Origin of the sequence: Polynucleobacter sp. MWH-Braz-FAM2G (assembly GCF_018687635.1) — a bacterium.
GTDB lineage: Bacteria > Pseudomonadota > Gammaproteobacteria > Burkholderiales > Burkholderiaceae > Polynucleobacter.
Window position 1 is genome coordinate 2,124,881 of sequence record NZ_CP061300.1, and the last position, 47,767, is coordinate 2,172,647.

Consider the following 47,767-nt stretch of genomic DNA (forward strand, 5'->3'; position numbering starts at 1 on the left):
TTTATAAAGCTATTCATAAGATCTTCCTTAAAATGTCTCCACAAAAACCCTAATTAGGTCTTAACAATTTATATATGCAGTATATGGGCTTCTAGTTGGAAGAAATAGTCTCTTTAGGTACGCCACACAAATTAAAATACTAGTAATACTTCTCCAAGATAGAACTTATGCAAATACGTCACATCGTCTTTTTCATTTTTGTAGCATCGGCTATTTATGTTTATTTCAGAGGAAAAGTACGCTTTGGGGTTGTCAGATCTCTTACCGACTATCAAGTGCTTTTGGCGCCAGTTAATACTCTTTTATATTTATTTTCAAAAGTAAAAGCAGGTGCGTTTATCCCCGTAAACCAATTTCCTGAAATGCAACCTATCCAGGATAACTGGAAAATAATCCGTGAAGAAGCGATGTCCCTGCAAGAAACTGGCTCAATTGCAGCCGCAACCGGATATAACGATATTGGTTTTAATTCCTTTTTTCGAACTGGCTGGAAACGTTTCCACCTTTGCTGGTACGGGAAAGAAGTTCCATCCGCTCAAGAAAAGTGCCCAAAAACTGTGGCGCTTCTTAAATCCATTCCATCTGTAAAAGCCGCTATGTTTGCCTCTCTGCCCCCTGGAGCTACCCTAGTAAGGCACCGCGACCCTTACGCTGGCTCTTTGCGTTATCACATTGGCCTTGCAACGCCCAATGATCCTAAATGTTTTATTGATGTCGATGGGGAACGTTATTTTTGGAAAGATGGCGAAGCTGTCATGTTTGATGAAACCTACATTCACTTTGCCGCTAATGAAACCGATCAGCAGAGAGTTATCTTATTTTGCGATGTTGAACGCCCAGTTCATACAAAAGTGGTACAGCTCTTTAATCGCTGGTTTGGGCGCTATGTCATGAGTGCCGCCTCATCTCAAAACGTGGAAGGCGAAAAAGTTGGTTTTGTGAATGTTTTGTTTACCTATTTTTACCAACTGCGTGCGCAAGCCAAGAAGTTAAAAGCAAAACATCGCTCGGTCTATTACATCGGCAAATGGGTGCTAATTTTAGGAATTTTGTGGGCCATTTTCTGGTAACCGAAAACTTAATTTTGAGGCCCCAATAACTGAATGACCTGCTCTGGGGTAATAGAGCCCCATATTTCCACTCTTTTCTTGCGACTATTTTGACCAGAAATGAGTTGAATTTGCTTTTGAGGAACTTTTAACTGTTTTGAAAGCCAGGACAATAAAAGCTCATTAGCCTTATTTTCTAGGGCTGGGGCTTGTAATGAGATCTTTAAGCAACCGTCATGCAATCCAACTACCTTTGTTAGCTTGGCCCCTGGTTGGCAATGCAAATTTAAGGTGATTCTGGTGGAAGTTTGTTTTAACCAAATAGGCATCATCAAAGTACTTTAAACTGAAAGCATGACAATGAAGAATTCTCAAGCTTTGGAACAACTATTTGCAAATAATCGTGCTTGGGCTGAAAGCATGGTCGCAGAGGACGCTGATTTCTTTAAACGCCTAGTTTCACAGCAAGCCCCAGAATATCTTTGGATTGGTTGCTCGGATAGTCGAGTACCAGCAAATGACATTGTGAATTTATTACCAGGTGAATTATTTGTTCATCGTAACGTTGCCAACGTAGTGGTTCACACCGATTTAAATTGCTTATCAGTCATTCAGTTTGCGATTGATTTGCTTAAAGTCAAACACATTTTGGTTGTGGGACATTATGGCTGCTCTGGCGTACATGCAGCACTTACGGATAAACGTGTGGGCCTCGCGGATAACTGGTTGCGTCATGTCAAAGATGTGCATCAAAAACATGAGCGGTATTTAGGTGATGTATTGCCCACATCAAAACGTCAAGATCGTTTATGCGAACTGAATGTCATCGAACAAGTTGTTAATGTTTGTGAAACAACAATCGTGCAAGATGCGTGGGCACGCGGGCAAGACCTGACAATTCATGGATGGGCTTACCGCCTTGAAACAGGCCTAGTCAATGACTTAGGTATGTCAAGTAGCTCCATCGAAGAAATGACAGAGCGATACGCTAAGTCTATTAAGCGCTACGAATTAGCGTAAAACTAATTTGTTTAAATCCTTTAATAATCAAGCAGGCGTTGTACTGCTAAGGCTACTCTCACTCTTACCTTATAGACTGTTAGTTGCACTTGGTTATGGTCTAGGTTATATTGCCGCGCGTATTCCGAGCGACAGAAGTAGAGTGGTCAAAATCAATTTACATCTTTGCTTTCCAAAATTAAGCCCTGTTGAAATTGACAATCTTAGTAAAGAACACTGGCGATTACTTGGTCGAAGTCTTGTAGAAAAAAGCATTATTTGGTGTGGCAGTTCAAAACAACTTAGCCAGATGATTGAAGTGAAATCTGCCGTTGATTTATCAAGCCAAAAACCACGCATTTTAGTAAATATGCATTTCACGGGTATCGAGGGCAGCATTATTTTGAGCGCGCTATCCAAGGAAAAACACTGGCCCCGAACTTCTGGATTTTTTCAAAAAATGAAGAACCCTTTCTTTAATAAAAGAATTGTGGAGTGGCGCAACCGTTTTGGAGGGAACTCCATTGATCGCCAAGGCAACGCAAAAGCGATTATTCGAGAGATTTGTAATGGGGACTTCATCATCATTGCGCCCGACATTGATCTAGGCCTCAAAGATTCTGAATTTGTACCTTTCTTCGGAATTCAAACTAATACCATTACGACCATCTCTCGTTTGGCAAAAATTACTGGTGCTGATGTCTGCCTAATGACCACCACATTAAAAGCTGATGAATCAGGATATCTTTGTGAGATTAGAGCGCCGATAGAAAATTTCCCTGGAACCGATCCTAAATCGGACACCGCACGTTTAAATCGCTACTTTGAAGCCGAAATTCGTCTGAGGCCCGCCGAATACTATTGGGTTCACAAGCGCTTCAAAAACCGACCAGACGCTGGCAAGAGCCCCTACAACCCTTCTATCTAGAGGCCTTTTGCCCTATCATTAGAAGATGACTGAGCGCATTGGGCTATTTGCCGATCTTCATAGTAATTTAGAGGCTTTTGAAGCCTGCATGATTCGTGCCGAAGAGCTTGGGGTGACACGCATGGTTTTCCTAGGCGATCTTGTAGGCTACAACGCTGACCCAGTAGCGTTAATTGATCGTATTGCTAATCTTGTAGATAGTAAAAAAGCGATTGCCATTCTAGGCAATCATGATGAGGCTGTTTTTAAAGATAGCCGTAATCATATGAACGCTAGCGCCAATGCTGCGATTGAGTGGACTAAATCCCAGCTAAAAAGTCATCATGTAGAGTTTCTAAAAAATCTACCGCTCGTCGTTCAAGAAGAGAATATTTGCTTTGTTCATGCCTCTGCCCACAATCCTGCTGACTGGAATTACATCACTGACAGCATGAGTGCTTGGCGTTGTGTTCAAAATTCTGGGAAAACCTACACCTTCGTGGGCCATGCGCACGAGCAAGCACTTTTTTATCAAAGCGCGGTTGGTAAATTAATTCGCTTTGCGCCACACCCTGGCGATGAAATCCCAGTTCTTCGCCATCGCCAATGGGTCAGTGTTGTAGGCTCACTTGGGCAACCCAGAGATGGCAACCCAGAGGCTTGTTTTGCAGTGTTCGAGCCAGGGTCTGAAACGCTGACCTTCCATCGCACGCCTTACGATCAATTCACCGCAGCAGAAAAAGTTCGTCGTGCGGGGCTTCCAGAGGACTTGGCAAATCGACTCATCACTGGCAAATAATCCATGGCAATCAATAACGATATTGAAGCGGTAGATGACATATTTCAGGAAGGCAAAGTAGTAGACGGATTTGTCTTAGGTAAAGAAGTTCATCGTGGTGGCATGGCCAGCCTTTTTTCAGCAACCAAGGAAGGTATCGATGTTCCCATTCTGCTCAAGATACCTCGAGTTGGAAGAGATCAGCCCGTAGAAAGTCTTATCGGTTTTGAAACTGAGCTCACTATTCTGCGCTCACTCAAAAGCCCTTATGTGCCGAAATATTTGGGCTCGGGCAATATGGCTACACGCCCCTATATTGCAATGGAGAGAGTCGAAGGGCGCCCTCTTGAAGACTACATTAAAGAAGGTAAATTATTTTCAATTGATGAAGTGGTTCGCATTGGCGCAGATTTAGCGCAGGCAGTTCAGTCGCTACATTCACAAGATGCCATCCATCTCGATATCAAACCAGAAAATATTTTGATAGATGAAAAAGGAAAGCTAACGCTAATTGACTTTGGCTTATCCCATCACGCGCGCTACCCAGATTTACTTGCTGAAGAAATGCGAAAAGGTGTCGGATCTGCACCCTACATCTCCCCAGAACAAGTCGCCGGCATTCGTTCCGACTCCAGGAGCGATATTTTCTCTATTGGCGCAATCATGTATGAATTACTCACCGGTGAGCTGCCGTTTGGCAATCCTCAGTCGATGAGCGGTCTTCGCAGACGCATGTGGGCCGAACCTTTCCCTCCACGTGCAATTCGTAGAGAAATTCCGCGTTGGCTTCAAGAGATTGTCTTAAGGTGTCTTGAACCACGTGCAGCAGATCGTTATCAAAGTGCTGCGCGCTTAAGGCAAATGCTAAGGGATCCCGAGGGCGTCACACTCACAGAGCGAGCTGATCGGGTTGAGCCACCAAGTTTCTGGGAAAACCTCAAAGGCATGTTTAAAGCGGCTGGCTACGAACCCTCTCCAAGTCCGCGCCCAAGCATGGGAAATTTTGATGCCCCACTCATGATTGCAGCAATCGACACTCGTCAATCAGATGAAGACTTACGAGAACGCATGCAAAAAACAGCCAAGAATTTATTGCTAGCCTATCCTGAGAGCCGTCTAGTTTGTATCAGCACAATTGCAAGCACGCCCACCTATGAAGGAAATCACGAGAGCGAAACTGCCAGTGGAATTGTGCGTGGTCACCTAGTGCAATTAATGGATTGGGCAAAGCCACTGAAGTTACCGCCAGAGAGAATTTCTTATCACGTGCTCGAAGCCATGGATCCTGCGTCACGCATCGTGGAGTTTGCTAAGGATAATGATGCATCCCTTATTTTGATCGGGGCATCTCATAAACTTCCTAACAAAGTAACGCCTTGGAGAACCTCAATGACAAAAATTGTCGAGGAGGCCCCATGCAGCGTTCACATTGTTAGAACATAATTAATGCATCTTTTCTTGTTTTTCGTCTAGCAATATTTCTGGTTCTTGAGCTTCGATCCAATTATCTTTGTTCAGTACGCTATTTAATTGGTTTTGATCTAATTCACCAGTCCACTTTGCAACAACAATCGTAGCAACACCATTACCTACCAAATTCGTAAGTGCACGCGCCTCAGACATAAAGCGGTCAATGCCTAAGATAATTGCTAGGCCAGCAACAGGTACATTACCAACTGCAGAAAGTGTCGCCGCCAAAACGATGAAGCCACTACCCGTAATTCCAGCTGCGCCTTTAGAAGTCAGAAGCAAAACCAGAAGAAGCGTGATCTGTTGAGTTATCGTCATAGGAGTATTTGTTGCTTGCGCAATAAATATAGCAGCCATAGTGAGATATATGGAGGTGCCATCTAGGTTAAAAGAATAGCCCGTTGGAATTACTAAGCCAACACAACTTTTCTTAGCGCCTAACAGCTCCATTTTTTCCATCATGCGTGGCAAGACAGATTCAGAAGATGAGGTACCTAAAACAATTAATAACTCTTCTTTAATGTAACGAACAAATTTAATAATGCTGAATCCGTTGAGACGAGCGATGATACCCAAAACAATAAATACAAAGAGTAGGCAAGTGATATAAAAGGTGCCCATTAATTTTCCAAGAGAAAATAAAGAGCTCACACCATACTTACCAATTGTGAACGCCATAGCACCGAACGCACCGATTGGCGCAAATTTCATAATGATGCCGATGATGTCAAAAAGAACATGGGATGATTTTTCAATTAAATCAAACACCATGGTTCCACGACCACCAAACTTATGCAAAGCAAAGCCAAAAAGCACGGCTATAAATAACACTTGCAGAATCTCACCTTTAGCAAATGCGTCTACCGCTGTATTCGGAATAATATTGAGCAAGAACTCTGTGGTGGTGGCCATTTTTCCGGGGCCTGTGTATGCTGCTATTCCTTTGGTATCTAAGGTAGTTGGGTCAATATTCATGCCAGCACCGGGCTGAAGCACATTAACCACCATCAGCCCAACAATCAACGCAATGGTACTGACAATTTCAAAATACAAAAGGGCAATACCGCCCGTTTTGCCAACCTTCTTCATGTCCTCCATACCTGCGATACCGACAACGACAGTACAGAAAATGATTGGGGCAATCAACATCTTGATGCCCTTAATAAAGGCGTCGCCAAAAGGCTTCATATCAACGCCCAAAGATGGATAGAAATGGCCCAACAAAACACCTAGCACTACAGCTACAAGTACTTGAAAGTAAAGAATTTTATATAGCGGTGGCTTTTTTAAAGTGACGGTCATTTGGTCTTCCTTTTTCAAGATTTAACTGCAGTAATGGGCAATGACTTATACGACATATTACCCCCAACCTTGTAGCATCGATCTTTGTCCGATAATGCAGACATGGAAGAAAAAGTACGCGTCTCGAAATTACTCTCAGAACTTGGTCTTTGTTCGCGCCGTGAAGCTGACTCGTATATTGAGCAAGGCTTAGTCACGGTAGATGGGAAGGTAGTTAATGAATTGGGGACGCGCGCCTTTCGTCATCAAAAAATAGAGTTGCAGTCGGGCGCCAAAGCACAGCAAGCTTCTCGCGTTACTGTCATTCTGAATAAGCCCATTGGATATATCTCTCACTATGATGATGAACAAGAATATCAACCGGCAGCCTCTTTAATCACGCCTGAGAACTACTTTGCAAGCCCACTAGATAAAGGGAGAAGTCCTCGCTTCAACACAAAAGGGCTGGCACCAGCAGGTAGACTCGACATTGATTCCACTGGCATGCTGGTATTGACCCAGGACGGCCGTATTGCCAAGTTATTGATTGGTGAAAATAGCCCAATCGAAAAAGAATATCTAGTGCGCGTTGAGGGAATGCTTTCATTCGAAGACCTCGATCGATTAAGGCATGGTTTAGAGCTTGATGGTGTAAAGCTGAAACCTGCCCAAGTGAGTTGGCAAAATGAGGATCAGCTTCGTTTTGTATTGCGTGAAGGGCGCAAGCGCCAAATACGCCGCATGTGTGAAATGGTTGGATTAAAGGTTCTTGGACTCAAACGAGTCAGAATGGGTCGAATCTCTTTAGGACCGCTTCCCCCGGGTCAGTGGCGTTATGTAAGGCCTGAAGAGCAGTTCTAAGACGTCCTACACGCTTATAATTGCGACCGAACCAAGATTAATCAAACCAGAATTACCATCGAAAATATCCCGTCCAACACTCCAGGCGCAGAAGTACTAAGACGTCGTAGCTTTGCCATCATCTCCCATCCTGATGCAGGCAAGACTACGCTTACTGAAAAATTATTACTTTACGCAGGCGCTATTCAAATCGCAGGAAGCGTTAAGGCCCGAAAAGCAACACGTCATGCGACTTCTGACTGGATGGAAATTGAAAAGCAGCGAGGCATCTCTGTAGCCAGTTCGGTAATGCAAATGGAATACCGCGATTGCATTATTAACTTATTAGACACCCCAGGCCACCAAGACTTCTCTGAAGATACTTATCGAGTTCTAACTGCCGTTGACTCTGCTCTTATGGTGATCGATGCTGCTAATGGTGTTGAATCACAAACATTGCGCTTACTCGAAGTTTGTCGAGCACGCAATACACCTATCGTCACATTCATTAATAAGATGGATCGTGAAGTAAAGCCTCCAATGGAATTGATGGACGAGATCGAGACCGCCCTTGGCATAGAGGTAGTTCCTTTTACTTGGCCCGTTGGTATGGGCAAATCTTTTGCTGGTGTGATTGATATTGCCAACTCTCGTATGCGCATGTTCAAAGCTGGCGAAGATCGCGTTACAGAAGATTCGCATGCAGTAGTTGATGTAAGTGATCCAGCCCTCAAGGAACGCCTAGGTACTGATTTAGAAAATGCTTTAGCCGAGGTGGAATTAATTAAAGAGGCAATGCCTGCTTTTGATCTCGATGCGTTTTTAGCTGGCCGTCAATCACCAGTATTTTTTGGGTCTGCCATTAATAACTTTGGCGTGCGAGAAATTCTTAATACATTGGTTGAATTGGCACCTTCGCCTGGGTCGCGCAAAGCATTACAGCGTGAAGTGAGCCCAGCTGAAAATAAATTCTCAGCGGTAGTCTTCAAAATTCAAGCGAATATGGATCCCGCTCATCGTGACCGCGTTGCTTTCTTGCGCATATGTTCCGGCCACTTTCAACGTGGCATGAAATTAAAGATCTGTCGCAATGGCAAAGAAGTGCGCACCAATAATGCACTCTCTTTCTTATCGCAAAGACGCGATATTTTGGACGAGGCATTTCCAGGTGACATTATTGGCTTACCAAATCATGGCTTGCTTAGACTGGGAGACACCTTAACCGAAGGCGAGCAATTGCAATTTACTGGTCTACCATTTTTTGCACCAGAAATATTTCGGATGGTTGAGTCCGCTGATCCATTGCGCTCAAAACAATTACGCACTGGCCTAATGCAATTGGGTGAAGAGGGCGCAATTCAGGTATTTAGGCCAATGACGGGAGGCACCATGTTGCTTGGTGCATTTGGACAACTTCAATTTGAGGTCGTGAGTCATCGTCTACAGACTGAATATGGTGCAGAAGTTAGACTCTTGCCAGCTCGTTATAGCTTGGCGCGCTGGGTGAGCTCAGACGATCCGGTCGCATTGAAAAAATTTACTCAAGAAAATATTCACCGCATGGCGGAAGATGTAGTGGGTGCCGCAGTATTCTTGGCATCTCATAAATCAGAATTAGATGTTGCCCAGCAACGTTGGGAATCTATTCAATTCCATGCACTAAGAGAGCATGCTGGATTAATTTATCAATCAGATTTGGCCGGCTAACTACATCCCAATATGCTGTTCAACGATTGGCTTTGCAATCAAAAACAGCAGCTAGTTGAGTATCGCTACTTCTAAATGATGCAGTCTTACCGTATTGCTGACAATAGGCTTGTGCCTTTTTAGTAAGCTGCTCAATCGACTCCCCGCTACTATTTAGAAAGGTAACATGGTTGGCATCCGAAGCATCGGTATATACCGCAGCACAGGCTGTCAGTACACACAAACAGTAGAGACTCATACTAAAAACTTTTATGAATGCATTCATATCGAAGCTCTGTTATTCCAATTTGAATTCATTAAGTCTTTATCTTTCTAATAATGATTGCAGTGATATGGCTAGCAATTGGCTTGTATACCAAAATGCCAGCAATCGCAACTGGATAGGCCACTAACCATACTTCAAACCAAACCCAAAAGAAGTTTTCAGTAAAACCTATGCGCGCAAATGTTGTGGCAAACGTAATCGTTGCAGACATTAAAAAGCCCATTAGCAAAGCAAAAACTAGGTTGGGGAGATTGATCATGGCTACATCATAGCTTCTTAAGATGGATAAAAATTATTAGAGTCTTTTATTCTCAACAGTTATACCCTCTTTACCAACATTCTTCTCCCTAGCATCACGGTTGATACTACCAATACAGCGAAGACTAAATTCATCAGCGTAAGCGAATCACCGAGCAAAATGCTGGCTGCCACAAGCGTACAAAAAGGCTGAATTAATTGGACTTGACTCACGCGCGCAATACCACCAATCGCAAGACCCTCATACCAAAAGAAGAATCCCAGAAACATTGGAAATAGGCTTAAGTAGATAAAACTAGACCAAGCTACAGCACCCGCATTTATATATTCTTGCTGGTAGGTTATGCAAGTCATGAGGATATTAAGCGGCAATGAAATGACCAAGGCCCATGAAATAACTGCTCGAGGATTCATCCGCCGAGAAAGCTCGCCGCCCTCAACATAACCAATACATGCGCTAATACCCCCCAATACCAAAAGGCCATCAACATATGTAAAACTTCCAGAACTCTTTAGCAAGGCATAGAGAATCACTAAGCCAGCCCCAAATAGTGATACCAGCCAAAAGCCCAGTGAGGGTCTTTCTTTAAATCGCAATACGCCAATGACCGTTGTGGCAAGGGGCATCATCCCCAAAATCACTGCACCATGAGATGAAGAGCCGTGAGTCATTGCTACGGTTGTAAAGATAGGAAACCCAAACACGACACCTAAGGCAATGACCACAAACTTCACAAAATCTACTTTAGTAGGCGCTCGTTCACTTTTATAAATAAGGTAGGCTAAAGCAACAGCCCCTGCCAAGGTCGCCCTCCCAAAGGCAATGAAATAAGGATTAAAGCTTAAAAGGGTAATCTTGCTTACGGGAAGCGTTAAGCTAAAAATAAGAATGCCAATAAAACCGATCAGCATCCCCTTACTTTCTTTATTCACAATGATCCTTCTTCTAAGAATCAATTGATTGTATTAACAATCGCCAATACTTGCCTTGGGCTGTAATATGAGAGCACATGATGAAATTCAATCCCCGTATTCAAGCCATTTATCGAGCACCTGCCGCTGGAGCCTTGATGCAATCAATGAATCTAGTCAAGGTTGTTGCTGGCATGGGCATTGAAGGTGATCGCTATGCACTCGGTATGGGTGCTTATTCATCACTAAGGCCAAGTAAAGTGCGTCACCTCAGTCTAATTACATTGTCAGGAATAAATATTGCCAATGATTGGCTGAGGGCTGGTAATGAGCCCACTTTCGATGGCTCAGAAACACGACGCAATATCATCTTAGAAGGTATTACAGCACCCGAACTCAATCGTTTAGTTGGGCAAAAATTTCAACTTGGCAATATCCTGCTTATGGGGACAGAACTTTGCGCGCCCTGTGAACGTCCAGCCCAACTGTTAAATAGGCCTAGCTTCATGGATGCATTTGAAGGGCGAGGGGGTATTCGTGCTGAAGTTCTCAATTCTGGAGAGCTTGCTATCGACGATGCACTATTCATAGAGAACGAGATTCACCGTGATTCAATACCGCGATAACGCCACCATTACTCCTGAAGAAGCAATAGATCTATATATTCGCTCCACTCTTGGAGAGCGGCGCCCCGTTCATAATGTGCAAACATTTGCTGACATGCTTAAAAATGCAAATCTCACAATTACAGCTTGGGATAAAGATAAGTTAGTAGGCATATCTCGCTCACTCACTGATTTCTCTTATGTGGCCTATCTTGCCGATTTAGCGGTTGATCAAACCTATCAACAATCTGGCATCGGCAAACAGCTAATTGAAGAAACCAAGTTGCGTCTTGGACCCGAATGCATGATTGTGCTGTTGGCCGCCCCCAAAGCAAATGAATATTACAAACATATTGGTTTTGAGCACAATCCACGCGCTTGGACACTCAAAAAATAATTAGACCCACTTTTTTTATATGACTACTACTCGATTTTGCTTAATTCGTCACGGAGAAACCGACTGGAATGCCGAACGTCGCCTTCAGGGTCACACTGATATTGAACTAAATGCTCGAGGAATTGCCCAAGCAAAACAAATGGCGCATGCTCTAAAAAAAATTAATTTAATGTTTGATGTTTTATATACCAGCGATCTTCAACGAGCCACCAAGACTGCAAATGCTATTGAAGATCTTTACAACATTACCGCCATTAAGAATGCCGCACTCAGAGAGCGCCACTTAGGGATGCTTCAAGGTTTAAGCATTGATGAAGCGCCCACTCTAGAACCAGAAATTTGGCAATCCCACCTCAGCAGAAATATTAAAGAGAATCTACGTACTGGCGAAAGTATTCAACAATTTGCCGACCGAATTCATCTAGCTCTAGAGGAGATCCGCAAGCAACATCCAGGTAAAACCATCTTAGTAGTAAGTCATGGAGGCGCCCTAGATATGATGTACAGAATCGCAAGTAATCAAACATTGGACTCCGAGAAAACAGTTGCAGTGCCCAATGCCTCTCTCAATTGGATCAGTCATAATGGGGTCGCATGGAAAGTAGATGGGTGGGCTGATACAAGCCATCTAGCGGATTTGGCTCTTGATAATTTAGACCTTTAATAGCGAGCCCATATGGGTTTATGATGCGCATATGAAAACATTTTTTCGGATAGCTATCACCTTAATTGCTTGTGCTGCATGGCTTACAGGTCACGCAATGGAAGATGTGCCTGATGGCCTTCCAGACCATATTGTTGGCGATGTTGGTATTGCAGTGTACACATCCAATCTTCATATTGGCACCGAAGGAATGCAATCTTTCGCCCTACCTTACGCTTTTGCAGACTACAAAAGAGCCTTCATAAGAATTGATCAGGTAGGCATTAAAACCGTAAAGATAGGTTACGGATATCTAGAGCTAGTCGGCAAAATTAATTTAGATAACTATAAAGTGAAGTCGCCATTTAATGGCAATTCCATCAACAGAAGCGATCCAATACCGCTTGGAATAGGTACTTTCCAAGAAACTCCTATTGGCGGTTTTTTTCTTAATGCTTATCAAGACGTAGGAAAATCAAAGGGAGCGCTTTATGAATTTTCTTATTTTGCTGAATTAGAAACTATTAAAAAGATAGTCCTTTATCCTCAACTAGGAATAGAAAGACAATCTAGTCAGTACGCGAATTACTACTATGGAATTAGTCCGGGAGAGTCGATTCTTACGGGCTATAACGCCTATACCGCACCAGCAACCAACAATCTAATAGCTGGTCTCATGATTGAAATTCCCGTAATCGATAACTGGTACGTCAATATTTATGGCAAACGGAAATGGATGGGCAGCGGAATCAACAGCAGCCCAGTGATGAATCGTTCATTTCAAGACAATGTGCTAATGGCTGTAGCGTACCGATTCAAGTAAATCAGAAGGCCATTGCTAATATCGATAGTCCTGAAATCATCATGACTAACTCCATAAGCAATAAAAAATTTTTTTCTGGCAGCGCAAGGACAATTTTTTTTGAAAAAATCGAGCCAACCAAAACACTAGTGCCGATAAGCAAACCTTGAATAATGGCTAATGTATTAAGAAAACCCAGATAATGAAAAGTAATACCTTTTGTCAATAAAATTGATAAAGTACTTGCCGCCTCAGTTCCCAAGAATGCGCCCTTAGTTAAGCCAAATGCAAGAAAGAAAGGTGTGTTGATAGCGCCGGTAGTCGCAACTATTCCCGTCAAATAACCGATAGCAGCGCCAACTAATCCCATCTGCCAAAGCTGCAAATAAAATCCTCTTTCTCTCATCCATCGGCGAATCGGTATTAATAGAATTAAAAAGAATCCCAAGGCAATTTCTATTAGGCGTTCATCAAGCCGGACCAATGTATTAACACCTAAAACGGTGAATGGTATAGCTGCTGAGCCATAAACAAAACATACCCGCCACCTAATTACGCTCCACCATAAAAAAATACGTGAGAAATTTGCGACAGCAGCAACCAAGGCGATAACTGGAATTGCCTGTATCGGTCCATAAAAGTAAACTAGTGCCGGCATCAAAATAATAGTTGTGCCAAAGCCAATCACGCCACCCACGACTCCAGCAGTTAGGCCTAATGCGCCCAAGATCAAAGCCTGGAGAATAACTTCAGACAAGATGGTCATGGTCCAGAGAATGGGCTCTATTTATACCCATTCTCAAACCCATTTAAATTGCTAAGTCAAAAAAGGCTTACAAGGCTCTATGCTTGTTAGCGACCCTGGCAATCTAGAGGCATATCCCGTAAAGGCTTTTCTTTACTAAAGTCACAATTAATTCCAACGGGAGAGGTAGTGCTTGCCAAGCATCCACCCAAAGATAAAGCGCAAATAATAATTGAAATAATGCTCAATAATTTTTCCATGCGGCAAACCCTATCTAAGCTCATTATCTATCCCTTAGTTATTAGACATAAAAATTGATGGTTTTCTTAATTGCCGCCCTGACAAGCTAGAGGTCTTTGCCAAATAGGCAATGATTGAGTTGGTCCGCAGTTGATCCCGAGTGGAGAAGTAGTGCTAGCGAGACAACCCGTTAAACCCAGTTGGATTAGGAATAAGATTGAGCAATAGAAAGTCTTTTTCATAAGCTTGTCCTTTTAATTCCTAATATACATAGATGCCAAGTTTATCTCAACATAAAATTAACTGATAACAATTTCATGTTTGCTATATGGGTGGAAATACTAAGGATGGCAACTAACCACCATAGAGCGCCATTAAGCTCTAAGCAAGCTAGCAAGATAATTCCAAATGGAACATATTAAGCAAAGTTTCCTTGGGGGCGAATCGCCCTTTCTAAATCTTCGTGGCCACCAGCACCAAGACCAACTTTATTTTTTCTTCTTAAGCCTGTAACAGCAAAAGAAGGCTTAATAAATATGATGGCCATTAGAGAAGCGATGATTGATGCAACAAATGGCATTCCACCCTTTTAGATAACTCCCAAAACTTTACTTAATGAATTGCCTTCATAATTTGGTCTTTCGCCGATTTCTTCAAAAGGATGCCCAAGGCGATTTACCCAAAACACATCAAAGCCAAACCACTTAGCCGCCAATGCATCCCAAGCATTACTCGAAACAAAAAGAATCTCGTTCTTATTTACTTGGAATCTCTTTAACAAGAGTTCATATGCTTGAGGGGCAGTTTTAAAAAGCCGCACATCTTCAATCGTAACAACCTGATTCAAGTAGGGAGTCAAGCCATTGCTCTCAACCACAGTGGCGAGCATTTCTCTGCTGCCATTAGACAAAATTGCGGTAGATATGCCTTTTTCTCTAATCGACTTGAGTACAGTTAAGCTATCTTCAAACGCAATAAGCTTGGCATATTGACCCATCAATCGATTTTCAAATTCAGTTGTGAGATTAAGGTTCATGCGCTTAGCAACATATCGCAACGAACGAATAGTTAACTCCCAAAAAGGAAGGTAATGCTTGCTACCTTTGGGATTGGGGTCACTCATAGTGACTAAACGTGTGTACTCAATTTGTCGATCGCGCCACATCAAAGAAAACGCTTGACCATGTCCAGGAAATAATTCTTCTGCCAACTGCCCCATAGAGTAAACATCGAACAATGTTCCATAGGCGTCAAACGCGATGAGCTTATACATGCTGCCTCCATCTTTCATAGTGAATTCTTATTGTCCTTTAAATCGAACTATTGAGAGAAATATCTCTTCTGAATCATTAGCGCAACTGACACTAATCCCACCATGATGGGAACCTCTACTAGTGGGCCAATGACCGCAGCAAAGGCAGCCCCAGAATTGATCCCAAAAACAGCTATTGCTACAGCAATTGCTAGCTCAAAGTTATTGCTGGAAGCTGTAAAAGAAAGCGTACAACAGCGTTTGTAATCAATACCCATTTTGATGGTGATAAAAAATGTTATGAGAAACATCACTAGAAAAAACGCCAGCAAAGGTAAGGCAATTGTTAATACGTCTATGGGTAATTGGAGGATGAGTTTGCCCTTCAAGCTAAACATAACCACGATTGTAAAAAGTAAAGCAATCAAAGTAAGCTTGCTAATTTTTGGGATAAATGCGTTTTGATACCAATCTTTACTTACGAACCGAAGCATCACAAAGCGCGTTAGAAAACCAGCCACACAAGGAACTCCCAAGTAAATAGCCACTGTTTTAGCAATCTCACCTATCGTAATGTTGACGACAGAACCTGCAAACCCAAAATATGGGGGTAATACCGTTAAGTAAAAATAAGCGTAAAGGCTAAAAAATAGAACTTGAAATATCGCATTAAATGCTACTAAACCCGCAGCATACTCAGTAGAGCCTTTAGCAATATCGTTCCATACAATTACCATCGCAATGCAGGGTGCAATCCCAATCAATATCAGTCCCGCCATATATTCAGGCTGATTGGGTACGAAAGTAATAGCCAAGAAAAACATCAAAGTTGGGGCGATGATCCAATTTAGGAAAAATGCTAGGAAAAATACCCTCTTGTCCTTGAATACATCAAGTAATTCTTCATATTTCACCTTAGCAAATGGTGGATACATCATCAGGATCAAGCCTATTGCAATTGGAATATTGGTAGTGCCAGACTGGAATGAGTTAATCAACCCCTCAATGCTGGGAATGAAATATCCCAAGCCAATACCAAATGACATTGCGGCAAATATCCAAACAGTTAGGTATCTATCTAAAAAAGAGAGTTTCTGGGTTATTTGACTCATATTTTTGTATGGATTTCTTTTAAGCTCAGTGAATCTAGTGTTTCAAGGGGCATATCTGCCAATAGATCGATTCTTTTCTTCAAACCAATCATCACATCTTTGAACGCACGTCTTTTATCTTCATCCGAACCCTGAATCTGCGAGGGGTCCGGAAATCCCCAATGAGCAGTAGCAGGCTTGCCTGGCCAAAATGGACAAACTTCACCCGCAGCGTTATCACATACTGTCACAATAAAGTCCATCTGAGGAGCATTCGGCAAACTAAATTCATCCCAAGACTTTGACCGCAATTTATTTTCGTCATAGCCCATTTGGCACGCCAATTCTCTAGCGAATGGATTAACTGTAGTGCCAGGTGTAGACCCCGCAGAGTAGCCGACAAACTTTCCGCTTGGGTGAGTTGATGCTATCGCCTCACCCAATACTGAGCGAGCTGAGTTATGTGTGCATAAAAATAGAATGTTGTATTGCTTCATTTAATCGTAGCTTTCTTTTTAACTGGCAAACATGCCTTACCGTTACAACAGTTATCTAATAAAAACACGCTTAACTTTTGAACCAATTCGGCGTTGGGGCGGTATATCAAATGACGACTTTGACGCTCAACCAAAAGTAAATCAGCAGAAACTAAATCTTTTAAATGAAAACTCAGCGTTGCATTTGGTATGCCAAGTTTTTCGATGATCTCGCTCGGGGTTAATCCAACATCTCCACGCTGAACAATTAGTCGAAATACATTGAGTCGAGTCTCTTGACCAAGTGCCAAAAAAGCTGAGATTGCTTTTGCATTTTTCATATTTCTAATTATATGGAAATATATTACAGCCTTATGACAGAAATTGTAGGCGTTACTCTTGCACTTGCTTAGATTGGTAGACCCAAGTAGCCATCAGCACAAAGGCTATTAATGCACAAGTACCGGAGAATAAAAATGCATAAAACGGAGCGATTGATTCGTACACCCATCCAAAAATAAAAGAGGCCGGAAAAAGCATGATTCCAGTAATCAGATTGAACCAGCCAAAAGCGGTTCCAGCCAAACCAATGGGCGCCATATCGGCAACCAAGGCCTTCTCCACTCCTTCAGTTGCAGCTTTAAATAAACCATAAATTACAAAGAGGATAAATATTTGAAGAATGGAGATGCCCGGTATGCCGATGGCAATGTAAAAGAATGCGAATGCGAACCAAGCAATCAATATAAAACGCTTGCGACCAAAAGTATCTGATAAAGCCGACAAGGGGGTGCCAAATAGAGTGGTGATTAATGATATTGCTGCCCACAATAATGGAATCTGCTCCTGCGGAACGCCCGCCTCTCTAGCTCGCAACAACAAGAACATATCGGAAGAATTACCTAAAGCAAAGATGCCTGCCACAAGAAGGTATCTTTTGAACTGATCTGGCATGCCTTCTAAAGACCAACTAAATTTACTTGCTTGAGGTGCAGCCTCTCTTTGTGGCTCTTTAATACACAATGCAAGAGTGATGGTAACGGCCGCAGGAATGATTGCCCAAACAAAGATATCTTTAAGTGGCACACCCATTGATAGGAACATAGCCGCCAATAAGGGCCCAATTACTGCTCCCGCATTATCCATAGATCGATGCAATCCGAAAGTAACACCTCTTTGTTTTTCGTTAACGCTTTCAGCAAGCAAAGCATCTCGGGGTGAACTCCTTAAACCTTTGCCCATGCGATCTGTAAAGCGTATTGCTAAAACCCATAGCCAAGAATTAGCAATCGCAATTAAGGGCCTACCTATACCAGCAAGCGCATAACCCAAAACAATCCAAGGCTTTGCCTTTTTAGTTCGATCAACTATTACCCCTGAAACCAATTTGAAAATGCTGGAGGTTGCTTCTGCAATACCCTCAATGACTCCCAGCGCTTTGGGGCCAGCCATCAAAACTGACGCCAAATACAAAGGCATTAAGGGATAAAGCATCTCACTAGCAGAGTCATTTACAAAACTAATGAGCCCAATTAACCAAACGGTTCGAGGAAGGGCAAGAATAGTTTTGAGCATGACAAGGTTAATTTAGCACCATAGCCTCTGATATTGTTATTTAAAATGCTTTCCCACACAGCTTTGGTTGGCCACTCAAACTAATTTAAATGGATTGTTTGTTTTTTGGGCTAGACAACTTAAATCCTAAAAATATTAAAAGAGCCGCGTAAGCAACAACCAGTATTCCGGCAGCTACATTACTTTGAGGATACAAATTGATAGCCCCCAAGTTTGGGCCTAGTAGCGGAAGAATGGATGGATAAATTATCGTAAACAAGAGTCCCGCTAAGATGCCTCCTACATAACCAAACAAAGCATCTAGGCTACCTTCCGCTAGAGCCATTGTCATGGTGCCAGGACAATGGCCAAGAATAGCAATCCCCGATCCAAAAAGAATGCCCCCTACCGAAACCCCAACTACATAAAATGGTTTCACATCAATGTGTGTGCCCCCACATAAATACTCAATAAAAAATGCCAGGCTTGATACGCCAATCGCAAATAACAAAATTTGTATAACTTCATGACTTCTTAATAAGGCAGTCGCAATGATCTTGTCATAAGTATTAAGTCGCACATACTGCGCAATTAAGGCAAATAGAAACCCAGAAATAAGCGCAACAATCATTTAGCGCCCCCATAAAAGAACTTAGCAGTAAGTAAAAGTGAAATCAAAACAAAGAAAGCAAATACCAAACTACTAACTGCTAATTCCATTCCTCCAGAAAGAATGTGTCCACTTGTACATCCATCAGCAAGCCTTGCGCCCATGATCAAAATAAATCCACCAAAGAATGACCAAAATAATCGCTTCATTTTTGAAGGGCCCTTCAATTTTTCCCATAAGGGTGGAACTATCTGCGCTCTAAAGTGTTTAAACATAATGGCCCCAACAAGAGCCCCAAAGAATGCGCCAATTAGAAAAAATAGCTCCCATGACCCAGCCTTGCTAATTTCATTAAAGTAAATCGTATTCTCAAAATCAAAAAGTAAGCCCGCAAAATAGGGATAAGAGGTTGAAGCTCCAATAGGCCTGTCAGCGAGGTAGATATTGGTAATTGCTACATTGAGTAAGCCAATTACCGACCCCACTAAAAAAGTTTTTTTAAGGCTCATTTATCCCCCCATATCCTGCTAACTCGTATTAATTCTATTTCACTTGCACTCAATAATGACTAAGCAAAGGTCATTTCGCCCTAGTCACATCATAATTTTGAAGACTGAAAATTCTAGATTAATATAAAACTAAATTTAATAAAATAAGCGCGGGGGAGCTCTTATGATTGACTTGATTTCAACATTAGTATTTATTGCGCTTATCGTTGTTACAGCAATTCAAATTCACTCTCTAACCAAAATATTAAAAATTCTCAATGAGACTACACTTAAAAATGAAATTCATTTAACTAGGATTGAAAAAACATTGGAGGCCATGGAAACGCATTCAATTAGTCCTGATAAATAAAACCGTCTGCAGTTGATTTTTATATTTTTTAATGCCGCTAGGTGCGGTTAAGCATCAGACAAAAGTTATTTTTGATACATTAAGCGTCTCAGCTTTATTGCAAAAGCGGTATTGTCATCAAACCCTTTGAAGAGTTGTGATCCAGGTCCTATGGCGGCAACGGTTATAGGGGTTGGAGTATGACCAGAACTGCCCCAATAAAAACCAGTTTGTCTAGCAATTGCCAAAGCAAGAATATTGGATGGTAAGTAATTCGAATTTGGACTTAGCTGGCCTTGACTCAGTATTTTTTCTCGCAAGTCATCATCTATAACAAGATTAGGAAAATAATCTTGCAACAAAGTATCCAAATAAGCATTTAACTCAGCATTGCTAGTAGTTTGCTTTGCTTTGGCTTTGAACCTCCGAGAGAACTCATTGAGCGACATCTTATAGCCTTCAATTAGCTTAAGTTGCTCGATTTTTATATTCAAATAGTTAGAATTTCCTGCGGGCCCTCGATTTTTGCGACCATACGTAGGAGAAAAGCCGCCCGTCTCATGGTCTCCAGTAACAATCACGAGAGTATCCGGATTTTTCTTTTGAAACTCCAGCGCAACTTTTACAGCATCATCAAAAGCCCAAAGATCTCGCATTAAAGCAGCAACGTCATTTTGGTGGCCAGCAGAATCCGTATTCTCATTTTCTGCAAATAATATAAATCCCTTATCTTTGCTTTTCTTAGAGCTCTGATTCAGCACTTGCAGAGCCGCTGACACCATCTGAGATAAGCTAGGAGTTTCTTGTGAATTGCGATCGATTTCATAATTCAAATCTTCCTCAGAAAATAAGCCCAAAAGCTTAGATGTATTTATCCGCTTAAGCTGTTCTGGTGTACTGATGTATTGGTAGCCCTTCTCTTTAAAAGCTTCAATCACATTCTTTCCGTCTTGGCGTTTTCCACCATCAAGAGAGCTCGGCAAAAAATAGTTTGAGCCTCCACCCATCAAAACGTCTGGGGCTAACTCTAGATACTGATTCACAATTAATTCATTATCTCGTCTAGATTTGGCATGAACACTAAATGCTGCTGGACTGGCGTCATATATAGGCGCCGTACTTAATAACCCAACTCTCTTCCCGCTTTCTTTAGCTGACTCTATTAAGGTAGGCGGTGTTTTTCCATCAGGAGTTGTGGATATAGCACCGTTATTAACCTTATAACCTGTAGACATTGCCGATGCGGCGGCTGCTGAATCTGTTACAAAATAATTTGCCGATTCTGTCTTCATCAACTGATACTGGCCTTTTGCCATCACAACATCAGTCACTGCAAATGATTGCTGTCTTAATTGCTCGCTGGAATAACGACCAAACTCATATTGACTACTAGTAGTGCCATCCGCAAATAAAATAATGATGTTTCTAGGTTTTGTTTCGGCATGAGAGAAGGCCATAACCGAGATAAACAACATCATGATTGCTATCTTTTTCATTAGCCCGTCCTATTTGTTTGCCGTTGTCTAAAAGGGCTCATAAAAAAATATGGCGCCATCTTTAATGCTTGAGAAAACCATTTCTTGGTTTTTGCAAAATCGTTAACTGGGTAAATTGCCGCTCTCAATCTGGGATTCATATTGCCTTAAATGCTCTTCTAAAATTAAACTCGGCAACCATCGCTGTACCAAGAATAATAATGGCCATGCCTATAGCGGCATTGAGTTTCAGCTGTTCACCCAAAAAAAATATACCCCAGAGAGTTCCAAAAACAGGAATGAGAAAGGTCACCGTTAAAGCGGATGCGGCGCCTACATCCTTTATTAGCCTAAAGTAAAGCAAATAGGCAATACCACTACAAACAATACCTATCGCCAAAACGGCACCCAAAACCAACGGGGTTGGTTCGCTTCGAATGGGAATAAAGAACAGGGCTGGAATTAACAAGATAGCGGAGGCCCACATGCTACCGTGTGCGTTATCAAAAGGCTCTACACCTTTGGATTTTTTTGCGTAATTACTCGCTACTCCATACGAGAATGCGGCCCCCAACCCCAAGGCAATCGACTGAAATGAATCAGCATCCACAGACCGCGATGACGTGCCAAACAAAACCCCAACGCCAATCATTCCTAATAACAAACCAAATCCACGCTTAATCTTAAATTTTTCACCTCCAACAATAAGGCCAATAACAAATGCCCAAATAGGCGCGGTCGCGTTCAGAATAGATAACTGGGAAGTTGAGAGGTTTAGGGCAGCAAAACCAAAAAGCACAAAAGGCAATGCTGAATTAAAAAACCCCATAATCAAATAGTGCTTCCAATGCTCAAGAAGATTTCTATTCTTTTTTAAATAGAGAGCTAAGAAATATAAAAAGATAGCGGCCAACAACACACGCCCTTCAGCCAAATATGCCGAGCCCAAAACCGGTGAGGCGACTCTCATAAATAGGAAGGAGCCTCCCCAAATAGCGGCTAGAGAGAGAAGGCGAATGATGTCTGAAGAATTCACAATTTAATTCTAGCAATCAGACAAGAACACGCCGCCCGAAGGTGGTTTTGGGATCTTTTAGTAACCCAAAGCAGAATCAACTAAGACTAAGGTTTTCTGGCTCTAAGTAAATAACCGATATAGCGACCATCCTAAGTTCAATACAACTAATGAAATTAATGTATTGAAGGTAAATTTCATACCTAAGATACGCTTGCTAAAGTCTGGTGGTGGCACATTAATTCCCTTGGCATGAATTAGTCGACCAATGATGAGCGCAATGCCTGGAATGGTGACTAACCACCAGGGTGCGCCATTTAACTCTAAGCAGGCGATCAAAATAATCCCAAACGGAACATATTCGGCAAAATTACCTTGGGCACGAATTGCTCTCTCCAGATCTTCGTAGCCACCACTTCCTAGACCAACTTTATTTTTTCGTCTAAGGCCAATGACGGCAAACGAGAGCTTAATAAAAATGATAGTTAATACAGAAGCAATAATTGAAGTGACTATTAACATTTAGGACCCCGCAAAGAATCTAAACATATTAGCCAAAAAGTGTGGCTCACTCAATTTTTAGGTGAAATCTGTACAAACATCTCCTAAGGGCCATTAAGCTTCGCTGGTAATCGAAAATTTTCATATGGAATATTAAAAATATTCATTAGACAGGTCTTTAGCACACTTTGATAATTAAGCTATGAAATCTAGATAAACAAATGGAGAAAAATATGGCTAAGAAATTAGTAGGTTCGCCGATAGATATAGGCATTGACGAAAAAAGCCGCAAAGCCATCGCCAAGGGGTTGTCCGAACTATTGGCTGATAGCTATTCTTTATATTTGATGACTCATAACTTTCATTGGAATGTGAGAGGGCCGATGTTCAACACACTTCACGCCATGTTCATGAATCAATATACAGAACAATGGAATGCCCTTGATCTAATAGCTGAACGCATCCGCGCACTAGGCGAGCCAGCTCCAGGCACTTATAAAGAATTTGCCAAGCTAACCTCAATTAAAGAAGTAGAGGGAACCCCAAAGGCACTAGATATGGTTAGACATCTTGTAAAAGCCCAAGAAGCCACAGCCAAAACTGCGCGCAAATTATTTCCAGAAGTTGACAAGGCTAATGATCAACCTACGGCAGATTTACTGACACAGAGATTAGATGTTCATGAAAAAACTGCGTGGATGCTTAGAAGTATATTAGAGGAGTAAATTAAATCATCCAAATAAAAAACCACCCAAAGGTGGTTATGGTATTTCTTGGTGGCCCGGGGCGGTATCGACCAGGGCCGAGGATGCCTGACTCTACAAAACCTTAGACAAATGCTCTCGCAACCGCTGAATATCGCTTTCTACTTGGGCTTCTTTAACCACATTAAAGCAAGAGAATGAAGGCAGAACATCTACGCCACAGAATTTGTAGTTAGCAGTATTAAACGCAAAAACTTCATCAACAGTTTGGCCGCCAAATAGATATTGATCTTTGTTCCCAAATGCTTCTTCTGGAGCATTCCAAGTTAAAGACAACATATATTTTCTGCCCTGTAGTTTGCCACCCGTGCCATATTGCTTGCTTGGGTCTTCACGAGTTCTGCCATCATCAGCACACATCTTTTGCTGAAATAGTCCTGCCGTAAACACCTCATCAACATACTTCTTGTAAATCCATGGGTTGCCGAACCAATACACAGGCGACTGGAGAATGATTAAATCAGCCCAGACATGCTTATCAACTTCCTCATTAATGTCGTAGCCCTTCTCAATATTGGTGTGCTTAAGCTCATAGCCTTTTTTAACAAGCTCTTCGCCAATGACATCAACCATAGTTTGATTAAGTTTTCCTGCGGAGATGCCTTCAAAGAACTGATGGGCATTGATGATGAGTGCTTTTTTCATAAAGACCTAATAAATTGAATTTCAATAGGCAATATTGTCGTTCAAAACGACATTCGTAGTAGCGACCATAGATGACTTGCTAAAGTAAAAATGAAAACAGCCGCCGAATGGCGACTGTTTGAGTTCTTGGTGGCCCGGGGCGGAATCGAACCACCGACACAAGGATTTTCAATCCTCTGCTCTACCGACTGAGCTACCAGGCCAAGACTGCCTATTATACGCAAACTGTAGTGAATGCTTCAAAAAATGTTCTCTACTGTAGTCAATCGCCTTGTAATTGCTTAATCCAACGGCGTGCAAGGATGTTTAATCCTGCCAACGGTGCTCAGGTTTTACTGCTTACGCAGACACAGCTTTCTGTAAGTTTTGCTGTGCTTTTGCCACCTTCTGCCGCTTGCGTTCCGTGTCTAACGCTTTACTGACATTGTCTTTCTGTCGCTTTAATGCGTCTAAGCGTGCTTGCTGTGGGGTGCGTGGCTGGCTGAGGTTGGCAGGACTTTTAACCATTGCTTGTTCTATCTCTCTAATACGCATATAGGTATTTAGTAGTGTCGTGCTAAACACGACACTACAGCAGAGGACTACTTATTAAATGCTCTACGCAAGTTGCCGCTTGCTGTAGCAATCTGCGTATCAAGCTCACCTTGCTCTACAGCAATCTTAATTTGCTCTAATGCCCTAATTAAATTTTGTGCGTTATCTACTTCCACGCTTGTCTTGCCTTTAGCTAACTCTATTAGCTGACTGCCGTATTTAATTGCAACGCAAACTTTTCCTTGTTCATTCTTAAACCACCACTCTCTCAATCTTTTATTTACTTCCACGCTTTTACGCAAACCAGTTTCTTTATCTTTTACAGTCCGAAACTTTTTAACAGCAAAAGTAGTGCCGTCAATTTGACTTTTAGCTAACTGTATTTGTTCCCACAGTTTGTTTGATAACTTATTCCGACGAAATACAACTTGCGGAATATGTGCTGGTTTTTTTGCTGTGCTAAGTTTTAATCCGTCTAATGTGCTCATTTCAATCTCCTTTTAAGTAAGTTCAATTACTGTAGTTTCGGAAATGCGACGAGGACAACCAGTAAATCGCCAGCTAAATGTAAGAAATGGACAGCAAATATTTAAGAATGTTTGGTTATGTATAAATATTTGTATGCGTAATGACGAACAAGTAGCAAATAAGTGGTTAAAGCAAAATGGTATTGCGGTAAAGCATATGGAGAAAATGGACTTATGCTTACAGCAAGCACAGATGGTTGCGACAAACTTACTTACACATCACGCAAACTGGTTAAACAGCGAACAACGCAACTTACTAACGACATATAAGAAAAACATACACATAAGAGCAAGGCAGAACAAGGCTTGTAGGGCAATGGCTTACAAGGTGCTCAATTTAGGCAAACAATTAAACAGACAACTATTTAGGCAACACAAGGTAAGCAATACAAACACAGATAAGTCACTGTGCAATAAAGGACAAAAACACGAAGTGGAATATAACGGCTAATGCCTTCGTGCTCGTATAGCAATTGCTGTAAAGGTTGCGATACATATGAGCGAGCCGCAGAATTACTGTTTAGCAAATCAATGCGAAAACTGGTTGAGAGTTTTAATACATTCGTCTCTCGTTAAATTCTTTTACAGTTGTATGCGATGGAATCAGAACATTACATACAAGCGACGACTATCAATGCTACTTTTCTATAAGTCGCATATAGCCGTTGTTTGCTCCAAAATCAGTCAAACAACAAAGCGAAAGCAAATCAATATAGAGTTGAAGAAAATGTGACGAACAAAAGCGATAGCTTTTGTGAAGGCACAGCAAGCGACGAAGTGGCTTGCTTATATGTATTGCTAATACATAAGTCTTTAAGCAAAATATAGTTATGGAGATACAAATCTATCAAGCAACTACCGAACAAGATTGGAGATTGGCAAGAACGCTGATTACACAATATATAGACTGGCTTGATTTGGATTTGTCTTTCCAAAACATTGATGATGAGTTTGCTAACTTAGAAAAGAAATATAGTGGCAAGAATGGCAACTTCTACTTAGCTAAACTGAATAATGAGGTAGTTGGCTGTATTGGTACACGCAAACATAGCAATGAAGAATGCGAAATAAAACGTTTATTTGTTTGCGATGGTGGAAAGGGTAATGGTATTGGCAAGTTGCTAATAAACACAGCAACTACAGAGGCTCGCAAGCAAAACTACAAGGCAATGTTGTTAGACACATTACCTAAAATGTCTGCAGCATTAAAGCTGTATAAAGAAATGGGGTTTGTAGAAACTTCAGCGTATTGCTACCACCCACACCCTAAAGCTATATTTCTAAAACTAACTCTTTAGCACCTTAAATCCACGCTACAAACGCTTAAAACGCGGCAGCAAATAGCAATACAGCAGAGAAATGCTTAAGCAGCGTATAGACGCTTTACGCAAGTCTGCGTATTTCTGTAGTCAAAATCCCACATAAGCAATAAATAGTCATATGTAATGTTTTGCGAAGAAGCTTTGGTTTTCGCTCAAAACTTGCATATCTCATTGATTATTGGAAAGAATTTAATTTGACAACAAATGCATATGAAACGGTCGCAGAAAGATACAAAAGAAAATACATTAAACGCTTAGCTAATACTTGGTTACGAAAGGAAAAGGTTATGTCTAAGCAAGCAAAGGTACTAAACAGCACAGAAATTCGCAGAGTGCTTGATTACTGCTCTACAAGAAAACACGCACTACGCAATAAAGCATTAGTAATGATTATGTTTAACACTGGTATGCGTGTAAGCGAAGTTGCCAGCTTGCGAATTAAGGATGTAATAGATAGCGAAGGCAATATAAAGAGCGAAATACGCTTATTGGCAGAAAATACAAAAACAAATGAAGCAAGGACGGTATTTGTAAACGAGAAATTGCGTAAAGAGTTGGTGCAATACGCAAAACTGTACGCTAACGGCAATCCCAACAGCAAATTCTTCTACAGTCAAAAACGGGATAGCGACGGATTTTCTGCCTCAACTTTGTGTCAGCACTTCCACTACCTATATAAGCGTGTGGGATTAGACGGAGCAAGCAGTCATTCGTCTCGCAGAACATTTATTACCAAATTGGCAAACGATGGAATTGGTGTGCGTGTGATTATGGGATTAAGTGGACATAAGGCACTTAGTAGCGTGCAATGCTACATAGACTGCAATAGTGAGCTTATGCGTAATGCTGTGGAGAATTTGGCTGTAGTGTGATGGTTTGCTTGGTTAGGATGGTGGTGATGGTTAGGCACACAGTAGAAAAACAAGCATATAAGTGGCTTATAGCTATTGGGCTGTATGTGTATGTTTTTTAGCTGTGTAATCTGCCAAACCAAACTTACTTACCTTGTGCCTTCAACTTAGCAAGCATCCCTTTTAATTTCTCCGCTTGCAGTTGATTTTGTTTTAACTCTGCTTCAATTTCTTCTGCCGTACGTTCTTGTTTCGCTAACTCTTCTAACGCCAACTCCATAACATCCAATTTCACTTCTGCTTTTGTTTTCCAACCATAACTACTTGCCAAACTTCCTTGTGCCTGATTTTCCAAACTCTTACTTGTAATAACACGGGGCATTCTTACTGGGTCAATTCCCAAGTGCGTATTAAACGAAAAATCAATTCCTCTATCAAACCATTGCTCAAGTGTTTTATCTGCGTAAATAATTTCTTGCAATTTCTCGTATGCACTTTCAAATAAGCCATCTGTCTTATTTTTAATTTCTTCTGCTTTTTTAGTGCGATTAACAATTACTTTGCCGACTTTTGTTTTTCGTCCGCTATAAGCATCTAATCTTCCGTACATCATTACAGCTTCTTGTAGCATTCGCTCATACTCTTTAACTGCTTCTGGCACTTCTAACTTACGCAACTCTTGCTGTTCTTCCCAACGCTGTTTATATAACTTAGCAAAGTCTTTGCCAACTGCATTATCAAAATCACGCTTAGAAACTTCTAATCCTTTATCTAACATACGCATAAGTTCTTTAATTCGCTTTTTGCGTGTTTCGTTATTAAAGCGTGGCATATTTACATATACAAAAAGTAAGCAGATAGCCAATACTACATCGTTATGCCAACCTCTCTGCCGCCATCGTAGCCGTCATTTTGCTGTAATGTCGTTCAATCATTCCTACGCTTGTTCCCATTTGCTTAGCAAGCGTATGTATGTCTATGCCACTTGCTAATGCAAAAGTCGCATAAGTATGTCGTAAGCTATAAAGAGTGCGGTTTAGTCCGCTACTGTCAGCACGCATACTGCTTCGCACCATTAAGTTTCTAAATATATTCTCCATATTGCTAATCTGTGTGTTGTCAGGCAAACAGAAGATTGCTTTGTCCAACTTCGCTTCTATTAGTCCATTTAAGTTTGTGTAATCCAACTTATGCCAACGCATTAGTCGCTCAAATACTTTAATTACTTCGTGCTTAGCAATTAGGTAGCGAGGACCAGTCTTGCCACTAACCCAAACACGCAGATATTTTTTATTTCCAATCCAATGCCACTGCAAGTGTTTCCAACGCAAACGCAATGCTTCTGTGCCGTGTCTTACTCCTGTATTCACCAAAAACTCTATGTAAGCAACACATAGCGTTCGCATAAGTCGTGTGCGTTCTGTGTAACTACTCTTTATCCAAGTTTCTGTATAACTTATCAACTCAATAGTTTCTTCTTTTGTAAAGGCTGGGCGAGGCTGACTGCGTGTGCCTTTGCTGTCAAGCAACGGAACAGCACGATTGTGTGCAACACAACCACGCTCGCGTGCCAAATTGATTACACGAATGTATGCACTTGCGTGATTACGCTTCGTGCTTGCTACAGGAATTTTTCCCATTGTTGCTTGTCGCCAACTTTCAAAATCACCAAGCATCTCCACAGTAATTTTTTCTACTTCGTGTTGTCCAAAGAACGGCACAAGATATTTGTTGATAGCAAAGATGTAATCGCGATAACAACGACGACCAGTGTTGTTGTTTAGTGCTCTTGTCATATTCGCAATTTCATCTAACGCAATTTGCTTAAATGTCTTTGTTGTTATCGCAAGTCCAGCATCTGTTTTTATTTTTACTGTCTCTACTATTGCAATAGCATTGATTTTTGCTTGCTCTATATCGTCTGTATTTGTTGTCGTGCTATGCCACTTGCCGTTCGCTAACTTAAAACGCACTTGCCACTGTGCCGACTGCAAACGCTTATACAATAAGGCTTTGCCGTCCATCAACTTTATTTGTGTAGGTAGTGTGTAGTTATTTTCTGCGAAGAGATAATTTAATTGCGTCATAACAAAACAATTTTGTTATCAAACAAAATATTTCGCGACCAGCAATTATTTTTAGTAGCAAAAATCCCACGCGATACTCTGCGAACAAAATTGTGTGTGTGATTTTTTTATTGAGTGCCGCAGATTTTTCTGCGAACAGAACGGCGAACTGCAAGAGTGCTAAGAGCTAATGTTTAACACTGTCAAACATCGAAAAATAAATTTTTCAATCCTCTGCTCTACCGACTGAGCTACCAGGCCAAGAGTTGGAATTATAACGAATTGGTTTGGGCGCCCCTAAATTCTCCCCCCAACACCCTTACAGCCTCGATATTGCCAAGGCTTGATCCTTTAGCTTTCGCCCTTATTGCGTGAGGTATCGATACCAAGCGCCTTAAGCTTTCTATACAAATGGGTTCTCTCTAGGCCCGTGTACTCTGAAATCTTAGTCATACTTCCACCCATAATTTGCATCTGATGCTCAAAATAGGCCTTCTCAAACAAATCCCTCGCCTCTCTTAAAGGAAGGTCAAAATATGTTTTTGCAATTCCGCTGATGTATTCACCTTCAGCAGGAACCGATACTAATTCAGCTATAGGCTGTTTTGGCGCAGCTACAGGATTTGCACTTGATTGAACCGCTCGCTCTGGCTCTGGTTCTATATATTTAGGAGAGCTCTCTAAAGCCTTGCTGACGGTTTTTAAGAGCTTTTGTAGAGCAATCGGTTTTTCTAAAAAATTCAGGGCTCCAATACGAGTTGCCTCAACAGCAGTATCGATCGTTGCATGGCCTGACATCATGACTACTGGCATAGTGAGCTGACCGGTATTTGACCACTCTTTTAATAAAGTAATCCCATCGGTATCGGGCATCCATATGTCGAGTAAGACGAGATCGGGGCGCATTTGCTCTCGAATAGTGCGCGCCTGATTAGCGCTCTCTGCTGCATATACAGTATGACCTTCATCCGTAAGAATCTCATTGAGAAGCTCACGAATTCCCATCTCGTCATCAACGACCAAAATACTAGCCATACTTAGGCTGCCTCTTTTGCTAAATTCATAAACAATATCGATACTTTCGCGCCAATCACTTCATCGCCCTGCATACGGTTTCGAATTTCAATTTTGGCAGAGTGATCATCAACAATCTTCTTCACTACCGCCAACCCCAATCCGGTGCCTTTGCTCTTCGTAGTTACATAAGGCTCGAAGGCTCTTGCCAATATCTTAGCTGGAAATCCAATTCCGCTATCACTTATTGTTAACCGCACTGCGTTTTGAGCTTTTCCATTGTGCTCTCCATAAGGCACCAACTCCGTCTTTACTTCCACTGGATTATTGGGATGAGGGCCCTCAAGAGTGGCGTCTTGTGCGTTTTGTAGCAAATTATGAATAACCTGCCTCAATTGAGTGGGGTCACCCATAATATCTGGGCAGCTAGGATCAAGCTGCGTATGCAAAGGACTGCCCTCATAGAGACCCAAAATTTCTTTGGTCAATGTATTAATGGATACCGGCTTTAATTGCGGTGTGGGCGTTTTTGCAAAATCCCTAAAATCATTCACCATCTCTTTCATTGCCTGAACTTGGCCAATGATTGTTTCGGTGCTGCGATTAATCATTTCTTCCTGCTCTGGTGTCAGCTTACCTGCAAGCTTGTGCTGCAATCTTTCTGCAGAAAGCTGAATAGGTGTGAGAGGATTTTTAATTTCATGGGCTAGACGCCTTGCTACTTCACTCCAAGCAATAGACCTTTGGGCACTAACCACATCAGTAATATCATCGAAAACTACCATTCGCAAATCGTCCGAAAGCTCAGTGCCACGGACAAATAAAGTAACACCTAATTCATTTTCAAACTCATTTGTGCTGTGCAACTGAATTTGTTTTTGCCACACGGGCGCATTATTTTGTATAGGCTGATATTCGGCGTCACCTTTGCTTAGAACAGCCAACTTCATGGTGGCAAATCCCTCTTTGATGGCTGCCTCAAACTCTACTAATGCTGGACTAGTGCTTAGCGGCTTTCCATCCAAAAGCGTGAGGTCTTGGGCAAAAATTCGATCTGCGCCCGGATTGGTTGAGACGACGTTGTAATTTTTGTCAAAAATACACACTCCTGCAGTAAGACTTCCCAATACTCGCTCTAAAAATGCCTTTGATTCTTGAAGAGATGTGCGGGTATCAGCCAACTGTCTCGTCATGACATTAAATTGTCTGGTGAGCATTCCAAGTTCATCGCCCGTATCCAACTCTGGCTTGGGCGACAAGTCTCCCTGTGCAACCGCCTGAGTTCCTCTCAAAAGCATCAAGAGAGGGCGCGCAAGCTGTCTGCCCAACATTAAGGCCAAAGTAATGGCAACGAATACCGCAAAAAAGAGAGTGAGAGTCAAGGTGCCCACAAACATTTTGCGAAGCCCAGTACGGCCCAATGCTTTTTCTTGATATTCAGTGTAAGCAGATTCCACCGCAAAGATATTTTTTGCCAATGGAGTTGGTATGTAACGAACTAGCTGTAAAAAATATTTATCTTCTACATCTTTTCCAGTATCTGATTTACTAATGGCGGCTTTTTTACGTACAACCGGCACAATAGCTCTTATACGATATCCGCGTTGACCGCCCTCAATTTCAATTTGATCTAAAAAAGTAATCCCTTTTTTATTAAAAGCCTCTTGCACAACATCAGCACTGGGAGGAGGAATATATTTTTTAGGCTTGGCCTCGCTTGTAAAAATTAAATCGCGATGCACATTAAAAAGACTAATCTCTTGAATACCAAATTGGTTGCGAATCTTCATCACCGCTGAAGCAACCTGATCTGCAGTAGCGCCCGAGGGGAACTGCACTATTTGCTCGGCAATAAAATTACCTTCACCCAGGATTTCTTCTTGCGCAACACGCAGCGTTACTCGCCCTAACTCCAAGCCCGAATTCAAGGCTGACTCAACCTTTACGTCGAACCAGGACTCGATACTCCGTGAAACGAACTGCAGAGAAACGCCATATAGAATGAGGCCAGGAACGATACCGACCAGCGCAAAAATCATTGCCAATTTGGCAATCAATCGCGTACCAAAATGGCCTCGATACCAACGAACAGCGATGACAACAACTAAAATCAATATTACTAACGTTAAGCAAATGCCAATAACTATATTGGCCGCATACAGCCAAATAAAGTAGTTATCAAAAAATTCCGTATTCGACGATGCGATTGCAAGCAAAAATAAAAGCAATAAAGCAAAAACACCAATTGCCCCAATCGTTATTGGGATCGCTTTTTTGTTCCAAGCTTTCGATGTAAAAAAACTTGCGTCCATTAGGGCTGAAATCGCTTTCATCTTTTTATCTGATTCGGCCCATTAGCAACAAATGGAAAACGATACCAATCGCTTGAAACATTCCAGTCGCGATTATTAAGTGCATTCACTTGAAATGGTTTTGGCAATTTACTAAGATCCAGGGTCATACGCAAAGCTGCGGTATATGCTTTATTAGGATCGAGTTGGGCATTGTCAATGACATGCCACCCACCAATACTTCCTACCGCTTGTAATGCTTCAGAGATAGTCTTTGCAGAAAAAGTGAAGCCTTCGGAAGCAATCCGATATTGCTGGGTAAGAGGTTGATAAGACAAGCGAGTTTGTCTTTGTGCAAGCGCAGACTTTTCATCAAACCAATACCAGCGTGAACGCGTTAAATCAAAGTCCGTTTGGAAATGCAAAACAACGCCTTTTTGTACGGCATCTTCTAAACCCGGGGATAACTCAATCTGAAAAGTGGCATTCAGGAGCCAATCGTTATCCACCTTCTCGAGCTCAAAGGATTTAATCTTGATGCCTTCTGCACTAACGTTGGCCGTCAGAACACCCAAGGCCATCAAACACAAAAAGAGAAATTGTTTAATTTTTCGGCTCATGGCCCATTTTTTTTAAACAAGGCATAGTAAAAACCATCATTTAATTCGCTGGGCAAAAGTTGGCCAGGCGCATCTAATCGTAACGCATTGGTGTGCTGCTGAGCAAACCAAATTGCTTGCTCCTCTCCTTCTTCAGGAAAAATAGAGCAGGTTACATACAAAAGCGCACCTTGTGGCCCGAGCATTTTCCATGCCTGATCCATAATTGCGCGCTGCCTTGCTTGAAGCGCCCTCACGTCTGCTTCACGTCTTAAGAATGGAATGTCTGGGTGTCGAGCCACTATCCCCGAGGCTGAACAAGGGGCATCTAGAAGAATCTTGTCAAACTGAACACCATCCCACCATCCTGCTTTTGAAGCATCACCTCGAATGACTTGCACCTGATTTGAATGCAAACGAAGGCGATCTAAATTTCCGCTTATTTTTCCAATTCGATCACCATCCAACTCTAGAGCTCTCATCGAACAATCTGCCAACTCCAATATATGCGCTGTTTTACCCCCGGGCGCAGCACAAGCATCGAGCACCAACTCACCAGCCTGAGGATTTAATAAAACTGCGGCAAGTTGCGCTCCGGCATCTTGCACAGAAACGGCGCCCGTATAAAAACCAGGTAAATCAGATACAGGGGCTGCCTCTGGCAACAGTAGTGCGGAAGACAAGGAGACGCTGGCCAGTTCATCGATAGGTATGGATGAAATTCCTTCGTCGGCTAACAAAGATTGGTATTGATCACGCGTATATTGCCTTTGATTTACGCGCAGGATTAATGGTGCGCGCTTAGCTTGATGAAACAAAATAGATTGCCACCGCTTAGAGTAATTGCGTTTTAGATTAGCGCGCCACCAAGCGGGCACATACATGGGAATAGGATCGGGCGGATAACTCTTTTCGCCGGGGGATGGTTGGGTCAAGAGACCGACCTTACGCAGGACTGCATTAACCAGTCCTTTTGCATACATTGTTTTATCGTACTCGCCACATGCCTTCACTGCCTGATCAACAATAGTATGTGCTGGATAGCTTTTGCCATCTACCCCAGTTTGCAAGAATAGTGCTATCGCAACGCTGAGCAAATGATCAACTTCTGATGGCGGTGGCTTGGGAATAAATTGCTTGATTAACTCATGGGAACGTACCCATTTACGAAGCGCATCAAAGCTTAAACTTTGGACTATCGGACGCTCATGCGCCTCCAGTTGATCCAAAACTTCTGTTAGCGATCGGCCGCTCATTACCTCGCTAATCGCTTGGGCGGCAATGGTGATTGCTTCAGAAAGCGGGAGACTGCGTGGTGTTTTTTGATCAGTCAAATTGTTATGCTCCGGGATATACCCCGTTTTTAGCCATACTCATTAAGCGTGCCACACGATCTTCGGTAGGTGGATGGGTTGAAAAAAGTTGCGCAAAGCCACCCGCACTTAAAGGATTAAGAATCATCATCTGCGCAGTCTCAGGATGCTGTTCAACCGCATGAAATGGGATTCCTTGAGCATAGTTGTGAATTTTTTCTAATGCTTGTGCGAGCGCCTCTGGATCCGAACTAATTTCAGCGCCACCTCGATCAGCCTCATATTCCCGCGCCCGCGAAATACTCATCTGAATCAGACTTGCTGCAATTGGCGCCAAAATTGCAACCATGATGCTCGCTATTGGATTATTAGGCCTACCTTCAGAATCGCGCCCACCAAAAAACATAGCAAAATTTGCGAGCGCAGAAATGGCGCCAGCCATCGTAGCTGCAACCGTTGATATCAAGATATCTCGATGACGAACATGTGCGAGTTCGTGTGCCATGACACCACGTAGCTCGCGATTGGAGAGAATCTTCAGAATCCCAGTCGTTGCCGCTACCGAGGCATTGTCTGGATTGCGCCCGGTTGCAAATGCATTTGGCGCATCTTCATCAATCAAAAAAACTTTTGGCATTGGCAAGCCCGCTTTTTCGGAGAGCTCTTTTACTAAACCATAAAATTGTGGTGCAGATCTTTCATCAACCTGTTGTGCATTGGTCATTCTCAGAACCATCGTGTCTGAAAACCAATAACTAAAGAAGTTCATTCCTACAGCCATCAATAAGGCCATCAACATGCCTTGTTTGCCACCAAGCATGCCGCCTACGACAATAAATAAAGCGGTAATGGCCGCCATCAAAACAGCAGTCTTTGCAAAATTAAACATTCCTACTCCTTTGACTGAAAGCGCAACAATTTTTCATTAGGGCTGATTGATTGCAAGCATGTTTTGGCATCCATTTTTTTGCCACCCGGCTTTTGCATTTCCAAAACCTCAATTACCCCATGCCCGCACTGAATGTATCCGCCACGCTCACTAAATCCAAGTACGTCACCAATTTTTCCGGCCCCATCTAAAGACTTAGTGTTCGCCAGTTTTGAGTTCCAAAGCTTGATGACAAGCCCATTGAGATTGCTAGTTGCCCCTGGAAACGGATTGAAGGCTCGAATACGTTGATCAATTTCTTTGGCGCTTAAATTCCAATCTATCTCTGCCTCGTTTTTCAATATTTTTTCAGCATAACTTATGCCATCTTTGGGTTGCTGGAGACGAATTAAGTTTTTGCCTTGCTGCAAAGAATCTAACACTTGAACAATCAAATTAGCGCCCAGATTAGCCAGTCGATCATGCAGACTTGCGCTAGTTTCATCGCTTGCAATTTCAAGATCGGAAGTTAAAACAGTATCTCCAGTATCTAAGCCCGCATCCATTTGCATGATGCAGACCCCTGTTCTAGAGTCTCCTGCTTCAATTGCACGCTGTATGGGTGCTGCACCCCGCCAGCGTGGAAGTAGTGAGGCATGAATATTGAAACTACCGTGTCTTCCAGTCTTCTCACAAATATCTAAAACTTCTTGCGGCAAGATTAGGCCGTAAGCAACCACGACCATTGCATCAAACTCTAGTTCTGATAAATGCTTATAGGCAGCTAAAGCCTGTGCTCTTTTATCAGGATCCGTGCTTGTTTGTCTTAATGTCTCTGGTTGCAATACTGGAATGTTGTTTTGCAAAGCAAATTCTTTAACAGGGCTTGCATGCAAGTGCATGCCCCTCCCTGCACGACGATCTGGTTGCGTAAGCGCCAAGACAATTTCATGGCCCGCATCATAGATGGCTCGCATTGCTTGCGCAGCAAACTCAGGAGTTCCAGCAAAGACAATTTTCATTGGGGCGCTTAGCGCTGACCTACTAATTCTTTTGCGCGCTTCTTCATTTTCTGTGAGATACGTGTTCTCTTAAGTATTGATAAATACTCTACAAATACTTTTCCTTGCAAATGATCTAACTCGTGCTGCAAGCAAACCGCCAATAGACCATCCGCATCTATTTCAAATTCTTTACCGTGGATATCCAAAGCCTTGACCCTAATTTCAGCAGGCCTCTCAACTTCGTCATAAAACTCAGGAACAGACAAACAACCTTCGCGCCAAGATTTTTTCTCTTCGCTTGCCCAAACGATTTCTGGATTAATAAAAACCATCAATTCATTTTGTTCGTCTGATACATCAATTACGACAATTCGTTCATGGATATCCACTTGTGTTGCCGCCAATCCCACCCCTGGAGCGTCGTACATCGTCTCAGCCATATCGGCAACAATTTTCTTTATACGAGCATCCACTTGTGCGACAGGTTTAGCAACCTTGTGCAAGCGGGGATCTGGATAACAAAGGACGTTCAATAAAGCCATGTAGGAATTATCCAACATGGCTATCAGTCTGTCCTGATTGCTCTCATTCCCCCAAAGAACAAAATAGGTTTATGTCCAGCCCCCTCGCGCCAAATTACCCCATTCAAATAAGTCACAAAAACAGTCTTTACCCCGCTCGATTACGCGATTTATATGATCCCCCCAGCTCACTCTATATATGTGGAAACATCAGCCTATTGAAAATGCCCATGATTGCCATCGTGGGCTCCAGAAATGCCAGCCCTGAGGGCATAAAAAACGCAAGACTCTTTGCTAAGGCCCTATCAAAGGCTGGAGCGTTGATTATCTCGGGCCTGGCGAGGGGAATTGATAGTGCGGCCCATATTGCGGCAATAGAGCTCGGTTCAAATCACTTTACCGCCGCAATTTTGGGAACTGGAATTGACATCGTTTATCCCAAGGAAAATTTTGGTCTTTCTCAGGCCATTTCTAGACAGGGTTTATTAATCTCCGAATTTCCCTTGGGGGCTGGACCCCAAAAATGGCATTTCCCAAAGCGAAATCGCATCATCGCTGCTTTAGCACTTGGAGTGGTGGTGATAGAGGCGGCAGAAAAGTCTGGATCACTCATTACCGCTCGCTTAGCCGCAGACCTTGGAAGAGATGTTTTTGCGCTGCCGGGGTCGATACACGGCTTAAATTCTGCTGGATGCCACCGTCTTATTCAGCAAGGGGCTAAATTAGTCACTACCCCAAGAGATGTGCTTGAAGAACTACATTTTTAACCAAAACCCTTATTTAAATAGCTAAAAAGTGGGTTTTTAGTAACAAAACAGGTGCTCACGCAAGAGCAAAACAGGCAAAAAATGGGGGATTTTGGACTTTTTTTAATTTCTCGGTTAATAATAAAAAAGGGGTATTTATGAGACCAAGCCCTATTTTGGTTTAAATTGGTCATCCCTTTTACCCCTTAAAACATCATTTCTAGCTCAAATTTAGGCAAAACGCGTGGCAACCAAAGCAACTACCAAGAAAAGCAGCCCAAAGACAACCGCTGGGGATCACCCTAAGGCGCTCATCATTGCCGAAAAACCCTCGGTTGCCAATGACATTGCCAAAGCCTTGGGTGGCTTTACAAAATACGAAGATTATTTTGAGAGTGATGAATTCCTAATCTCGTCTGCCGTGGGCCATTTATTAGAAATCGCTGCTCCAGAAGAGTTTGATGTGAAACGCGGCAAATGGTCTTTTGCCAACCTGCCTGTGGTACCCCCCTATTTCGATTTGCGACCAATTGCTAAGACAGAGTCGCGTCTCAAGGTTTTGCAAAAACTGATTAAACGCAAAGATGTCACTACGCTTATTAATGCTTGTGACGCGGGACGGGAAGGCGAGCTGATTTTCCGCTTAATTGCGCAACATGCCAAAACATCTCAATCTATTAAACGCCTTTGGTTGCAATCGATGACGCCAGCAGCAATTCGCGATGGCTTTGAGCATCTTCGTACCGATGAAGATATGAAACCGCTTGCTGATGCGGCCCGTTGTCGCTCTGAGGCTGACTGGTTGGTTGGCATCAACGGCACGCGTGCAATGACTGCTTTTAATAGCAAAAGCGGTGGCTTCTTCTTAACAACTGTAGGTCGCGTACAGACTCCAACGCTTTCTATTGTGGTTGAGCGCGAAGAGCTCATCCGCAAATTTGTTTCTAAGGATTACTGGGAAGTCAAAGCAGAATTTATCGCTGCTGCCGGTGTCTATGAAGGTCGCTGGTTTGATCCAAAGTTTAAAAAGGATGTCTCAGAACCCGATGCACGTGAAAACCGTTTATGGAGTGAGGCGGCGGCTCAAAGCATTGTTGCCGCATGCCGTGGCAAAAAGGCCAATGTCACAGAGGAAGCAAAACCGGCCACCCAACTAGCCCCGCAATTATTTGACTTAACCAGCTTGCAGCGTGAAGCAAACGCTCGCTTTGGTTTTTCTGCAAAAAATACCCTCGGTCTAGCTCAAGCCTTATATGAACGACACAAGGTTTTAACCTATCCTCGTACTGATGCAAAAGCACTCCCCGAAGACTATCTCGATACCGTTAAGCAAACGATGGAGAATTTTGCTGAGCATTCTCAAGATTACAGCGGTTTTGCAAAGCAAATTCTGCAGGGTGACCCGAAAGATCCAAAAACAAAAGCTGGCTATGGTTGGATCAAACCTAACAAACGCATTTTTGATAATTCAAAAATTTCAGACCACTTTGCAATTATCCCAACTCTAGAAAAGCCAAAAAATTTAAGTGAGCCCGAAGCAAAACTCTACGATTTAGTTGTGAGGCGATTCTTGGCAGTTTTTTATCCTGCCGCAGAGTTTCGTGTCACCACTCGAATTACCGAAGCATCTGGTCACCACTTCAAAACTGAGGGGCGCGTCCTTGTCAATCCAGGGTGGCTAACGGTATACGGCAAATCCAACCAGGCAGATGACGAACTAGTTCCGGTCCAAGAAGGCGAAACTGTTCAAACTGAATCAATAACAGCGGTGCCTTTAAAAACAAAACCTCCAGCACGCTATACAGAGGCTACTTTGCTCTCAGCAATGGAAAGTGCTGGCAAGTGGGTTGATGATGATGAAATGCGCGAGGCAATGGCCGAAAAAGGTTTGGGGACTCCCGCAACAAGGGCGGCCATTATTGAAGGCTTGCTTGCTGAAAAATACATTGTGCGTGAAGCGCGCGAGCTCATTCCGACAGCCAAAGCTTTTCAGTTGATGACTTTGTTACGTGGCTTGGATGTTGAAGAGTTAACTCGTCCTGATTTAACTGGTAGCTGGGAGAACAAGCTTTCCCTCATCGAGCAAGGCAAGATGAATCGCGATACCTTCATGCAAGAGATCGCTCAAATGACTCAACGCATTGTGAAGCGCGCCAAAGAATACGATAGCGATACTATTCCTGGCGAATATGCCACCATGGCCACGCCGTGCCCTCACTGCAAGGGTCCAGTAAAAGAAAACTATCGTCGTTTTGCTTGCGAAAAATGTGGCTTTACCATCAGCAAAACGCCAGGTGGTCGCGCTTTTGAATACCCAGAAGTTGAAGAGTTATTGCGCGAAAAAACTATCGGACCATTGCAAGGTTTCCGCAGCAAAATGGGTCGTCCTTTTGCAGCCATTATTAAGCTAAGCGAAATTCCAGAAGACGATAAAGACTATCCAAATGCAGGCTTCAAACTGGAGTTTGATTTTGGCAACACTCAGGATGATGAATCTGAGGCGGTAGATTTCACAGGTCGTCAGGCCTTGGGTGCTTGCCCTAAATGCTCTGGTGCAGTTTACGAAGATGGTATGCGTTATGTTTGCGAAAACAATACCGGACCCAATAAATCTTGCGATTTCAAAACGGGGAAAGTTGTTTTGCAGCAAGAAGTTTCCGCTGAACAAATTCAAAAATTGCTCAAGGAAGGCAAGACAGACCTTCTTGCCAACTTTAAATCTAATCGAACTGGGCGTGGATTTAAGGCTTACTTGGCCTTAGATGCTTCAGGCAAAATTGGTTTTGAATTTGAAGCAAAAGCGCCCAAAGCTGACGGCGCAACTAAAGCCCCTGCAAAAAAACGGGCGGGGGCTAGCGCAGCAACCAAGTCTGCCGCAAAGCCAAAACGCGCAAGCACAGCAAAATCATCCTCTAGTAGCTGAGCGCTAATCAACTTAGCCGCTAGAGCGGACCATAAAATTCCTCTTGATCCTAGGGCGGTTGCCAAGAATATTCCTGGGCGCTGAGAGAGAGTGCCGATGATGGGCAGGCGATCTCCTGCAACACAACGAACACCAACAAACTCACCAACCTTTAAGAGTGAACGCGGATCGCCTTCTTCAAAATCTATTAAACGCAGAGCTTGCTCTCGATTGAAATCATCACTAGACTTTCTTGCCGCAAGGTCGTCTTCACCTTCATCAAAACTAGATCCGACAATCCACTGATAACTTCCATCTTCCAAATATATTGCCGGCAAACAATATCCATCACCAGATATACCAACGCTCGGTAATTTTTCAACCCATGGATCATTTTTTGGAATCGAAAAAATGCTGAGTTGCCCACGAACAGGTTTTAAAGGTAAGCGTATATCAATAGAAGCCAACAAAGCCTTTGACTCTATCGCGCAAGCCACAACCACTTTATCGGCAGAGACAATCGATTGATTTGCGTTATCAAATAAGTGCCACACGTCTCCAGACTTTTCTAGGCGTGCAACTCGAGTGTTCCACATACAAGTTAGACGGTCATGGCTTTGCAATAGCCGTCTGCTTGCTTCATTTAAATTTAAGCAAGCGCCGCGTGGCAACCAAACGCCACTTTGTGAAATCCCGCAAACCTTTTGAGCATCTTGAGCATCTAAGGCAATTGCCATATCACTATCAAGATTTAAAGATTGAAGATGCTCTATTGTTTGCACCCGATCAAAAACTTTATCCTTTTTAGTTGGCTGAAATATCCCATGCTGTCGCCAAACATTACCCCAACGCTCTTCAGCTAACAAAAATGCAAGGCGGGTTAAACGCAATAAGCGGGGCGAACCTTTTCCAATGTGTGGGTGAGCTATGGCATAAGCATGACTAGAGCAAGCAGTGGCAGGAGAGGAGGCGGCGTCGATAATGCAAACCGATCTACCGCGCTCGAGCAACTCATTTGCAATGGTTGCTCCACAAATGCCTGCCCCAATCACCACTATTTCATGGTGTTGGGGTTTGGTCATTAATAAATATTACTTGATTGAATGGTACTGCTTGCTACACATTAAGCATTGAGGCGCTTCTCAATTTTTGCACGCATTTCTAACAACTCTTTTGGCAAACGCTCGCCAAGATGCTCGAATAACTCTGTATGCAACTTGAGTTCATTTTTCCAGTCATCAACTTTAGCGGTAATGACTTTATCGAAGTTATCGACTGAGAAATCTAAGCCCTGCCAATTCAAATCTTTATGCTCTGGTGAGATACCAAATACAGTCTCAACTCCGTTAGCAGTGCCTTCGGCGCGACCCAAGATCCAAGAAAGAACACGCATATTCTCGCCGTATCCAGGCCAAACAAACTTGCCATCATCACCCTTGCGGAACCAATTCACACAATAGATCTTTGGCAACACTGCGCCTTCAGCTTCAAGCTTCTTGCCAATATTGAGCCAATGCTGGAAGTAGTCGCTCATGTTGTAACCAGCAAATGCAATCATTGCAAATGGATCGCGACGCACCACACCAACTTGACCAGTAATAGCGGCAGTAGTCTCTGAACCCATTGTGGCTGCCATGTAAACACCCTCTACCCAGTCACGGGCTTCGCTTACCAGAGGAACTGTTGTTGAACGGCGTCCACCAAACAGGAATGCATCAATAGGAACCCCTTCAGGATCATCCCACTTAGGATCAACCGCTGGATTGTTTGTGGCAGCCATAGTAAATCGCGAATTAGGATGGGCAGCCTTACGACCTGCAGCTCCATCAGCTGGGGTCCAATCCTTACCTTGCCAGTCAATTAAGTGTGCTGGTGGCGTATCAGTTAAACCTTCCCACCAAACATCACCATCATCAGTCAATCCGACGTTTGTGAAAATCACATCTTCATTCAATGAATCAATGCAATTTGGATTGGTTAAACGATTCGTTCCTGGAGCAACACCAAAGTAGCCAGACTCAGGATTAATCGCAAACAAACGAGTTTTGCCAGTAACAGGGTCCTTGCGAGGCTTAATCCAAGCAATGTCATCACCAATTGTTGTCACCTTCCAACCATCAAATCCTTTTGGAGGAATCATCATGGAGAAGTTTGTTTTTCCGCATGCGGAAGGGAATGCTGCGGCTACGTGATATTTTTTTCCTTCAGGCGATGTAACACCCAAGATCAGCATGTGCTCTGCAAGCCAACCTTGCTCGCGCCCCATATTGGATGCAATACGTAATGCAAAACATTTTTTACCCAACAATGCATTACCGCCGTAACCAGAACCAAAAGACCAAATCTCACGAGTTTCAGGATAGTGAACAATGTATTTAGTTTTGTTATTTGGCCAAGCCATATCCTTTTCGCCTGGGCTCAAAGGCTTGCCAACAGTGTGAACACATGGAACAAACTCTCCATCAGCGCCCAATTGATCAATAACAGCTTTGCCCATGCGGGTCATCAGGCGCATATTGATAGCGACGTACGGGCTGTCGGACAACTCAACACCAATGTGTGCAATTGGAGATCCGATTGGGCCCATGGAAAATGGAACAACATACATAGTTCTACCGCGCATCGAACCATCAAACAACGGCTGAAGTGTGCTGCGCATTTCGGCTGGATCAACCCAATTGTTTGTTGGACCAGCATCTTCTTGTTTTGCTGAACAAATGAAAGTGCGATCTTCAACGCGCGCAACGTCATCCGGATCAGATAAAGCTAGGAATGAATTTTTGCGTTTTGCTGGATTCAGGCGCTTGAAAACGCCTGCCTTAACCAACAACTCGCAAAATTCGTCATATTCTGCTTGCGAACCATCACACCAACGAATGGCATCTGGCTTAGTTAAGGCGGCAACTTCGCCAACCCACTCAATTAAACGCTTGTTTTTTACATAAGCTGGCGCATTCACATTGATCTGGCCGCTGGTAGTTGAAGTCATATGTTTCCCTATGAAGATTGAATTTTTTAATCAGACAATTTTATCATTTTGGTTAATTTTTTATGCCCAACCCCACACAGCACAAACCCTTTACTTGCCAATACAAAATTGGCTAAAGATTTTTCCTAAAAGGTCGTCGGGCAGGAGTTTTCCAGTAATTTCGCCAAGGTATCTTTGCGCCAAAGATAGCTCTTCTGCAAATAACTCCAGCGAATTGTTGCCATTTGCTGCAAACTGCTCCGATCTTTCAATATGCTCTTTAGCTCGCTCAATACAATCTAAGTGCCTTCTGCGGGCTAAAAACACCCCCTCTTGAGAGCCGCCCCATCCAACTAACCCCAATATTTTTTGCTTAAGCCGGTCTATTCCTGCCCCAGTTTTGGCAGAAATAAGCAAGGCTTCGCCCGTCGTCAAATTAGTGGAATCCCCCAACAAGTCGGCCTTGTTCATTACCTCGAGAACAGCACATTTAGGCGGTAGTTCTTTCAAAATCTGGGCTTTTAGTTCATCTTGTTCATAAGTGGTTTGGGCATCTGTTAAAAAAATCACCAGATCCGCCAAACGAATAGCATCCCAAGATCTTTCGATGCCCTTTATCTCAACTAGGTCTGATGTTTCACGCAATCCTGCAGTATCAATAATGTGCATGGGAACGCCTTCGATAGTGATGCTTTCCCTAACTCTGTCCCTAGTTGTGCCCGCAATAGGGGTGACGATTGCCACCTCTTCCCCCGCCAAGCGATTAAGCAATGAGCTTTTTCCGACATTGGGGGCGCCAACTAACACCAACTGAATGCCATCACGCAATATCTTTCCTTGCTTGGTGCCTTCAAGCAGGGTTTTTAGTTTTTCTTTGACGGTGCTCAGACGTTGTCGAGCTTGAGCGTTTTCAAGAAATTCAATTTCTTCTTCTGGAAAATCCAGTGTTGATTCAACCAAAATTCTGAGCTGTGTAATTTCTTCAATCAGGCTATTAATATCATCCGAAAAAGCGCCCTGCAATGAGCGTGCTGCGCCAAGAACGGCTGCCTCACTTTGTGCGTCAATTAAATCTGCAATTGCCTCTGCCTGAGCCAAATCAATCTTATTATTTAGATAGGCTCGCAAAGTAAATTCGCCAGGTTCGGCAATTGCCAACCCATCGTCTTTACCCACCTCAAGACAGCGCTTCATTACTAATTCAAGAAGTTGTGGGCCGCCATGGCATTGAAGCTCCAGAACATCTTCACCCGTAAAGGATGCAGGACCGGCAAAATAAATTGCGATTAACTGATCAATAGCTTGACCATGCTGATCGTGCAAAGTTAGGAGGTTTGCTTGCCTTGGCGCAAGATTTTTTTGAAATAGGGCGTTCGCGAACGAGCTTAAGTTCTGACCGCTTATACGTATAACTCCAACACCGGCTTTTCCTGGTGCCGTGGCGAGAGCAATGATGGGTAGTTTTCTAGTCATCATTGCCGTCAATTTATTACTAGCTTTTTATACCGCGATCAAACTACTTGGCGGGCTTCTTTCCAAACATTTGGTTAATCTGCCATTGCTGTGCAATAGACAAGAGATTGTTCGTAACCCAATACAAAACCAAGCCCGAGGGGAAGAAGAAGAACATGATCGAGAAAACAATCGGCATGTACATCATTACTTTTGCCTGAATTGGATCTGGTGGCGTTGGATTTAGTTTGGTCTGCACAAACATCGACACAGCCATAATGATTGGCAATATGTAGTAAGGGTCTGGAACCGAGAGATCATGAATCCACAAAATCCAAGGCGCACCACGCATTTCAACAGAAGAAAGTAGAACCCAATACAAGGCGATAAATACCGGTATCTGTATAACCACTGGCAAGCAACCGCCTAATGGATTGATCTTTTCTTTACGATACATCTCCATCATGGCTTGATTTAGTTTTTGCGGTTCACCCTTGTACTGCTCTCTCATGGCAGTCAATCGCGGTTGAACCTCCTTCATACGAGCCATGGATTTATAGCTTGCAGCGGACAATGGGAAGAACACTAACTTGATCAAGATAGTCAGCAGAATAATTGACCAACCCCAGTTACCAACATAACCATGAATTTTTTCTAACAACCAGAAAATAGGTTTGGCAATGATGGTGAGATAGCCATAGTCTTTAAGCAACTCAAAACCAGGGGCAATTGTTTCTAAAACTTTTTCTTCTTGTGGCCCAACAAATAATTTGGCTTTTTCTACAACTGCCGCGCCCGATGCAACCACTCCAAGCGGGGTTTGCATACCGATTCGATATAGGTTGTTATCGATTCTGCCAGCATAAATATCTCGAGCAGTTTTATCCCCCGGGATCCAAGCGCTTGCAAAATAGTGCTGCACCATGGCAATCCATGCAGGCTCACCGGCTGCAACCTGAGTTGGAATGGTAATTTTATTTTTATCTATCGCTGTGAATTCCAGCTTATTAAACTTTTCTTTATCTGTATATGCCGCTGGTCCAGTAAAGGTGCTGGCTGAAAAGGCGCCGCCGAATGGGCCGATTTTTTGTTCTTGACTAGCATCACGAACGATCTCTGTATAGAGAACAAGTGGGTTTGGATTGTTGGTGGTCTGTGTCACTCGATGACCCACGTCCACAACATAGCTTCCTGGATTTAGGATGAAAGTCTTTTCAAGCTTTACTCCATTGCGCTCACTGGCTAAAACAGCAAACGGGCGACCAGATCCATCCTTACCAGATTGGACTAATTTGAATGTACTTGTGTGGTTCGGAAGATCGCCGTTGTTTAAAGAAATCAAACCAGATCTTGCAAAGTATTTATGTGTTGGCGTGTATTGAAAAAGTTCAATCGGCTTATTTTCCGAAGTGAGTGATTTCAATAATTTCGCATCAATAACGTTCGCACCGCTTGCGCTAATTTCCAATACCAACACATCATTCTGTAGCGTGAACTTTTCAGCACCTTCAATAGCTGTAGCATTTACCGCTGGCGTAGCGGCCACATTTGATGATCCAGATATTTGAGTAGGCACATCAACTTTATTTCCTGCGGCGGTCTTATCTGACGCTACGGTAGCTGTCGCTGGCGCACCCGCGAACAAAGAAGGTTTTCCTTCATGAACCTGCCAATTGTTATAGAGCAAGAGACCCGACATCGAGAATACCGCCCAAAGAATTGTTTTTTTAAAGTCCATTTACATTCACTTAATTTGATGTTGCGTTTCTTTTACGGCAGGATCATGTCCGCCAGATGACCATGGGTTGCAACGCAAAATTCGCCACACCATTAGCCCGAAGCTTTTAAAAAATCCATAATGGCCAAAGCAGTCACAAGCATATTGCGAACAGCTAGGCACAAATTTACAGTGCATACCAAAATATGGGCTCAAAGCTAGTTGATAAATTCTTACTAGCTTTATTGCCACATTATTTAATGCGCGCACCTTAAATTAATCCTGATATTTGTGAGCGGAGAATTTCTTTTTCTTTTTTTCTGAGTCTGCCCCGAGTCTCGCGTCCAATTGGTTTTTTGAGCTTAACCACAACATCTTGATTTAATGTTTTGGCTTGAGCCGCCCAAACTAATTCGCGAATCATCCGCTTTAGACGGTTTCGATCAACCGCTCTTTTGGCCAACTTCTTTGCTACAGCAACACCAAGATCCGGCTTAGCATCCTCTTGGGAAGGTGCTACATAAACACCCCAATACAAACTTGTCTTGGGACGCGTCTTCAGTAGTTCAGAAATTCTTGCGCTATTCAATGGCTAACTTAAACAGCCAAACGCTTACGGCCTTTTGCACGACGAGCATTCAAAACGGCACGTCCACTTTTAGTTTTCATACGAACGCGAAAGCCATGTGTACGTTTACGACGGACTACTGAGGGTTGGTAAGTTCTTTTCATGATAGATCCCTGGAAAACCAAGTATTTTCCTTGTTGCAGAGCAAAAGGTCAATCCATCTCAACGAATATGTAGGTGTTTTTCTCTATTTTTAGTGAAATTTCTCATAAATCACTAATTTAAATAGAGATTTTTCTATTATTCACAAGTTATCCACAGGATTTCCACGTTTTTCTAGCTTGTGGATAACTTTGGAGCATCGCTACAATGGATCCTCCAAAAAT

General features: G+C 42.8%; 55 protein-coding genes, 1 tRNA gene and 1 pseudogene (1 of these 57 only partly in view). 18 read left to right on the plus strand and 39 right to left on the minus strand.

The window, feature by feature from the left end:
* Positions 1-17, minus strand: partial view of a hypothetical protein gene (locus tag FD973_RS10755; RefSeq protein WP_215323615.1) — the 5' end (the start) only. It extends 349 nt beyond the left edge of the window; 17 of the gene's 366 nt are visible here — the first part of the coding sequence; its start codon is at positions 15-17; the stop codon falls past the left edge of the window.
* A gap of 156 nt (positions 18-173) precedes the next feature.
* Between FD973_RS10755 and FD973_RS10760 the strand changes: the two genes are divergently transcribed.
* Positions 174-1,070, plus strand: coding sequence for an aspartyl/asparaginyl beta-hydroxylase domain-containing protein (locus FD973_RS10760; RefSeq protein ID WP_251368886.1), 897 nt, complete (start codon positions 174-176; stop codon positions 1,068-1,070).
* An 8-nt stretch (positions 1,071-1,078) separates the two neighbouring features.
* On the opposite strand, the gene FD973_RS10765 is transcribed toward FD973_RS10760, so the two are convergent.
* Complete coding sequence (locus tag FD973_RS10765) at positions 1,079-1,381, minus strand: DUF167 domain-containing protein (protein ID WP_215323617.1); 303 nt, start codon at positions 1,379-1,381, stop codon at positions 1,079-1,081.
* 22 nt (positions 1,382-1,403) lie between these two features.
* Here FD973_RS10765 and can point away from each other — a divergent pair, with 22 nt between their 5' ends.
* The 4 genes from can to FD973_RS10785 are packed head-to-tail and all read left to right on the plus strand — an operon-like array spanning position 1,404 to position 5,176.
* Positions 1,404-2,069, plus strand: a complete 666-nt coding sequence (can, locus tag FD973_RS10770; RefSeq protein ID WP_215323618.1) for a carbonate dehydratase — start codon at positions 1,404-1,406, stop codon at positions 2,067-2,069.
* Positions 2,070-2,076: 7 nt separating this feature from the next.
* Entirely contained in the window at positions 2,077-2,976 is a 900-nt protein-coding gene (locus FD973_RS10775) for a lipid A biosynthesis acyltransferase (protein WP_215323619.1), read from the plus strand.
* A 25-nt stretch (positions 2,977-3,001) separates the two neighbouring features.
* Entirely contained in the window at positions 3,002-3,754 is a 753-nt protein-coding gene (locus tag FD973_RS10780; RefSeq protein WP_215323620.1) for a metallophosphoesterase, read from the plus strand.
* 3 nt (positions 3,755-3,757) lie between these two features.
* Complete coding sequence (locus tag FD973_RS10785; protein WP_215323621.1) at positions 3,758-5,176, plus strand: serine/threonine-protein kinase; 1,419 nt, start codon at positions 3,758-3,760, stop codon at positions 5,174-5,176.
* Here the strand turns inward: FD973_RS10785 and FD973_RS10790 are convergent, their stop codons facing one another.
* Positions 5,177-6,505 (minus strand): dicarboxylate/amino acid:cation symporter, encoded by a 1,329-nt coding sequence (locus tag FD973_RS10790; RefSeq protein WP_215323622.1) that lies wholly within the window; start codon positions 6,503-6,505, stop codon positions 5,177-5,179. It abuts the gene before it with no gap.
* Between the two features lie 102 nt (positions 6,506-6,607).
* Here FD973_RS10790 and FD973_RS10795 point away from each other — a divergent pair, with 102 nt between their 5' ends.
* Complete coding sequence (locus FD973_RS10795) at positions 6,608-7,345, plus strand: pseudouridine synthase (protein WP_215324797.1); 738 nt, start codon at positions 6,608-6,610, stop codon at positions 7,343-7,345.
* Between the two features lie 66 nt (positions 7,346-7,411).
* Positions 7,412-9,031 (plus strand): peptide chain release factor 3, encoded by a 1,620-nt coding sequence (locus tag FD973_RS10800; protein WP_215324798.1) that lies wholly within the window; start codon positions 7,412-7,414, stop codon positions 9,029-9,031.
* A 19-nt stretch (positions 9,032-9,050) separates the two neighbouring features.
* On the opposite strand, the gene FD973_RS10805 is transcribed toward FD973_RS10800, so the two are convergent.
* The 3 genes from FD973_RS10805 to FD973_RS10815 are packed head-to-tail and all read right to left on the minus strand — an operon-like array spanning position 9,051 to position 10,487.
* Positions 9,051-9,296: a hypothetical protein gene (locus tag FD973_RS10805; protein WP_215323623.1), complete on the minus strand. Its 246-nt coding sequence runs from the start codon at positions 9,294-9,296 to the stop codon at positions 9,051-9,053.
* A gap of 31 nt (positions 9,297-9,327) precedes the next feature.
* Positions 9,328-9,555: a DUF2798 domain-containing protein gene (locus FD973_RS10810; protein ID WP_215323624.1), complete on the minus strand. Its 228-nt coding sequence runs from the start codon at positions 9,553-9,555 to the stop codon at positions 9,328-9,330.
* A 59-nt stretch (positions 9,556-9,614) separates the two neighbouring features.
* Positions 9,615-10,487 carry a DMT family transporter gene (locus FD973_RS10815; protein ID WP_215323625.1) on the minus strand — a complete coding sequence of 291 codons (873 nt, stop codon included), beginning with the start codon at positions 10,485-10,487 and terminating at the stop codon, positions 9,615-9,617.
* Between the two features lie 77 nt (positions 10,488-10,564).
* Between FD973_RS10815 and FD973_RS10820 the strand changes: the two genes are divergently transcribed.
* From FD973_RS10820 to FD973_RS10835, 4 genes are read left to right on the plus strand one after another with little or no spacing between them, the layout of a single operon-like run.
* Positions 10,565-11,092 (plus strand): MOSC domain-containing protein, encoded by a 528-nt coding sequence (locus FD973_RS10820; protein ID WP_251368782.1) that lies wholly within the window; start codon positions 10,565-10,567, stop codon positions 11,090-11,092.
* The gene (locus FD973_RS10825; RefSeq protein ID WP_215323626.1) at positions 11,073-11,468 is read left to right on the plus strand and encodes a GNAT family N-acetyltransferase; all 396 of its coding nucleotides are present in this window, start codon (positions 11,073-11,075) and stop codon (positions 11,466-11,468) included. Before FD973_RS10820 ends, FD973_RS10825 begins: the two co-directional genes overlap by 20 nt.
* 19 nt (positions 11,469-11,487) lie before the next feature.
* Complete coding sequence (locus FD973_RS10830; protein ID WP_215323627.1) at positions 11,488-12,132, plus strand: histidine phosphatase family protein; 645 nt, start codon at positions 11,488-11,490, stop codon at positions 12,130-12,132.
* Positions 12,133-12,163: 31 nt separating this feature from the next.
* On the plus strand, positions 12,164-12,934 hold the full coding sequence (locus FD973_RS10835) for a MipA/OmpV family protein (RefSeq protein ID WP_215323628.1): 771 nt from the start codon (positions 12,164-12,166) through the stop codon (positions 12,932-12,934).
* Position 12,935: 1 nt separating this feature from the next.
* Here FD973_RS10835 and FD973_RS10840 read toward each other — a convergent pair whose 3' ends face one another.
* The 10 genes from FD973_RS10840 to FD973_RS10885 form a co-directional block, all read right to left on the minus strand.
* The gene (locus FD973_RS10840; protein ID WP_215323629.1) at positions 12,936-13,670 is read right to left on the minus strand and encodes a sulfite exporter TauE/SafE family protein; all 735 of its coding nucleotides are present in this window, start codon (positions 13,668-13,670) and stop codon (positions 12,936-12,938) included.
* Positions 13,671-13,765: 95 nt separating this feature from the next.
* On the minus strand, positions 13,766-13,942 hold the full coding sequence (locus FD973_RS10845) for a hypothetical protein (protein WP_215324807.1): 177 nt from the start codon (positions 13,940-13,942) through the stop codon (positions 13,766-13,768).
* A gap of 374 nt (positions 13,943-14,316) precedes the next feature.
* On the minus strand, positions 14,317-14,478 hold the full coding sequence (locus FD973_RS10850; RefSeq protein ID WP_215323630.1) for a hypothetical protein: 162 nt from the start codon (positions 14,476-14,478) through the stop codon (positions 14,317-14,319).
* A gap of 9 nt (positions 14,479-14,487) precedes the next feature.
* The gene (locus tag FD973_RS10855; RefSeq protein WP_215323631.1) at positions 14,488-15,171 is read right to left on the minus strand and encodes a haloacid dehalogenase type II; all 684 of its coding nucleotides are present in this window, start codon (positions 15,169-15,171) and stop codon (positions 14,488-14,490) included.
* Between the two features lie 47 nt (positions 15,172-15,218).
* The gene (gene arsB / locus FD973_RS10860) at positions 15,219-16,262 is read right to left on the minus strand and encodes an ACR3 family arsenite efflux transporter (protein WP_215323632.1); all 1,044 of its coding nucleotides are present in this window, start codon (positions 16,260-16,262) and stop codon (positions 15,219-15,221) included.
* On the minus strand, positions 16,259-16,738 hold the full coding sequence (locus FD973_RS10865) for an arsenate reductase ArsC (protein WP_215323633.1): 480 nt from the start codon (positions 16,736-16,738) through the stop codon (positions 16,259-16,261). Before FD973_RS10865 ends, arsB begins: the two co-directional genes overlap by 4 nt.
* Positions 16,735-17,058, minus strand: a complete 324-nt coding sequence (locus FD973_RS10870) for a helix-turn-helix transcriptional regulator (protein WP_215323634.1) — start codon at positions 17,056-17,058, stop codon at positions 16,735-16,737. Before FD973_RS10870 ends, FD973_RS10865 begins: the two co-directional genes overlap by 4 nt.
* A 52-nt stretch (positions 17,059-17,110) precedes the next feature.
* Positions 17,111-18,292, minus strand: coding sequence for an MFS transporter (locus FD973_RS10875; RefSeq protein ID WP_215323635.1), 1,182 nt, complete (start codon positions 18,290-18,292; stop codon positions 17,111-17,113).
* A gap of 85 nt (positions 18,293-18,377) precedes the next feature.
* Positions 18,378-18,902, minus strand: a complete 525-nt coding sequence (locus tag FD973_RS10880) for a YeeE/YedE thiosulfate transporter family protein (protein WP_215323636.1) — start codon at positions 18,900-18,902, stop codon at positions 18,378-18,380.
* A complete protein-coding gene (locus FD973_RS10885) occupies positions 18,899-19,390 on the minus strand; it encodes a YeeE/YedE thiosulfate transporter family protein (RefSeq protein ID WP_215323637.1) in 492 nt (163 codons plus the stop codon). Before FD973_RS10885 ends, FD973_RS10880 begins: the two co-directional genes overlap by 4 nt.
* Positions 19,391-19,553: 163 nt before the next feature.
* Here FD973_RS10885 and FD973_RS10890 point away from each other — a divergent pair, with 163 nt between their 5' ends.
* The gene (locus FD973_RS10890) at positions 19,554-19,739 is read left to right on the plus strand and encodes a hypothetical protein (protein WP_215323638.1); all 186 of its coding nucleotides are present in this window, start codon (positions 19,554-19,556) and stop codon (positions 19,737-19,739) included.
* Between the two features lie 65 nt (positions 19,740-19,804).
* Here FD973_RS10890 and FD973_RS10895 read toward each other — a convergent pair whose 3' ends face one another.
* The 3 genes from FD973_RS10895 to FD973_RS10905 form a co-directional block, all read right to left on the minus strand.
* Positions 19,805-21,214, minus strand: a complete 1,410-nt coding sequence (locus FD973_RS10895) for an alkaline phosphatase (protein ID WP_215323639.1) — start codon at positions 21,212-21,214, stop codon at positions 19,805-19,807.
* 136 nt (positions 21,215-21,350) lie between these two features.
* A complete protein-coding gene (locus tag FD973_RS10900) occupies positions 21,351-22,229 on the minus strand; it encodes a DMT family transporter (protein WP_251368783.1) in 879 nt (292 codons plus the stop codon).
* Positions 22,230-22,331: 102 nt separating this feature from the next.
* Positions 22,332-22,730, minus strand: coding sequence for an MAPEG family protein (locus FD973_RS10905; RefSeq protein WP_215323640.1), 399 nt, complete (start codon positions 22,728-22,730; stop codon positions 22,332-22,334).
* Positions 22,731-22,942: 212 nt separating this feature from the next.
* Between FD973_RS10905 and FD973_RS10910 the strand changes: the two genes are divergently transcribed.
* Positions 22,943-23,434 carry a Dps family protein gene (locus tag FD973_RS10910; RefSeq protein WP_215323641.1) on the plus strand — a complete coding sequence of 164 codons (492 nt, stop codon included), beginning with the start codon at positions 22,943-22,945 and terminating at the stop codon, positions 23,432-23,434.
* A gap of 93 nt (positions 23,435-23,527) precedes the next feature.
* On the opposite strand, the gene FD973_RS10915 is transcribed toward FD973_RS10910, so the two are convergent.
* The 4 genes from FD973_RS10915 to FD973_RS10930 form a co-directional block, all read right to left on the minus strand.
* Complete coding sequence (locus tag FD973_RS10915) at positions 23,528-24,118, minus strand: NAD(P)H-dependent oxidoreductase (RefSeq protein WP_215323642.1); 591 nt, start codon at positions 24,116-24,118, stop codon at positions 23,528-23,530.
* A 127-nt stretch (positions 24,119-24,245) separates the two neighbouring features.
* Positions 24,246-24,321 (minus strand) — tRNA-Phe (locus FD973_RS10920).
* 136 nt (positions 24,322-24,457) lie between these two features.
* Positions 24,458-24,682 carry a hypothetical protein gene (locus FD973_RS10925; RefSeq protein WP_251368784.1) on the minus strand — a complete coding sequence of 75 codons (225 nt, stop codon included), beginning with the start codon at positions 24,680-24,682 and terminating at the stop codon, positions 24,458-24,460.
* Between the two features lie 17 nt (positions 24,683-24,699).
* Positions 24,700-25,140, minus strand: coding sequence for a DUF6641 family protein (locus FD973_RS10930; protein ID WP_215323643.1), 441 nt, complete (start codon positions 25,138-25,140; stop codon positions 24,700-24,702).
* A 133-nt stretch (positions 25,141-25,273) separates the two neighbouring features.
* Between FD973_RS10930 and FD973_RS10935 the strand changes: the two genes are divergently transcribed.
* The 3 genes from FD973_RS10935 to FD973_RS10945 all read left to right on the plus strand — a co-directional run bounded on the left by FD973_RS10935 (position 25,274) and on the right by FD973_RS10945 (position 27,373).
* Positions 25,274-25,630 carry a hypothetical protein gene (locus FD973_RS10935; RefSeq protein ID WP_215323644.1) on the plus strand — a complete coding sequence of 119 codons (357 nt, stop codon included), beginning with the start codon at positions 25,274-25,276 and terminating at the stop codon, positions 25,628-25,630.
* 379 nt (positions 25,631-26,009) lie between these two features.
* A complete protein-coding gene (locus tag FD973_RS10940) occupies positions 26,010-26,477 on the plus strand; it encodes a GNAT family N-acetyltransferase (protein ID WP_215323645.1) in 468 nt (155 codons plus the stop codon).
* Positions 26,478-26,788: 311 nt separating this feature from the next.
* Positions 26,789-27,373 carry a site-specific integrase gene (locus FD973_RS10945; protein ID WP_215323646.1) on the plus strand — a complete coding sequence of 195 codons (585 nt, stop codon included), beginning with the start codon at positions 26,789-26,791 and terminating at the stop codon, positions 27,371-27,373.
* 124 nt (positions 27,374-27,497) lie between these two features.
* On the opposite strand, the gene FD973_RS10950 is transcribed toward FD973_RS10945, so the two are convergent.
* The 9 genes from FD973_RS10950 to def all read right to left on the minus strand — a co-directional run bounded on the left by FD973_RS10950 (position 27,498) and on the right by def (position 37,049).
* Positions 27,498-28,184 carry a hypothetical protein gene (locus FD973_RS10950; RefSeq protein WP_215323647.1) on the minus strand — a complete coding sequence of 229 codons (687 nt, stop codon included), beginning with the start codon at positions 28,182-28,184 and terminating at the stop codon, positions 27,498-27,500.
* A 43-nt stretch (positions 28,185-28,227) separates the two neighbouring features.
* A complete protein-coding gene (locus tag FD973_RS10955) occupies positions 28,228-29,439 on the minus strand; it encodes a tyrosine-type recombinase/integrase (RefSeq protein ID WP_215323648.1) in 1,212 nt (403 codons plus the stop codon).
* Between the two features lie 330 nt (positions 29,440-29,769).
* Complete coding sequence (locus FD973_RS10960; protein WP_215323649.1) at positions 29,770-30,453, minus strand: response regulator; 684 nt, start codon at positions 30,451-30,453, stop codon at positions 29,770-29,772.
* Between the two features lie 2 nt (positions 30,454-30,455).
* Positions 30,456-32,765, minus strand: coding sequence for a PAS domain-containing sensor histidine kinase (locus tag FD973_RS10965; protein ID WP_215323650.1), 2,310 nt, complete (start codon positions 32,763-32,765; stop codon positions 30,456-30,458).
* The gene (locus FD973_RS10970; protein WP_251368785.1) at positions 32,762-33,343 is read right to left on the minus strand and encodes a DUF4390 domain-containing protein; all 582 of its coding nucleotides are present in this window, start codon (positions 33,341-33,343) and stop codon (positions 32,762-32,764) included. Before FD973_RS10970 ends, FD973_RS10965 begins: the two co-directional genes overlap by 4 nt.
* Entirely contained in the window at positions 33,340-34,656 is a 1,317-nt protein-coding gene (gene rsmB / locus FD973_RS10975) for a 16S rRNA (cytosine(967)-C(5))-methyltransferase RsmB (RefSeq protein ID WP_215323651.1), read from the minus strand. Before rsmB ends, FD973_RS10970 begins: the two co-directional genes overlap by 4 nt.
* Before the next feature lie 4 nt (positions 34,657-34,660).
* Positions 34,661-35,524: a zinc metalloprotease HtpX gene (gene htpX, locus FD973_RS10980; protein ID WP_215323652.1), complete on the minus strand. Its 864-nt coding sequence runs from the start codon at positions 35,522-35,524 to the stop codon at positions 34,661-34,663.
* A 2-nt stretch (positions 35,525-35,526) separates the two neighbouring features.
* The gene (gene fmt, locus FD973_RS10985; RefSeq protein WP_215323653.1) at positions 35,527-36,525 is read right to left on the minus strand and encodes a methionyl-tRNA formyltransferase; all 999 of its coding nucleotides are present in this window, start codon (positions 36,523-36,525) and stop codon (positions 35,527-35,529) included.
* Positions 36,526-36,533: 8 nt separating this feature from the next.
* Positions 36,534-37,049 carry a peptide deformylase gene (def, locus tag FD973_RS10990; RefSeq protein ID WP_215324803.1) on the minus strand — a complete coding sequence of 172 codons (516 nt, stop codon included), beginning with the start codon at positions 37,047-37,049 and terminating at the stop codon, positions 36,534-36,536.
* Positions 37,050-37,120: 71 nt separating this feature from the next.
* Here def and dprA point away from each other — a divergent pair, with 71 nt between their 5' ends.
* Positions 37,121-37,795, plus strand: coding sequence for a DNA-processing protein DprA (gene dprA, locus FD973_RS10995; RefSeq protein WP_215323654.1), 675 nt, complete (start codon positions 37,121-37,123; stop codon positions 37,793-37,795).
* 223 nt (positions 37,796-38,018) lie between these two features.
* Positions 38,019-40,697: a DNA topoisomerase III gene (locus FD973_RS11000; RefSeq protein WP_215323655.1), complete on the plus strand. Its 2,679-nt coding sequence runs from the start codon at positions 38,019-38,021 to the stop codon at positions 40,695-40,697.
* A gap of 59 nt (positions 40,698-40,756) precedes the next feature.
* Here FD973_RS11000 and mnmC read toward each other — a convergent pair.
* The 7 genes and pseudogenes from mnmC to rpmH form a co-directional block, all read right to left on the minus strand.
* Positions 40,757-41,758 (minus strand): annotated as a pseudogene (mnmC, locus tag FD973_RS11090) (FAD-dependent 5-carboxymethylaminomethyl-2-thiouridine(34) oxidoreductase MnmC); the annotation flags it as partial.
* Positions 41,759-41,799: 41 nt separating this feature from the next.
* Complete coding sequence (locus FD973_RS11005) at positions 41,800-43,665, minus strand: phosphoenolpyruvate carboxykinase (GTP) (protein ID WP_215323656.1); 1,866 nt, start codon at positions 43,663-43,665, stop codon at positions 41,800-41,802.
* Positions 43,666-43,755: 90 nt separating this feature from the next.
* Positions 43,756-45,117: a tRNA uridine-5-carboxymethylaminomethyl(34) synthesis GTPase MnmE gene (gene mnmE, locus FD973_RS11010; protein WP_215324804.1), complete on the minus strand. Its 1,362-nt coding sequence runs from the start codon at positions 45,115-45,117 to the stop codon at positions 43,756-43,758.
* A gap of 43 nt (positions 45,118-45,160) precedes the next feature.
* Entirely contained in the window at positions 45,161-46,834 is a 1,674-nt protein-coding gene (gene yidC / locus FD973_RS11015) for a membrane protein insertase YidC (RefSeq protein WP_215323657.1), read from the minus strand.
* A 6-nt stretch (positions 46,835-46,840) separates the two neighbouring features.
* Positions 46,841-47,083: a membrane protein insertion efficiency factor YidD gene (gene yidD / locus FD973_RS11020; RefSeq protein ID WP_215323658.1), complete on the minus strand. Its 243-nt coding sequence runs from the start codon at positions 47,081-47,083 to the stop codon at positions 46,841-46,843.
* A 1-nt stretch (position 47,084) separates the two neighbouring features.
* Positions 47,085-47,402, minus strand: coding sequence for a ribonuclease P protein component (gene rnpA, locus FD973_RS11025; RefSeq protein ID WP_251368786.1), 318 nt, complete (start codon positions 47,400-47,402; stop codon positions 47,085-47,087).
* 8 nt (positions 47,403-47,410) lie between these two features.
* Complete coding sequence (gene rpmH, locus FD973_RS11030; protein WP_215323659.1) at positions 47,411-47,545, minus strand: 50S ribosomal protein L34; 135 nt, start codon at positions 47,543-47,545, stop codon at positions 47,411-47,413.
* Positions 47,546-47,767 lie beyond the last annotated feature (222 nt).

Coding starts and splice junctions, on each gene's coding strand:
- FD973_RS10765 (WP_215323617.1), bottom strand. CDS start 1,381: ATGATGCCTATTTGGTTAAAACAAACTTCCACCAGAATCACCTTAAAT.
- can (WP_215323618.1), top strand. CDS start 1,404: ATGACAATGAAGAATTCTCAAGCTTTGGAACAACTATTTGCAAATAAT.
- FD973_RS10780 (WP_215323620.1), top strand. CDS start 3,002: ATGACTGAGCGCATTGGGCTATTTGCCGATCTTCATAGTAATTTAGAG.
- FD973_RS10785 (WP_215323621.1), top strand. CDS start 3,758: ATGGCAATCAATAACGATATTGAAGCGGTAGATGACATATTTCAGGAA.
- FD973_RS10790 (WP_215323622.1), bottom strand. CDS start 6,505: ATGACCGTCACTTTAAAAAAGCCACCGCTATATAAAATTCTTTACTTT.
- FD973_RS10795 (WP_215324797.1), top strand. CDS start 6,608: ATGGAAGAAAAAGTACGCGTCTCGAAATTACTCTCAGAACTTGGTCTT.
- FD973_RS10805 (WP_215323623.1), bottom strand. CDS start 9,296: ATGAATGCATTCATAAAAGTTTTTAGTATGAGTCTCTACTGTTTGTGT.
- FD973_RS10810 (WP_215323624.1), bottom strand. CDS start 9,555: ATGATCAATCTCCCCAACCTAGTTTTTGCTTTGCTAATGGGCTTTTTA.
- FD973_RS10820 (WP_251368782.1), top strand. CDS start 10,565: ATGATGAAATTCAATCCCCGTATTCAAGCCATTTATCGAGCACCTGCC.
- FD973_RS10830 (WP_215323627.1), top strand. CDS start 11,488: ATGACTACTACTCGATTTTGCTTAATTCGTCACGGAGAAACCGACTGG.
- FD973_RS10835 (WP_215323628.1), top strand. CDS start 12,164: ATGAAAACATTTTTTCGGATAGCTATCACCTTAATTGCTTGTGCTGCA.
- FD973_RS10845 (WP_215324807.1), bottom strand. CDS start 13,942: ATGAGCTTAGATAGGGTTTGCCGCATGGAAAAATTATTGAGCATTATT.
- FD973_RS10850 (WP_215323630.1), bottom strand. CDS start 14,478: ATGCCATTTGTTGCATCAATCATCGCTTCTCTAATGGCCATCATATTT.
- FD973_RS10855 (WP_215323631.1), bottom strand. CDS start 15,171: ATGTATAAGCTCATCGCGTTTGACGCCTATGGAACATTGTTCGATGTT.
- arsB (WP_215323632.1), bottom strand. CDS start 16,262: ATGAGTCAAATAACCCAGAAACTCTCTTTTTTAGATAGATACCTAACT.
- FD973_RS10865 (WP_215323633.1), bottom strand. CDS start 16,738: ATGAAGCAATACAACATTCTATTTTTATGCACACATAACTCAGCTCGC.
- FD973_RS10870 (WP_215323634.1), bottom strand. CDS start 17,058: ATGAAAAATGCAAAAGCAATCTCAGCTTTTTTGGCACTTGGTCAAGAG.
- FD973_RS10875 (WP_215323635.1), bottom strand. CDS start 18,292: ATGCTCAAAACTATTCTTGCCCTTCCTCGAACCGTTTGGTTAATTGGG.
- FD973_RS10880 (WP_215323636.1), bottom strand. CDS start 18,902: ATGATTGTTGCGCTTATTTCTGGGTTTCTATTTGCCTTAATTGCGCAG.
- FD973_RS10885 (WP_215323637.1), bottom strand. CDS start 19,390: ATGAGCCTTAAAAAAACTTTTTTAGTGGGGTCGGTAATTGGCTTACTC.
- FD973_RS10890 (WP_215323638.1), top strand. CDS start 19,554: ATGATTGACTTGATTTCAACATTAGTATTTATTGCGCTTATCGTTGTT.
- FD973_RS10895 (WP_215323639.1), bottom strand. CDS start 21,214: ATGAAAAAGATAGCAATCATGATGTTGTTTATCTCGGTTATGGCCTTC.
- FD973_RS10905 (WP_215323640.1), bottom strand. CDS start 22,730: ATGTTAATAGTCACTTCAATTATTGCTTCTGTATTAACTATCATTTTT.
- FD973_RS10910 (WP_215323641.1), top strand. CDS start 22,943: ATGGCTAAGAAATTAGTAGGTTCGCCGATAGATATAGGCATTGACGAA.
- FD973_RS10915 (WP_215323642.1), bottom strand. CDS start 24,118: ATGAAAAAAGCACTCATCATCAATGCCCATCAGTTCTTTGAAGGCATC.
- FD973_RS10930 (WP_215323643.1), bottom strand. CDS start 25,140: ATGAGCACATTAGACGGATTAAAACTTAGCACAGCAAAAAAACCAGCA.
- FD973_RS10935 (WP_215323644.1), top strand. CDS start 25,274: ATGCGTAATGACGAACAAGTAGCAAATAAGTGGTTAAAGCAAAATGGT.
- FD973_RS10940 (WP_215323645.1), top strand. CDS start 26,010: ATGGAGATACAAATCTATCAAGCAACTACCGAACAAGATTGGAGATTG.
- FD973_RS10945 (WP_215323646.1), top strand. CDS start 26,789: ATGTCTAAGCAAGCAAAGGTACTAAACAGCACAGAAATTCGCAGAGTG.
- FD973_RS10950 (WP_215323647.1), bottom strand. CDS start 28,184: ATGCCACGCTTTAATAACGAAACACGCAAAAAGCGAATTAAAGAACTT.
- FD973_RS10955 (WP_215323648.1), bottom strand. CDS start 29,439: ATGACGCAATTAAATTATCTCTTCGCAGAAAATAACTACACACTACCT.
- FD973_RS10960 (WP_215323649.1), bottom strand. CDS start 30,453: ATGGCTAGTATTTTGGTCGTTGATGACGAGATGGGAATTCGTGAGCTT.
- FD973_RS10965 (WP_215323650.1), bottom strand. CDS start 32,765: ATGAAAGCGATTTCAGCCCTAATGGACGCAAGTTTTTTTACATCGAAA.
- FD973_RS10970 (WP_251368785.1), bottom strand. CDS start 33,343: ATGAGCCGAAAAATTAAACAATTTCTCTTTTTGTGTTTGATGGCCTTG.
- htpX (WP_215323652.1), bottom strand. CDS start 35,524: ATGTTTAATTTTGCAAAGACTGCTGTTTTGATGGCGGCCATTACCGCT.
- fmt (WP_215323653.1), bottom strand. CDS start 36,525: ATGAAAATTGTCTTTGCTGGAACTCCTGAGTTTGCTGCGCAAGCAATG.
- def (WP_215324803.1), bottom strand. CDS start 37,049: ATGGCTTTATTGAACGTCCTTTGTTATCCAGATCCCCGCTTGCACAAG.
- dprA (WP_215323654.1), top strand. CDS start 37,121: ATGTCCAGCCCCCTCGCGCCAAATTACCCCATTCAAATAAGTCACAAA.
- FD973_RS11005 (WP_215323656.1), bottom strand. CDS start 43,665: ATGACTTCAACTACCAGCGGCCAGATCAATGTGAATGCGCCAGCTTAT.
- mnmE (WP_215324804.1), bottom strand. CDS start 45,117: ATGACTAGAAAACTACCCATCATTGCTCTCGCCACGGCACCAGGAAAA.
- yidC (WP_215323657.1), bottom strand. CDS start 46,834: ATGGACTTTAAAAAAACAATTCTTTGGGCGGTATTCTCGATGTCGGGT.
- rpmH (WP_215323659.1), bottom strand. CDS start 47,545: ATGAAAAGAACTTACCAACCCTCAGTAGTCCGTCGTAAACGTACACAT.